Annotated in this window: 35 protein-coding genes and 1 pseudogene (1 of these 36 running past the window's edge); 25 read left to right on the forward strand and 11 right to left on the reverse strand. The window is 40.3% G+C overall.

The features are described 5' to 3' along the window. Positions 1-141 precede the first annotated feature (141 nt). Both vapB and ACTB0Y_RS01910 read left to right on the forward strand, forming a co-directional pair. Positions 142-318, forward strand: a complete 177-nt coding sequence (gene vapB, locus ACTB0Y_RS01905; RefSeq protein WP_463205133.1) for a type II toxin-antitoxin system VapB family antitoxin — start codon at positions 142-144, stop codon at positions 316-318. 193 nt (positions 319-511) lie between these two features. Then, a complete protein-coding gene (locus ACTB0Y_RS01910; protein ID WP_463205097.1) occupies positions 512-700 on the forward strand; it encodes a type II toxin-antitoxin system VapC family toxin in 189 nt (62 codons plus the stop codon). Between the two features lie 362 nt (positions 701-1,062). On the opposite strand, the gene ACTB0Y_RS01915 is transcribed toward ACTB0Y_RS01910, so the two are convergent. Further along, positions 1,063-1,860: a (Fe-S)-binding protein gene (locus tag ACTB0Y_RS01915; protein WP_463205098.1), complete on the reverse strand. Its 798-nt coding sequence runs from the start codon at positions 1,858-1,860 to the stop codon at positions 1,063-1,065. Positions 1,861-1,870: 10 nt separating this feature from the next. Continuing rightward, the gene (locus tag ACTB0Y_RS01920; RefSeq protein ID WP_463205099.1) at positions 1,871-3,181 is read right to left on the reverse strand and encodes a 4Fe-4S dicluster domain-containing protein; all 1,311 of its coding nucleotides are present in this window, start codon (positions 3,179-3,181) and stop codon (positions 1,871-1,873) included. Between the two features lie 344 nt (positions 3,182-3,525). On the opposite strand from ACTB0Y_RS01920, the gene ACTB0Y_RS01925 reads away from it, so the two are divergent. Together ACTB0Y_RS01925 and ACTB0Y_RS01930 are read left to right on the forward strand one after the other, a co-directional pair. Beyond that, the gene (locus ACTB0Y_RS01925; RefSeq protein ID WP_463205100.1) at positions 3,526-5,976 is read left to right on the forward strand and encodes a sodium-translocating pyrophosphatase; all 2,451 of its coding nucleotides are present in this window, start codon (positions 3,526-3,528) and stop codon (positions 5,974-5,976) included. A 120-nt stretch (positions 5,977-6,096) separates the two neighbouring features. Next, entirely contained in the window at positions 6,097-6,867 is a 771-nt protein-coding gene (locus ACTB0Y_RS01930) for a T9SS type A sorting domain-containing protein (protein ID WP_463205101.1), read from the forward strand. A 13-nt stretch (positions 6,868-6,880) separates the two neighbouring features. Here ACTB0Y_RS01930 and ACTB0Y_RS01935 read toward each other — a convergent pair whose 3' ends face one another. Next, the gene (locus tag ACTB0Y_RS01935) at positions 6,881-7,567 is read right to left on the reverse strand and encodes an RluA family pseudouridine synthase (RefSeq protein ID WP_463205102.1); all 687 of its coding nucleotides are present in this window, start codon (positions 7,565-7,567) and stop codon (positions 6,881-6,883) included. A gap of 657 nt (positions 7,568-8,224) precedes the next feature. Between ACTB0Y_RS01935 and ACTB0Y_RS01940 the strand changes: the two genes are divergently transcribed. The 8 genes from ACTB0Y_RS01940 to groL all read left to right on the forward strand — a co-directional run bounded on the left by ACTB0Y_RS01940 (position 8,225) and on the right by groL (position 22,497). Further along, positions 8,225-9,910 (forward strand): sensor histidine kinase, encoded by a 1,686-nt coding sequence (locus ACTB0Y_RS01940; RefSeq protein ID WP_463205103.1) that lies wholly within the window; start codon positions 8,225-8,227, stop codon positions 9,908-9,910. Positions 9,911-10,046: 136 nt separating this feature from the next. Further along, positions 10,047-11,888 carry a DNA topoisomerase IV subunit B gene (locus tag ACTB0Y_RS01945; RefSeq protein WP_463205104.1) on the forward strand — a complete coding sequence of 614 codons (1,842 nt, stop codon included), beginning with the start codon at positions 10,047-10,049 and terminating at the stop codon, positions 11,886-11,888. A 17-nt stretch (positions 11,889-11,905) separates the two neighbouring features. After that, the gene (locus ACTB0Y_RS01950) at positions 11,906-12,466 is read left to right on the forward strand and encodes a 3'-5' exonuclease (RefSeq protein WP_463205105.1); all 561 of its coding nucleotides are present in this window, start codon (positions 11,906-11,908) and stop codon (positions 12,464-12,466) included. Between the two features lie 15 nt (positions 12,467-12,481). Continuing rightward, positions 12,482-15,091, forward strand: coding sequence for a DNA gyrase/topoisomerase IV subunit A (locus ACTB0Y_RS01955; protein ID WP_463205106.1), 2,610 nt, complete (start codon positions 12,482-12,484; stop codon positions 15,089-15,091). Position 15,092: 1 nt separating this feature from the next. Then, positions 15,093-15,605: a shikimate kinase gene (locus tag ACTB0Y_RS01960; RefSeq protein ID WP_463205107.1), complete on the forward strand. Its 513-nt coding sequence runs from the start codon at positions 15,093-15,095 to the stop codon at positions 15,603-15,605. 263 nt (positions 15,606-15,868) lie between these two features. Then, positions 15,869-20,314: a S8 family serine peptidase gene (locus ACTB0Y_RS01965; protein WP_463205108.1), complete on the forward strand. Its 4,446-nt coding sequence runs from the start codon at positions 15,869-15,871 to the stop codon at positions 20,312-20,314. A gap of 212 nt (positions 20,315-20,526) precedes the next feature. Beyond that, positions 20,527-20,805, forward strand: a complete 279-nt coding sequence (locus ACTB0Y_RS01970) for a co-chaperone GroES (protein ID WP_463205109.1) — start codon at positions 20,527-20,529, stop codon at positions 20,803-20,805. A gap of 30 nt (positions 20,806-20,835) precedes the next feature. Next, on the forward strand, positions 20,836-22,497 hold the full coding sequence (groL, locus tag ACTB0Y_RS01975) for a chaperonin GroEL (protein WP_463205110.1): 1,662 nt from the start codon (positions 20,836-20,838) through the stop codon (positions 22,495-22,497). A gap of 254 nt (positions 22,498-22,751) precedes the next feature. Here groL and ACTB0Y_RS01980 read toward each other — a convergent pair whose 3' ends face one another. Together ACTB0Y_RS01980 and ACTB0Y_RS01985 are read right to left on the reverse strand one after the other, a co-directional pair. Next, positions 22,752-24,266 (reverse strand): glutamine synthetase family protein, encoded by a 1,515-nt coding sequence (locus ACTB0Y_RS01980; RefSeq protein ID WP_463205111.1) that lies wholly within the window; start codon positions 24,264-24,266, stop codon positions 22,752-22,754. Positions 24,267-24,448: 182 nt separating this feature from the next. Beyond that, on the reverse strand, positions 24,449-25,090 hold the full coding sequence (locus ACTB0Y_RS01985) for a protein-L-isoaspartate(D-aspartate) O-methyltransferase (protein ID WP_463205112.1): 642 nt from the start codon (positions 25,088-25,090) through the stop codon (positions 24,449-24,451). A gap of 266 nt (positions 25,091-25,356) precedes the next feature. Between ACTB0Y_RS01985 and ACTB0Y_RS01990 the strand changes: the two genes are divergently transcribed. Genes ACTB0Y_RS01990 through ACTB0Y_RS02025 form a run of 8 tightly spaced genes read left to right on the forward strand, consistent with a single transcriptional unit; the run spans position 25,357 to position 44,478 of the window. Then, a complete protein-coding gene (locus ACTB0Y_RS01990; protein ID WP_463205113.1) occupies positions 25,357-26,130 on the forward strand; it encodes a queuosine precursor transporter in 774 nt (257 codons plus the stop codon). Continuing rightward, positions 26,130-29,246: a HEAT repeat domain-containing protein gene (locus ACTB0Y_RS01995; RefSeq protein ID WP_463205114.1), complete on the forward strand. Its 3,117-nt coding sequence runs from the start codon at positions 26,130-26,132 to the stop codon at positions 29,244-29,246. Before ACTB0Y_RS01990 ends, ACTB0Y_RS01995 begins: the two co-directional genes overlap by 1 nt. 5 nt (positions 29,247-29,251) lie before the next feature. Further along, positions 29,252-31,291 (forward strand): SpoIIE family protein phosphatase, encoded by a 2,040-nt coding sequence (locus tag ACTB0Y_RS02000; protein WP_463205115.1) that lies wholly within the window; start codon positions 29,252-29,254, stop codon positions 31,289-31,291. Between the two features lie 10 nt (positions 31,292-31,301). Continuing rightward, positions 31,302-32,657 carry a hypothetical protein gene (locus ACTB0Y_RS02005; protein WP_463205116.1) on the forward strand — a complete coding sequence of 452 codons (1,356 nt, stop codon included), beginning with the start codon at positions 31,302-31,304 and terminating at the stop codon, positions 32,655-32,657. Positions 32,658-32,660: 3 nt separating this feature from the next. After that, positions 32,661-35,747, forward strand: a complete 3,087-nt coding sequence (locus ACTB0Y_RS02010; RefSeq protein ID WP_463205117.1) for an nSTAND1 domain-containing NTPase — start codon at positions 32,661-32,663, stop codon at positions 35,745-35,747. A gap of 6 nt (positions 35,748-35,753) precedes the next feature. After that, the gene (locus ACTB0Y_RS02015; RefSeq protein WP_463205118.1) at positions 35,754-36,818 is read left to right on the forward strand and encodes a porin family protein; all 1,065 of its coding nucleotides are present in this window, start codon (positions 35,754-35,756) and stop codon (positions 36,816-36,818) included. An 8-nt stretch (positions 36,819-36,826) separates the two neighbouring features. Beyond that, positions 36,827-38,005 (forward strand): hypothetical protein, encoded by a 1,179-nt coding sequence (locus tag ACTB0Y_RS02020; RefSeq protein ID WP_463205119.1) that lies wholly within the window; start codon positions 36,827-36,829, stop codon positions 38,003-38,005. A 53-nt stretch (positions 38,006-38,058) separates the two neighbouring features. After that, complete coding sequence (locus tag ACTB0Y_RS02025) at positions 38,059-44,478, forward strand: PKD domain-containing protein (protein ID WP_463205120.1); 6,420 nt, start codon at positions 38,059-38,061, stop codon at positions 44,476-44,478. Positions 44,479-44,694: 216 nt separating this feature from the next. Here ACTB0Y_RS02025 and ACTB0Y_RS02030 read toward each other — a convergent pair whose 3' ends face one another. The 5 genes from ACTB0Y_RS02030 to ACTB0Y_RS02050 form a co-directional block, all read right to left on the reverse strand. Beyond that, on the reverse strand, positions 44,695-46,419 hold the full coding sequence (locus ACTB0Y_RS02030; protein WP_463205121.1) for an acyl-CoA dehydrogenase family protein: 1,725 nt from the start codon (positions 46,417-46,419) through the stop codon (positions 44,695-44,697). Positions 46,420-46,433: 14 nt separating this feature from the next. After that, positions 46,434-47,453: an electron transfer flavoprotein subunit alpha/FixB family protein gene (locus ACTB0Y_RS02035; protein ID WP_463205122.1), complete on the reverse strand. Its 1,020-nt coding sequence runs from the start codon at positions 47,451-47,453 to the stop codon at positions 46,434-46,436. A gap of 33 nt (positions 47,454-47,486) precedes the next feature. Beyond that, positions 47,487-48,362 carry an electron transfer flavoprotein subunit beta/FixA family protein gene (locus ACTB0Y_RS02040; protein ID WP_463205123.1) on the reverse strand — a complete coding sequence of 292 codons (876 nt, stop codon included), beginning with the start codon at positions 48,360-48,362 and terminating at the stop codon, positions 47,487-47,489. 114 nt (positions 48,363-48,476) lie between these two features. After that, positions 48,477-49,652 carry a DUF4831 family protein gene (locus ACTB0Y_RS02045; protein ID WP_463205124.1) on the reverse strand — a complete coding sequence of 392 codons (1,176 nt, stop codon included), beginning with the start codon at positions 49,650-49,652 and terminating at the stop codon, positions 48,477-48,479. A gap of 102 nt (positions 49,653-49,754) precedes the next feature. Next, positions 49,755-51,266, reverse strand: a complete 1,512-nt coding sequence (locus ACTB0Y_RS02050; RefSeq protein ID WP_463205125.1) for an NAD(P)H-hydrate dehydratase — start codon at positions 51,264-51,266, stop codon at positions 49,755-49,757. Positions 51,267-51,478: 212 nt separating this feature from the next. Between ACTB0Y_RS02050 and ACTB0Y_RS02055 the strand changes: the two genes are divergently transcribed. Together ACTB0Y_RS02055 and ACTB0Y_RS02060 are read left to right on the forward strand one after the other, a co-directional pair. After that, positions 51,479-53,038, forward strand: a complete 1,560-nt coding sequence (locus ACTB0Y_RS02055) for a peptide MFS transporter (protein ID WP_463205126.1) — start codon at positions 51,479-51,481, stop codon at positions 53,036-53,038. A gap of 139 nt (positions 53,039-53,177) precedes the next feature. Next, positions 53,178-53,903 (forward strand): hypothetical protein, encoded by a 726-nt coding sequence (locus ACTB0Y_RS02060; protein WP_463205127.1) that lies wholly within the window; start codon positions 53,178-53,180, stop codon positions 53,901-53,903. 469 nt (positions 53,904-54,372) lie between these two features. Here ACTB0Y_RS02060 and ACTB0Y_RS02065 read toward each other — a convergent pair whose 3' ends face one another. Further along, positions 54,373-54,912, reverse strand: a complete 540-nt coding sequence (locus ACTB0Y_RS02065; RefSeq protein ID WP_463205128.1) for an RNA methyltransferase — start codon at positions 54,910-54,912, stop codon at positions 54,373-54,375. A 174-nt stretch (positions 54,913-55,086) separates the two neighbouring features. On the opposite strand from ACTB0Y_RS02065, the gene sucC reads away from it, so the two are divergent. From sucC to lipA, 3 genes and pseudogenes are all read left to right on the forward strand, one after another. Beyond that, positions 55,087-56,274: an ADP-forming succinate--CoA ligase subunit beta gene (sucC, locus tag ACTB0Y_RS02070; protein ID WP_463205129.1), complete on the forward strand. Its 1,188-nt coding sequence runs from the start codon at positions 55,087-55,089 to the stop codon at positions 56,272-56,274. Positions 56,275-56,414: 140 nt separating this feature from the next. After that, positions 56,415-56,651: a hypothetical protein gene (locus tag ACTB0Y_RS02075; RefSeq protein WP_463205130.1), complete on the forward strand. Its 237-nt coding sequence runs from the start codon at positions 56,415-56,417 to the stop codon at positions 56,649-56,651. A gap of 748 nt (positions 56,652-57,399) precedes the next feature. After that, positions 57,400-57,671: pseudogene (gene lipA, locus ACTB0Y_RS02080) on the forward strand (lipoyl synthase); its annotated part runs 598 nt beyond the window's last position; the annotation flags it as partial.

Below are 57,671 nucleotides of genomic sequence, written 5' to 3' on the forward strand. Positions count from 1 at the left end.
CAATGATACCAAGTAATCAATACAGGCTTGCTCCGATTTAAACATTTCTTCAAATTCCATTTGATCTGCCGGATATTTCATTTCGTAAAGATAAAACTTTACGGGAGATGATCAGATACCCCATTTAGTTTAATATCGAAAATATCAATGCTTCCTCAGCAAATGAAAAGCGAAGTGAATGATTTCGTTGACTTTTTAATGAGAAAAAAACAGGAGCAGTCCAAACAAAAAAAACCAAAGTTTGGATGTGCCAAGGGTCAAATACACATGTCACAGGATTTTGATGAACCGCTTGAAGACTTTAAAGAATATATGTAATGGATTTATTGCTCGATACGCATGCTTTAATTTGGTTCTTAAACGGCGATACCAAAATATCGCCCCGGGTCAGAAGCCTTATTGAGAGCGAGAATAATATAAAACTTATAAGCAATGCAACGATTTGGGAAGTTGCTATTAAAAATAGTTTGCAAAAATTAAGTTTTTCCCAAGATTAAGACATTTTTACAATATGGTTGATGATAACGGGTTCGAGATTTTGCCGTTATCAATTGAACATGCCTTAGTACTATCTAGTTTGGAATTTATCCATCGTGATCCTTTTGACCGTATGATTGTTGCCCAGGCAACCGTTGAAAATCTTACTGTTGTAACTAAAGATGAGCAAATTCAAAAATATGCAGTTAAAACGGTTTGGTAGAATACGTAACTTAGTTAATTCCGTAACGCTCCCCGCATAGCGTCTGCATGGCGCCTAGCGGATAAAAAACGCACGAACAGGTAATATCGGCCAGACGGCAAAAAAGCCGCTACGCCCGGCGTACATTACAAACATTCCCGGTTACGAGCTACTGGGAGACCGACCTGGAGTTGGCCTCCCATTACTTTTGTACAGCAACCTAAACCCTGGGTTTCGCTCAGAGCGAAGTCCTCGGTTGCCATGTTGTGTTTTAACCGGATATAACAGATAGCAAGGAAATTAACCTGGCACCTAACAAAATTGTATTCTACAACACAAACCTATAGTTCTTGCGCTGACATTGCTATTTCAGTATAGATTATCTACAATCCCAGGGCCATGGCAACCAATTCGGCAATATCGTAGTTCTTCACATCGTTTTCCCGGTTGTGCGCTTTAAGGCCATCGGTAATCATGGTCATGCAGAACGGGCACGCAGTGGCCACCACATCGGCGTCGGTAGCCAGCGCTTGTTCTGTGCGCAAATCGTACACTTCGCGGTCGCCTTTCTCTGCTTCTTTGAACATTTGAGCACCACCGGCTCCGCAACAAAGGGCTTTGCTTTTATGTGGATCAATCTCCAAAGCACCGGCAGCAATCTGCCCAATAATTTCACGCGGCGCCTCGTATTCGCCATTGGCACGACCAAGGTAACAAGGGTCGTGATAGGTTATTTTATGTTTTTTCAAAATCTCAGGATCTACTTTTCCCGGATGCTCCTCCAATATATTTTTGATAAATTGCGTATGGTGCACTACCTCGTAATGCCCGCCAAAATCGGGGTATTCATTTTTGAACGTATTGTAACAATGAGGGCAAATCGTGATGATTTTTTTCACCTCGTACTGTTTGAAGGTTTCAATTACCTGCATGGCCTGCATCTGAAAAAGCATTTCGTTGCCAGCCCGGCGGGCAGGATCACCGGTACATGTTTCTTCAGTACCTAAAACGGCATAATCCACTTCAAAATAGGTTAATATTTTTGCAAATGCACGCGTTACCTTCTTATAACGATCGTCATAAGCACCGGCACAACCCACCCAAAACAAATATTCTGGCTTTTTACCTTTACTATGCAGGTCGGCCATTACAGGTATATCGATTTTTTTCTGTTCAGTCATAATATTGATCTTAAGCGTTCATGTAAAGTTCTTCGCTCCACTTCATGCGGTCTTCCGGCGAGTATTGCCATGGGGCACCATTATTTTCAATATTGGTAAGCATTGTGGAAAGCTCACCTGGCGCCTTTGCTTGTTCCAATACCAGATAGCGCCGCATTTCCAAAATAAGCTCCGGTTGATTAATATTGATGGGGCATTCTATTACACAAGCATTGCAGGTGGTACATGCCCAAAGTTCCTCCTCCGTAACAAAACTATTGATAAGCATTTTACCATCGTTGGCTTCTTTTCCTTCTTTAAGTAATTGTGGCCCTCGTTCTTTCATACGTGCCCGTGTATCGACCATAATTTTGCGGGGAGAAAGTTTTTTTCCGGTTTGGTTGGCCGGACAAACAGAAGTGCAGCGCCCACATTGAGTGCATGAGAGGGAATCAAGGTAATTTTTCCAGGTAATATGTTCAGCATCATGAATACCAAAACCTGGGAGTTCTTCAGTAGGTGGCTCTTGTGCAGATTCCGGATTCATCATCATTTCTACTTCTGTCTTTACATCTTCCATGGTATTCATTTTACCAACTGGTGTCAGTCTGCTCAGATATACATTGGGAAGTGAGGTAAACACGTGAAAGTGCTTTGAGTAAGGTAATACATTAGCGAAAATGAAAATCAACAGAATGTGTGCCCACCAACTCACCTCATGCAATAAGTGCAATTGGTTGCCCGATAAGTTGCATAGAAACAAGCCATTTAGCCAATTACTCACCGGGTAAACGCCCTCAAACCATGCTTTATTTTCGTACAGTCCTACATAGGCCATATTCATTCCTAAAAGCGAAACCATTAACAAAAAAATCAGGGTTAATGCCAAAATCGCATCGAGTTTCGACTGCTTCTTAAGCTCAACACCTTTAAAGCGGCGAATATTCATTACGAGCCGCCTGGCCAGAAAAATAAGGATGGCAATCAAAACAATGGCTGCAAAAACATCTCCAGACCCAATAATCACATTATAAACAGGCCCCAAAAGCCCCAACGCACGATGAGTGCCAGCCAAACCATCAATCACCATCTCAAGACTCCCAATGGTAATAACCAAAAAGCCCCAAAACACCAATGCATGCATAAGTCCGGTAAAAGGCCATCTGAAAATTTTACTTTGACCAAATGCCACAGTCATCAATTGATTAAATCGCTGTCCATGGTTTTTAATATTAAAGGCCGGTCGTGTAAGTTTAAAAAAACGATAAATCCGATAAAAGCTATAACCTAATATCAGTAAGGTAAGAAGCAGTATTGCGGCAAAAACTAATTGTTTAATCATAACTATAATGATATGCAGATTTGTACGAATTTATATATTTTAATTGAAAGTACTTTGCCAGAAACACATTAATATCTTAAGAAGCTATCTATTTCATAATTAGTCTGAATTATAATAAGAAAAATTACAACTCATTTGCTTCAACTTCTTTGATAGATTATACCAGATTTGATCATTTTTCACATATCATGCGTTTTTTACCCCGATAATTTTTTCCTTTCAAGCTTTTCCAGCTATTTTTGTTTGTTTTAAAACATAAATTGAAAATCATCTTAAAATTTGAAACGAATGCATTAAACGATTTCAATCGCAAATCGGCAATGGATTAAACTAAAATTAAAAGTATGAAAAAGAAACTATTATCCTTACTGGTAATGCTTACGGGCATACCACTCGCTACCATGGCCAGTGAAGCAGATCTTGTGGTTCCTGACCTTTCGATGTTTAAGGCATTAGGCACAAATGGCTGGAATCTATTGGCCTGGGGACTAATTATAATTATTTTGGGGATGTTCTTTGGGTTGTACCAATTTAACCGAATAAAAAAATATCCCGCACACAAATCCATGCTGAATGTTGCCAACACGATTTACGAGACGTGTAAAACCTATCTATTACAGCAAGGACGCTTTTTAATTATACTATTCCTGATTATAGGAGCGGCTATTGTATACTATTTTGGTTTTCTCGCGCGACCTGCAGCTGCTGCAGAGGGAGGAATATCTGTGTTTGGATTTGTCGCTGTAATCTTGCTATGGACAGTTTTAGGAATTTTGGGTAGTTATGGTGTTGCATGGTTTGGAATTCGCATCAACACTTTAGCAAACTCCCGTACTTCCTTTGCATCCTTGCAGAAAAAGTCTTTTCATGTAATGAGCATACCTTTACAAGCTGGCATCAGCGTGGGAATGCTTCTGATCACCGTTGAGCTCATTATGATGATCATTATATTGCTTTTTGTCCCGGGTGAAATAGCAGGAGCCAGTTTTGTAGGTTTTGCCATTGGAGAGTCGCTGGGAGCTTCGGCACTGCGTATAGCCGGTGGTATTTTTACCAAAATTGCCGATATCGGTGCCGATTTGATGAAAATTGTATTCAAAATTGGCGAAGACGACCCGCGCAACCCCGGTGTAATTGCCGACTGTACCGGAGATAACGCAGGAGACAGCGTAGGGCCCACCGCTGATGGTTTTGAAACCTACGGTGTAACGGGCGTGGCGCTCATTACTTTCATTATTTTGATGTTTGGACAAACCGGTATTTTACCGGACCCAATGATGGCCTCTACACTCATCGTTTGGATTTTTGCCATGCGCGTAATGATGATTGTAACTTCAGCTGTAGCTTATTGGATCAACAATGCCATAGCCAAAGCACGATTTGGAGACAAAGAAAAATTTAACTTTGAACAACCTTTAACCAGCCTGGTTTGGATTACATCAATTATATCTATTATAATAACTTTTATAGTAAGCTACCTGCTTATTGGAAACCTCGAAGGTGATCTATGGTGGAAACTCTCATTCATTATTTCGCTTGGAACCATTGCCGCCGCCATTATTCCTGAACTCACAAAAGCATTTACCAGTTCTAAGTCTCGCCATGTAAAAGAAATTGTGAATGCTTCACGCGAAGGTGGTGCATCGCTCACCATTTTGAGCGGAATGGTAGCCGGTAACTTTTCAGCATTCTGGAAGGGTCTTGTAATGATGGGACTCATGGCCGCAGGCTTTTTTATTGTACAAGATATGACCCTGTTTGGCGCCTATCCGGCCATTTTCGCTTTCGGGCTGATAGCCTTTGGCTTCCTCGGCATGGGACCTGTTACCATAGCTGTTGATAGTTATGGGCCGGTAACAGATAATGCCCAATCCGTTTTTGAGCTGTCTCAAATCGAAAAAATTGAAAATATTGATACTGAAATTGAAAAAGACTTTGGTTTCAAACCCGATTTTAAGAGAGGCAAGCACCGCCTTGAAGACAATGACTCCGCTGGTAATACGTTCAAAGCAACTGCCAAACCCGTACTAATTGGTACGGCCGTTATTGGAGCTACTACCATGATTTTTGCCATTATTCTACTGCTCTCAAAAACCATGATTGGTGGAGAACCTATGCTGGATATCGCCCTCACATCTGCTCCTGTACTACTTGGGCTGATAACCGGAGGAGCCGTTATTTACTGGTTCTCAGGCGCATCAATGCAAGCCGTAACTACAGGTGCTTATCGTGCTGTTGAATTTATAAAGAAACATATTAACCTTGATAAAAAAGAGGCCGATATAAACGACTCCAAAAGTGTTGTAAAAATATGTACCCAATATGCCCAAAATGGTATGTGGAATATTTTTGCCGTAATCTTTAGTCTTACCCTGGCATTCGCCTTCTTCGACCCAAACTTTTTTGTGGCGTACCTAATATCAATTGCCGTTTTCGGTTTGTTCCAGGCTATGTACATGGCCAACGCAGGTGGTGCATGGGACAATGCCAAAAAAGTTGTTGAAGTAGATCTGAATGAGAAAAACACACCGCTTCACGATGCTACTGTGGTGGGCGACACCGTTGGTGATCCATATAAAGATACCACATCCGTAGCGCTAAACCCAATTATTAAATTCTCTACGCTGTTTGGTTTGCTGGCAGCAGAAATTTCTATTGAAATGATGGTACATGCCGACAAAACTGACAGTTTTAATTACGCGCCTGTAATTGGTGCTGTTTTATTTGTCGTTGGGCTCGTATTCGCTTACCGCTCATTTTATAGTATGCGCATACCTAAAAAAGCAACGGAGTAATCTGAATATAAACACACAAAAGCGACCCCAGCCGGGTCGCTTTTTTTGCACACTTTCAAAGATTAACTTGTGTCATGTTGCAATAATTTGTACATTGGGTAAATCCCAAATCAAGACACTATGAAAAAAATAGCTTTTCTACATCTTTTACTGCTCGCATGCTTTTTCTCAGCACTTAGTGCCCACACTGTAACTTTTGAGGTAAGCTCTTATGGGTCTCCGGTTGTCGGTGCCCAAATAACCGTTGATTCCACAGAATTGACTACCGATAGCGATGGTCTGGCCTCGATTGACTTGCCTGATGGCAACTATGATTATATTGTGCAGATAGAAGGTTTCACACCTCATGAAAGTACCTTTACCGTGGCAGGTGAAGATATCACTGAATACATATCTGCTCCTTCCTTTAATGTAGCTTTTCAGGTTTCACATGATGGCCAACCCGTCGATAGTGCCACCATTTATTTTGATGAAATTTACCTGGCCCTGACCACTGACAGTACCGGGATGGCTCTTTCAGGAGGCTTTTTTCCGGGAGAATACCACTTTCATGTAGTCAAAGACCCTTATCTCACTTACGATGGTAGCTTTACACTGGATAGCATTACTATGGTGCAGCATGATACAACCTTTTATATAAGCATGATGGGTATTGAGAACCATGGAAAAGGTTTTTCCCGAATCTACCCCAATCCGGCTGTTAACTCTGTTACCGTAGAAGCCAGTGGTATTTTTGAGCTGATTATGTTCAATAGTATAGGCCAAAAGTTGCTCAATATTAAAGCAAATTCTCTAACCACTATTCCTGTTAAGCAATTCGACCAGGGTATATACTTTTTACAATTAAAAAACAAAGGAGAAACGTTTACACAAAAACTGATTATTGAATAGCACTGTCGAAAACTCAAACTTTACAGACAGAAATTGCTTGTGTAAATTCTGCAGGCAGTTCCGAATCAAAACTGAGGGCTACGCCGGTTACAGGATGAACAATTTCAAGCGATACAGCATGCAGATATAATCTTTTGCGGCCGGTTCGCTCTTCAATAATATGATTCAACGTACGATCGCCATGCTGATTATCGCCAATAATATCGTTCCGCTCCAGTGCCAGGTGTTGCCTCAATTGATGCCAGCGGCCTGTTTCTAATGCTAACTCTAACAAACTGATGCGTATATTGGTAAATTCTTTATAGCTGATATCAGTATCGAAAGTTTCCAATGTGCGATAAGACGTTTTGGCCGCAACCAATTTACCTTTTTTCTTATTCATAACCGGCTTTTCAAATAAGCCAGATTCTCCCAGCACCTCCCTGACTAATGCAGTATATAATTTTTTTACTTGTCTCCTTTCAAATTGCTGAGTAAGCTTACCCGCTATTTCAGGTGTAAAGGCCAAAACCACAATTCCGGAAGTTTTGGCATCGAGCCGATGCACATTGTAAACTGAGCAATTAAAATACTCCCCTACCCATTTGGTTAAATAGGGAGCATCGTGCGGCATATGGCTATTGCGATGAACGGGCAAATCGACAGGTTTATCAATGGCAACAAGAAATTCGTCACGATAAATTATATGTGGTTTATCCATTATGTTTTCTGACGAAGGTAGGTAAAAATATATGAACTGGCATGTACAATATAGAGCATGAAATGTGATAGCTCTTCTACTTCAAACATTAAAGCAAAAGAAAAAAAGAAGGGAGCCATTAATCTACCCGTTAGATAATGTTGAAAGCAACTATAAACCGAGCCATGATGCGCCGGTTTGTGGAACACACTGCGCCTTCGCGAAGCTTTCGATTCCCTTAGGTCGCCATAGGCTTGCCGCAAGTGAAACGCTATAGCTTTAGCGAACGCGGACGGCGGAGCGAGGCACCCGCATGATTATAAGCCAAATGGATGCTCCATTCGAAATACATTCCAAAACAAAACTTAAGCTCCAATACTTCCTTAACAAGGTTATGAAAAAGTCCGGGTTGCTGCCATCCAAATAGATAAAGACTGTCGTTCGCTATTTTATACACCTCATCCCGGATCTGCCTATTGGCTTCAAAAACCCTGTAATTTTCGTTGCCAATAGGGACAAATTTCAATTGTAAAACTACGTCACAAATATTGTCCTACAATGACCATTAACACTTATGAGGGAAAACCCTCAGCTGAGAATCTTAAATTTCATGAAAATTTGTATAAAAATGGGATTACTAAAAAATTTAACTTACATTTAAATTTCATCCCTGGTTACATGAAACATGTCTTACACATAGAATATAAAACAGCGTTACTATACCTCATTTTAGGTGCTTTATGGATTCTGCTCTCAGACAGAGCACTATTACTTATCACAGACGACCCCCAGCTTATTAACGAGCTACAAACAGTTAAAGGATGGCTATTCGTATTTATAACAGCATCAATATTGTTTTTTTACATCAGGAAATATGGTAAAAAAATCAGGTCAATAAACAATGAGCTTATCTCGAGCCAGAAAAAATACAAAGCACTATATTCCAACGCTCCTCTATCTTACCAATCGCTCAACAAAGAAGGCAAAGTTGTTGATGTGAACCCAACCTGGTGCAAAACTCTCGGTTATAAAAAAGAAGAAATAATTGGCACCCATTTCAAGGACCTGCTTCATAATGACTTTAAACAACATTTTGATAAAAGCTTCGAAAATTTTATAAAAACAGGCTCATTATCAGATGTGCGGTTCAGAATACAGAAAAAGAACGGAAGATATATTCTTATAACTTTCGAAGGATATATCGGACATTATGATGATACTTCGGATATCAGAACCTATTGTACGTTTAAAGATATTACTGAAGAAAACGAAATAAAACAACAACTTATTGAACGTGAAAGTAGGTACAGAGCCATGTTCCGCGATAACATTTCGGTAATGCTTATTGTTGATATGAAAGGCAATATACTAGAAGCAAACAAATCTGCTCAAAACTTTTATGGGTACGCGTTAGATGAATTTTTAAAACTCCACTTCGATGAAATAACTACTGAGAAATGGCGCTTCGATTATTTAGTGAAAAATATTTTGAAAGACAAACAGTCAAGCTTTGAACATACACACATATTAAAAAACGGCGCATTTCGTAATACATTGGTTTATTCCAGTCAGATCAATTATAAAAAGCAAAAGACGTATTACTTAATTATTCATGATATCACACCACGCAAACAAGCAGAATCGCAACTGGTTCTGGCTAAAGAAAAAGCCGAAGAAAGTTCAAAATTAATCAGAGCCTTTCTTAATAATGTTTCCCATGAAATAAGAACACCCATGAACTCCATACTCGGATTTTCGCAAATGCTTATCAGACCAGGCAAAGACGATAAAAAAAGAGTCCAATACGTGAAACATATAAAAGAAGGATGCAATATATTGACTGAAAAAATTACAGATACGATCGACATATCGAGGATACAAACAAGTAATCTAAAACCATTTTGCGACAGCTTTAACATCCAGGATTTTTGCGAAAAGATAGTTGAAGAATACCGCAACAAAGATGAGGTCAAAAACAGAATTAATACAAACTACAATCTTGAACATAATAACCTAATACACACAGACAGATACAAACTAGAACGCATAATCAAGCACCTCATTGACAATGCTCTAAAATACGCTCCAAATTCCAGTACTAATATCAAAATTGATTATAAAAACCATCAATTCGAAATACAAATAAGCGACAATGGTCCGGGAATTGATTATAATATGCAGGAAAAAATATTTGAGCCATTTGTAAAAGAATTTACCGATAACACAAAATTACAAGGAGGTACGGGAATAGGTTTAAGTATAGTAAGGGCGTTTACAGAAATAATTAAAGGCAAATTGTTGCTTCAATCTTCCCCGGGTACAGGTACAAGTTTCATATTACTCCTTCCTGAACGGGTTGATTAAAAATGATAATAAATTTTATCAACCTTTTGAGAACTTTTAAAAAACAGGCTTTTAGCCCATATTCCGGTCCCGATGTTAATAACTTGCTATATCAGGGCACCTCAAAATATATATATTTGCGCAAATTACATAGCTCATGGTTGCGAATTATTCGGAAGAACATATTAAAACCCTCGACTGGAAAGACCATATACGTACCCGTCCGGGAATGTATATTGGTAAGCTCGGTGATGGTACTACTGCAGATGATGGAATTTACATCCTGATTAAGGAAGTTATTGATAACTCCATTGATGAATACATGATGGGGTTTGGAAAAACCATTGTAATAGACATTGACGAAAGAAAAGTCAGAATACGGGACTATGGCAGGGGCATACCACTTGGTAAAGTATTAGACGTTTCTTCTAAAATGAATACCGGCGCCAAGTACGACGACCAGGCCTTTAAAAAAGCCGTAGGACTGAATGGCGTTGGTATTAAAGCGGTAAACGCCTTGTCAGCACAATTTATCATTACATCATTCCGCGAAGGGCAAAAGAAAACCGTTGAATACGCCAGAGGAAAAGTTGTTCAGGAAAAAGAGATTGAACCCACGGACCAGGAGAATGGTGTAGAAATAATATTCTACGCCGATGAAGAGTTATTTGGTGAATACAAATTCAACGAAGATTTCATAGAGAAGCTACTTAAAAACTATATTTATCTCAACGCCGGGCTGGTCATCAATTATAATGGTGAAAAAATGGTCTCCAAAAATGGATTGGTAGACCTGCTCGAAGACAATTTGAATTCACAGGGCCAATACCCCATAATACATTTTAAAGAAGAGGATGTTGAGCTGGCCATGACCCACGGAAGACAATATGGAGAAGAATATCACAGTTACGTGAACGGCCAGCACACCACAATGGGCGGTACACACCTTACAGCATTCAAGGAAGCCCTGGTAAAAACAATCAGGGACTTTTACGGAAAAGACTTTGAGCCCCATGATATTCGAGCATCCATTATTGCAGCATTTAGCGTCAAGGTGCAAGATCCTGTTTTTGAATCGCAGACAAAAACCAAGCTTGGCTCTAAAGATATGGAGCCTAACGGTAGAACAATTCGCCAGGCCGTGCTGGATTTCATAAAAACAAATCTCGACAACTACTTACATAAGAACCCTGAAACAGCTGAGTTGCTACTCAAAAGAATAGTAGAGTCGGAGAAAGAACGCAAAGCCATGTCAGGAATTAAAAAGCTGGCACGTGAGCGCTCGAAAAAAGCCAGCTTGCATAACCGTAAATTGCGCGACTGCAGGGCACATTACAATTCTAATAATGAAAAAAAACTCGAAACATCCATTTTTATTACCGAGGGAGATTCGGCAAGCGGTTCCATCACAAAGTCAAGGAATGTAAATACACAGGCAGTATTCAGCCTAAAAGGTAAACCCAAAAATACCTTTGGTCTGACAAAAAAGGTGGTATATGAAAACGAGGAATTTAACCTTTTACAAGCTGCATTAAATATTGAAGAAGGAATAGAAAACCTTCGATACAATAAAGTAATTATTGCAACAGACGCTGATGTAGATGGTATGCACATCAGGTTGTTGCTTATCACTTTTTTCCTGCAATTTTTTCCGGATTTAATCAAAAATGGCCATCTATTTTTGCTCCAGACTCCACTTTTCAGGGTGAGAAATAAGAAAGAGACCATTTACTGTTATTCAGACGAGGAAAAAGAGACAGCCATAGAAAAGCTAAGAGGAAAACCAGAAATCACTCGTTTTAAAGGTTTGGGTGAAATTTCACCAGATGAGTTTAAAGAATTTATAGGGAAAAAAATTCGACTGGAACCGGTCACATTGAAAAAAGGTGACCAAATCAATAAATTACTGGAATTCTATATGGGCAAAAACACACCGGAACGACAGGATTTTATTATCAATAACCTTAAAATTGAGGAAGTACTGGAGGAATCCATTTAGATTAGAAAATATAAAGCATGAACACCATAGGAATCGTAGATATTGAAACAACCGGATTTTTAAACCAGGGCGGGAAAATTGTAGAGGTAGGCATTGTCGAACTCGATATCAGCACTGGAAACAAAAAAGTTTTGTTCGACAGTGTAGTTAGAGAAAATGGCTTTAATAAAATGCATTCCCGCTACCCGATGGGCTGGATATTTCAAAACAGCAACCTCACCGTTGAACAAGTTCTTGAAGCCCCGGCCTTTGATGATATAAAATCCGAAATACAAGACATTTTCGATTCCTTTTTTACAGGTATTACAGCCTTTAACAAGGCATTTGATTTTGGATTTCTCAAATCAAGAGGATTACGCATAGCTGAACTTCCATGCATTATGGAAACTGCTACGCCAGTGCTCAATTTACCACCAAAAGGTAAAAGAAAGGGACCAAAATTTCCAAATGTAGAGGAAGCATACCATTTTTTGACCGGGAATAGAGGATTTATTGAAAGTCACAGAGCAGCCGATGACGCGCTGCATGAAGCAGATATAGCCTTTGAATTGTATAAAAAAGGGGTATTCCAATTTTAAAAGAGCCAGAGCATTATGGATGAACATATTCCATCAAACGGAGAAGGAGAAAACAAAGATTTACCAATAGAGGGCATGGTGTCGACCAAGCTTACAGGCATGTACGAGAACTGGTTTCTCGACTATGCATCGTATGTGATACTCGAACGTGCAGTACCTCATTTACACGATGGACTAAAGCCGGTTCAGCGACGCATATTACACAGCATGCGACGCATGGAAGATGGGCGCTACAATAAAGTGGCCAACATTATTGGAAACACCATGCAATTTCACCCACACGGTGACGCTTCTATTGGTGATGCATTAGTTGGTTTGGGACAAAAAGATTTACTCATTGATACTCAGGGTAACTGGGGAAATCAACTCACTGGTGATAGTGCAGCTGCTCCCCGTTACATAGAAGCCCGATTGAGCAAATTTGCTTTAGACGTAGTTTTTAACCCCAAAATTACCGAATGGAAATCTTCTTACGACGGAAGAAATGAAGAACCCATTACCCTACCCGTAAAATTCCCATTGCTTCTTGCCCAGGGTGTAGAAGGTATTGCAGTGGGCCTTGCAGCCAAAATTCTACCACACAATTTTAATGAACTCATCGATGCATCCATTGATTACCTGCGAGGAAAAAGCTTCACGCTTTACCCCGACTTCCCTACGGGTGGCCTCCTCGATGTATCACGCTACAACAAAGGATTAAGAGGTGGTGCTGTTCGCATTCGGTCCAAAATAACCAAAGAAGAAGATAACCGGACACTGCGAATTACCGATATCCCATATGGCCGAACAACAGAATCCGTTATTGAAAGCATCTTACGTGCCAACGAAAAGGGTAAAATCAAAATCAAAAAAATTGATGACAATACGGCCGAACATGTTGAAATTCTAGTGCATCTAGCTGCTAACACTTCGCCCGACAAAACCATTGACGCCCTTTATGCTTTTACTGATTGCGAAATATCCATTTCTCCCAACTGTACGGTAATTGACAAAGACAGACCCAAGTTTCTGGGCGTTGAAGAATTGCTCAAAACCTCGGCTGACCACAGCGTAGACCTGTTAAAAAAGGAACTCGAAATTAAGCTCAGTGAGCTAAACGAGGCATGGCACATGTCCTCACTCGAAAAAATATTCATCGAAAACAGAATTTACCTGCACATTGAGGAGTGCGAAACCTGGGAAGCCATAATCGAAACCATCGACAAAGGCCTGGAACCATTTAAAAAACTGCTCAGACGTAAAGTCACGAAAGAAGACATCACCAAGCTGACAGAAATCAAAATTAAACGTATATCAAAATACGATAGCAATAAAGCCGAAGAACACATCAAAGGGCTGGAAGAAGATATAGAGAAAACACAGAAAAACCTGGATCAAATAGTCGACTATACCATTGATTTTTATAAAAACATAAAGAAAAAATATGGTAAAGGCCGGGAACGAAAATCAGAAATACGGGGTTTCGAAAATATCGATGTTGCCAAAGTAGTGGTAGCCAACGAAAAACTCTATGTTAACCGTAGCGAAGGCTTTGTGGGTACAGCTTTGAAAAAAGAGGAATACGTGTGCGATTGTTCCGATATCGATGATATCATAGTTTTCCTGCGCGATGGCCGGTATATCGTAACCAAGGTAGCCAACAAGGCTTTCATAGGTAAAGATATCATTCACGTAGCAGTTTGGAAAAAAAACGATTCCAGAACCATTTACAATACCGTGTACCGCGATGGTAAAAGTGGCCGGGCCATGATTAAACGTTTTGCTGTAAAAAGCGTTACACGCGATCGTGAATACAACCTTACCAAAGGTACACCTTATTCAAGGGTGCTCTATTTCACAGAGAACCCCAATGGTGAGGCAGAAGTTATCAAGGTATATCTGAAACCAAAACCCCGGATTAAGAAACTGATTTTTGAAACAGATTTCAGCGAGATTGCCATCAAAGGCAGGCAAAGCCAGGGTAATATACTTACCCGCCACGATGTGCACAAAATTGTAATGAAGGAAAAAGGTACCTCAACCCTGGGTGGCCGAAAAGTATGGTTCGATAAAAGTATTCTGCGTTTAAATACTGAAGAAAACGGAGACTACCTTGGCGAATTTAAGGGCGATGATAAAATTGTTGTTTTTTACAAAAGCGGTTTGTATGCTACTACAAATTATGACCTTACAAACCATTATGAAGAAGATATTCTGCGTATTGAAAAAATGGAGGCCGACAGAATATATACTTGCGTACATTACGACGGCGAGCAAAAATATTACTACATCAAACGATTTACGCCCGAAGACACCGCAGGTAGATTATTATCGATTATTGGCGAACACAAAAATTCAAAACTTATTACCATTAGCTCATGGCAATATCCACAATTTGAAATTAAATTTGGTGGAAAACATGCCAAACGTGATAATGAGCTCATCGACGCAGAAGAATTTATTGCTGTGAAGGGCATAAAAGCACGGGGCAAAAGACTTACGAGCTTAGAGGTTAAAAAAGTTACTGAAACAGAACCCGTAAAACCCGATAACCCAAAGCAAGAGGCGCCGGATGAAATAAACCACAACAATTCTGATGATGATGAGGATGAAGGCATACAACAAATGTCTATAAATATAGAATAATATGCGCGTATACCTGGTCGGATTTATGAGTGCAGGCAAAACCACGCTGGGCTTCCAGTTGGCCCGGCAGCTCAAAATGCGCTTCCTCGACCTGGACCAGTACATTACAAAAACCGAAGGAGAACCGGTACAAAAAATATTCAATAAATACGGAGAAAAATTTTTCAGGGAAAAAGAGCAGGAAGCACTTCACACTACTTTTAAACTGCCCCAAACAGTTATTGCTACAGGCGGAGGTACGCCTGTACATTTCGACAATATGGACCAAATGCTTAAGCACGGACTTACATTTTACCTCAAGCTTCCAAAAGAAATAATCATCAAAAGACTCGTAAAATCTGCCAAAGAAAGGCCCCTTATCACTAACAAGAGTCCGGAAACCCTTGATCAATTTATAGAAGATCTATTCGAACAAAGAAAAAAATTCTACGAAAAAGCGCATTTCGAGGTCGATGCATCAAATAAAAATGCACTGCACTACATCACACGCATACTTTCCGGGTATATGTATTAAGCCGAACTTTTTATCAGGCACTACGTAATTACTAAGAAAAATAAAGGTTGATCAGTCCAATCCCAGCAGTCAGCACTTTCTTTTTTATCATTTTAAATAAACGTTTTTTAATACAAAGTGTTAGTAAAAAAGAATTCCGGATATAGTATTAAAAATTTAAAAATTACTTTCTTTAGGAATTAAACCACTGAGAACAAACCGGAAAAACCAGAAAATACACAAAATCCTGGTACAGCTTCAAATGAAAACTTAAATCTAATTTTATGAAAAAAATCCTTACGTTTTTACTCACCGGACTGATTATGGTATCTTTCACATCCCATGCTCAGACTCAACAAGAAAAAGAACAAATATTAAAGGCCACCAAGGTCAACAAGCTACTGCAAATCAGTAAGCGATTAGAAGCTGAAAATACAGCCAACAGAGAAAAAGCCATTGAAATGGCTAAAGAAAAAGGCTGGATTATAAAAAAAGAAACCGGTAAAGGCCTGATGGAACTACAAGGCATTTCAGAAAATGGAAAGCCCATGTATTATATTACCACCAACGCAGATGCAGCAGAGAGTGTTTCTACAGATGAAGTTTGGGCTGGAGGAAGTGCCGGGCTCAATTTAGATGGCACAGGAATGCTCGCCGGCGAATGGGATGGCGGTGACGTACTTACCACACACCAGGAATTCAATAATACCGGTTCTTCAAGGGTTACGGATAAAGACGGTGTATCATCGACACACTATCATGCAACGCACGTGGCAGGGACCATAATTGCCGGAGGTGTTCAAGCTGCCGCAATAGGTATGGCCTACAATGCCGCACTTGATGCCTACGACTGGACCAACGATGAGAGTGAAATGGCAACAGCTGCTGCAAATGGGCTGCTTATCTCGAACCACTCATATGGCTTTTCTGCCGGTTGGACCTGGGATGGCTCTTCATGGGTATGGTATGGAGACGAATCTATCAGTTCAGAGGAAGACTACCAATTTGGCTTTTATAGTTCGTACGCAGCCGATATAGACAACATTGCTTTAAATGCCCCTTACTATTTAATTTGTAAAGCAGCCGGAAACGACAGAGGTGATGGAAGCACTGCAACAGGCCATCCACAAGATGGTGGTGCTGATGGGTATGACTGTATTGGGTATAAAGGAAATGCCAAAAACATTTTAACCGTTGGTGCTGCCAGAGATGTAACCGGTGGGTACAGCGGAAACCCGGCCGATGTAGAAATGACAAGTTTCTCAAGCTGGGGACCCACAGATGATGGCCGTATAAAACCCGATATTACAGGTAATGGCTATAATCTTTACTCATCATACGATGGACATAATTCAGATTATGACGCAATCAGTGGCACATCAATGGCCACACCAAATGTAACAGGTTCATTATTGCTTTTACAGGAACACTATAACGAAAACTATGGCAGTTTTATGCAAGCCGCCACACTAAAAGCACTGGCCATTCACACAGCAGACGAAACCGGACCCAACGATGGACCGGATTATATGTTTGGCTGGGGCTTGCTCAACACTGAGTCAGCAGCAAAGGTCATTACCGATAAAGATGTTTACTCATTCATTAAGGAAGAATCACTCACTGATGGAGCAACCTATAGCCTTGAAGTTACTGCTACGGGAACAGAACCTTTAGTTGCAACCATTGTTTGGGCCGACACGGCCGGGACTCCAGTACCAGCGCAACTTGACCCCACAGATATTATGTTGGTAAACGACCTGGATATGACCATCGACGATGGAACTTCAACATATTATCCATGGAAACTTGATGGTCAAAACCCGGCAAACGCAGCCACAACAGGTGACAATAACGTTGACAATGTGGAAAAAGTCTATATTGCCAGCCCAACTGCCGGAACTTATACAATAACCATAAACCATGATGGAACCATAACAGACGGTCCTCAAAACTTTTCATTAATTGTTTCGGGTATTTCTAATGGATATGCAACTGTTAACACAGGAGCTGTAAGTAATATCACAAAAACCTCAGCAAATATTACAGGTGAAGTGCTCAATGACAATGGCAATGCTGTAACAGAGAGAGGATTCGTATACAATACAACCGGTTCGCCAACAACCGCAGATACTAAAATTCAGGTAGGAAGTGGTACCGGATCCTTCAATACAACGATCTCGGGATTAACACAGGGTACAACTTACTATGTAAACACATATGCCATCAATGCAGAAGGAACAGCCTATGGATCAGCCAAATCGTTCACTACGCTGAAAGATAATATTTTCTACGATGGTTTCGAAACCGACAAAGGTTGGACATTTAACGATGAATGGGAAAGAGCAGCACCGCAATCCGAAGGAGGCGTAAATTATGGCAATCCTGATCCCGCCACTGCTTTCAATGGATCGAATGTTTTGGGACTGGACCTTTCAGGATCAGGAGCTAACCCCGGCGATTACGAACCCGACTTGCAGGACAGAGAAGCATATGCATACACCCCGGTTATCAATTGTAGCAACTACACCAACGTTGGTCTGGAATTTCAACGCTGGCTTAATATTGAATCACCAACATACGATCATGCTTATATAGATATCTCTACAGATGGTGGAAGCACATGGACAGAACTTTGGACCAACAGCAACGGCATCGAAGATAACAGCTGGAATGAAATCACATTAGATATCTCTGCCTATGCTGATAACGAAACCAGTGTTCAAATACGCTTTTCGATAGGTGCAACCGATGGCGGATGGCAATACAGCGGCTGGAATATTGATGAATTTTACATTACAGGTGTCCCAACAAACACCTACACCGCTACTTTCACAGTTACAGATGACAGCGATGGGCACCCCATTACAGGCGCCAACATCAACATCAATAGTAGCCTTTTAACCACCAACACCAGCGGTGAGGCCACCATTGATCTGCCTGATGGAACTTATAGTTACAGCATAACCAAAAATGGTTATCACGATACCGCAAGTTCCATTACCATAAGCGGAGCTGCTGTAAACGAAAATGTCGCCTTAACTCCCTACCCACCATTTAGTTTCAATTACAGTACAACAAATGTTACCTGTAATGGTGGTACCGATGGTGAAATTACCATCTCCAATGTAAGCGGAGGCTCTGGTAGCGGATACCAATACTCCAGCGATGGAGGTTCGTCGTGGCAAACCGAAACCACATTTACTGATTTGTCAGCAGGCGATTACGCATTACAGATAAAAGACGATGCCAACAATTATAGTAGCATTACAACCGTAAACCTAACCGAACCAGAAATCATCACCTTCGATGTTGTTCTTACCGATGTATCGGTTTATGGCGGATCCGATGGTGCCATTGATATTAATAACGCAGCCGGAGGAAGTGGATCTTATGAGTATACCATTGATAACGGTGTCACATGGAATGCATCAGCATCGTTTACCGGCCTTACTGCAGGCGATTATACTATCATTGTTCGTGACCTGAACGGCTGCGAAAGCACTCCTGTAACAGCCACAATAAATCAACCGCCACCACCAGCCTATACAGTAACCTTTACCGTTACTGATGCCGATGACAATCATGCCATTGATGGAGCAACAATCGAAATCAACAGCACAACAATTACAACAGATACCAATGGAGAGGCAACCATTAGTCTTCCCGATGGAGATTATCCCTACACTGCCGATAGTGATGGTTATGAAACACTAAACGGAAACGTTGCGGTAAGCGGATCAGACATTGGAGAACCCGTGCAGTTGACACCTTATAGCGTATTAACCTTTGATATCAACTCAACTAATGTTACCTGCTATGGAGGAACCGATGGAATAATTTCTATTGACCTTGCACAAGGAGGTTCAGGAAGTGGGTATACATATACCATTGATGGTACCAACTGGCAAGCCGATAGTGTTTTCGAAAACCTGGCTTCAGGAACTTATGACGTGCAGATACAGGATGGTGAAGGCAACCTGAGTGTAGTTGTTCCCCGGTCAATTACGGAACCAGCCGAAATCACCTTTGACACAAACACCACCAATGTAAGCTCCAATGGTGGCACAGATGGCTCAATAGAATTTATCAATGTAACTGGAGGATATGCTCCGTACGAATATAGCATTGATGGAGGAACAACCTGGCAAACCTCAACAGAGTTTACAGGGCTATCAGCAGGCACATACGATCTGGTTGCACAAGATGGTAATGCATGTTTGTCTCCATTACAAACAGTCACCGTTACTGAACCTCCAGTAGAAATGTATACGGTAACATTTGTCGTAATGGCTGACAATCACCCCACTGATGCTGCAAGCATAGGTATTAATGACACAACATTAAATACCGACACCAACGGTGAAGCCACCATAGATTTACCGGACGGAAGTTATCCCTACACTGTAACACTTGCCGGCTATGACGATATTACAGGCACTGTTACGGTAACCGGAGATGCCTTGACAGAAAACATCACCTTTGTGGGTATTGATGACATTTTTGCCCGGGGCGGTGCCTTTTACCCCAACCCGACCACAGGCATAGTTCAGATTGAATGGCCCGGCCAGTGTCAGGTAACCGTTTTAAATGCTTTAGGTAAAATCATAACCACTAAACAAGTGAACCAGAAAGCATCACTGAATCTCAGCTCAGCTGCTGAAGGCATTTACCTGGTACGCATACAGGAAGATGATAAAATTTATACGAAGAGGTTAATTATAAATCGATAATACAATCTTTGTTTCTAAAAAGAGGCTATCCCAACCGGGTAGCCTCTTTTATTTTGCGCATTTGCTGTCAGTTTTAACGCTTAAACCTGATGTTTAGATGAAAAAATGACAGGTCATGTGTCAAAACTGTCACAAATTTCATTTGGCACAAATTGTGGGATTGTGTATCTGGAAATATATATGTTTGTTTAACTTAAAATACAATCACTAAAATGGCTGAATTAAACGGAAAAGTTCTTCCAGGCAAGATATTGGTAAAGCCTCAGGAAGCAGAAGAAAAAACTGCCAGCGGTATTATAATCCCGGACAGTGCCAAAGAGAAACCACAGCAAGGCAATGTAATCCTTGTAGGTGAAGCGAAAAAAGACGAACCAATGGTGGTAAAAGAAGGAGATGTTGTGCTGTACGGCAAATATTCCGGTACAGAACTCAGCATCGAGGATGAAGATTACCTGCTCATGTCGCAGCAGGATGTGCTTTACATTCTATAATAAATTTTAAAACAGAAAAAATACAATACAATGGCAAAAGAAATCAAATTCAATGTAGATGCGCGTAATCGCATCAAAGAAGGCGTTGATAAACTGGCCGATACGGTAAAAGTTACCTTAGGACCAAGAGGACGTAACGTAGTTATTGAGAAAAAATTTGGTGCTCCCCAGGTTACCAAAGACGGAGTAACTGTAGCTAAAGAAATAGAGTTGTCAGATGCATACCATAATGTGGGTGCACAAATGGTAAAAGAAGTTGCTTCCAAAACCAACGATGATGCTGGTGACGGTACCACAACTGCTACAGTGCTGGCGCAATCGATGGTTACCGTAGGACTGAAAAACGTAACTGCAGGTGCCAACCCAATGGACCTGAAACGTGGTATCGATAAAGCCACCCGTAAAGTGGTTGAACACATCCACTCATTATCAGAAGAAGTAGGTGACAGCAGTGAACGCATTGAGCAGGTTGCCCGCATTTCAGCCAATAACGACGCTGAAATAGGTAAACTGATTGCTAATGCTATGGACAAAGCTGGAAAAGATGGTGTTATTACTGTTGAAGAAGCCAAAGGAATTGAAACTGAGCTTCAAACTGTTGAAGGTATGCAGTTCGACCGTGGTTACATCTCACCTTACTTTGTAACCGATACTGAAAAAATGCAGGCAGAACTTGAGAATCCGTATATCCTGATTTACGATAAAAAGATCTCAACAATGAAGGATCTGATGCCTGTACTTGAACCTGCTGCACAATCAGGCAAACCCTTATTGATTATTGCAGAGGACGTTGACGGCGAAGCACTTGCTACGCTTGTTGTAAACCGCTTGCGTGGTTCATTGAAAGTAGCGGCTGTTAAAGCTCCTGGCTTCGGTGATCGCCGTAAGGAAATGTTAGAAGACATTGCCGTACTTACTGGTGGAACAGTTATTTCAGAAGAAAAAGGTATGAAACTCGAAGGTGCTACCCTCGAAGACCTTGGAACTGCTGAGAAAATCACCATAGACAAAGAAAATACTACTGTAGTAAACGGTAGCGGAGAAAAAGGACAAATCGAAGCACGCGTTAAGCAAATCAAACAACAAATCGAAAACTCAACTTCTGACTACGACAAAGAAAAGCTGCAAGAGCGTCTGGCTAAATTAGCTGGTGGTGTTGCTGTACTTTATGTTGGAGCTGCATCAGAAGTTGAAATGAAAGAGAAAAAAGACCGCGTCGACGATGCGCTTAGTGCAACACGCGCAGCCATAGAAGAAGGTATTGTTGCCGGTGGTGGTGTTGCTTATATCCGTGCAATTAAAGCACTGGAAGGCCTCACAGGCGATAACGAAGACGAAACCACAGGTATGGAAATCGTAAAACGTGCTATTGAAGAGCCATTGCGCCAGATTGTGCACAATTCTGGTAAAGAAGGCGCTGTTGTGGTTCAAAAAGTTAAAGAAGGCGAAGGCGACTTTGGTTACAATGCCCGTTTGGATGAGTACCAGAATTTACTCGAAAGCGGTGTAATTGACCCAACCAAAGTAACTCGTATCGCACTCGAAAATGCAGCTTCTATTGCCGGCATGTTCCTCACAACTGAAGCCGTAATGGTTGAAGAAAAAGACGATGAAGCTGACGCTGCTGCTGCAGCTGCTGCCGCAGGCGGTGGCATGGGCGGCATGGGCGGAGGCATGCCCGGAATGATGTAAATAAAACCATACAGATATCATTCATTATTAAAGCTGCTCTTTTCAGGGCAGCTTTTTTTATATCAAAAACATAAAGCTTCCTGTTTTGTACAAAACATTACCCATAATTAAAAAACTGATTATTCAAATGCACCCGGCAAACTGAATTATAGTTAAAAACAAATAAAGGCAATACCCATTATAAATAAAGCACCTCCGGGCAATTCCGAAAGTGCTTCATTGAAAGTATAACTTGATCGGTCTGTGTTGTTCGGTTACATATGATGAATAAATTCATCGACAAGTTTGGCAATTTCTTCTTCCTTACCGTAAAGGCGTTCGCTCAAATCTTTGTCTTCGTAAGCTTTCAAATGATCTACAAAACGGTCGATAACGCCGGGAGGGAAAACGCCATTGGCCTCAAATTGTGCTCTCGCGGCCTCAAGCTTATCAGCTGATTCGTAACATGACGTAGGCAAGCCTTTAAGTTTTTCAAGTTTGTCTTTATGTTCTTCGTCAAAGATATTCACATCCATATAGAGTTTCTCTGCCAGGTCAAGGCCGTTTTCCATTTCCAGACCATGCTGTGCAGCTACTATGATACCTGCTACAAAATGATACAGGTCGGCAGAACCATCACCAGACCGCAACTCTACGGTTTGTTTTACTTCATTGACAGCCTTCAGATTTTTATCCTGTGGGTTCTCCAACGCGGCCATTTTGTTGGCTTCTCCCAGCCAACCAAGTGGTACACGCACCAGCACAGAACGGTTACGGTCGCCCCAGCAAATGTTTGTGGGGGCCTCCTGATGAGGAACCAAACGCAGGTATGATGTAGGAATAGTGTTTCCAAAAGCAGTTAACGATTCAGACATATCAAGTATTCCCGCTATCATTTTACGTGCATCATCACTAAGTTTTCCATCTTCGATCATCATATTACGGCCGTCTTTTTCGAGCATCATGTGAATATGAAGCCCGCTACCGGCCTTACCTACTGTGATCTTAGGTGCAAAACTCAGCAGTAAACCATATTCATCGGCCAGCATGCGCAGTATCCATTTGGCAATTACCATTTGATCTACAGCATCCTCTGCCGGAACCGGCAAAAACTCAATTTCTTGTTGTTCATATATGTATTTATCGTCGGTAAAATTACCAACTTCTGAGTGAGCGTATTTTATTTTACCACCGGCCATGGCTATAAGCTCCATTGCATCATCTTTAAAATCCTGGAAATTGCTAAACGGACCTGATTCATGATACCCGGCCTGATCACGGGCCGGATAAAGGTTCCCCATTTCCCTGGGCATTATCAGATAATACTCAAGTTCGCCCATAGCGCGAAAGTTATAACCTGTTTTTTCTTTGAATGATTGTTGGGCCTTTTTGAGAATATACTCCGGAGCACTTTCAAGTGGTTTACCTTCATTGGTGTAAAAGGCACATAAAATATCAACGCTGGGGTGTTCACTAAATGGATTAACAAAAGTGGTTTTGTACCGTGGTACAACATATAAATCAGAAGAACCGGCTTCTACAGACGAAAATAAGGAACTACCATCAACCCGCTCCCCTGATGAGAGAATGGAATCTAAGTGTTCTTTTCCGGTTATGACAAAAGTTAATTTTTTCAACTTTCCATCTTCAGCAATATAACGGAAATTGATCATTTCAATTTCATTATCCTCCACAAACTGAATGATATCATTCTTAGTAAACTCGCAAGCGGGCTTTTTTAAGTATCGCACCAGCTTATTCGGATTCAGGGAAATTTCACAATCTCTCATGGGATATAGTTTTATATTATTGATCTAACATTTCAAACGTTTGCAATATACATGAAAAAATAAGGCCTCATCAGCCTGTTTTTTTCATTTTGTAACTCCAAAAATAGCAGACAGAAATGTAAATACCAATGAAAACTGATTAAATATAAACATTGCGTGCTTTTAAACAGTTTTCAAATTTTTCATTTACCCTTTACCATGGGCACAAAAGAAAAATTACCATAACTTGATTTGATAAATTCTCCATCTTCCTGCTTTTGCCACCTTTGCATTTCCTGTATGCTACGCTCCCCAATTGGAGCAACAATATAACCCCCGGGCTTCAATTGGTTCAGAAGTGTTTCCGGCATATAGGGTGCACCGCAGGTAATTATTATTTTATCGTACGGGCTATAGGCTTCTTTACCTTCATACCCATCGCCCAGAAAAAATTGAATTCGTTTATATCCCATTTTTTCCAGTATTTGCTGCGATTTTCTATACAAATCACGATGTCGTTCGATGGTATAAACCCGGGCACGCATTGCAGCTAAAATGGCAGCCTGGTAACCTGAGCCTGTACCTATTTCCAAAATTTTATCACCTGATTTCATCTCAAGTAATTGCGTCTGAAAGGCCACTGTAAAAGGCTGAGAAATTGTTTGCCCCGATCCAATGGGAAAAGGTTTATCATCATAAGCATGTTCTGTAAATGCCGAATCGAAGAAAAAATGGCGTGGCACATCACGCACAGCCTCTAAAACCTGCTGATCGGTAATTCCTTTGTGAGCAATTTCTTTAACAAGCTGATTACGCATGCCTTTATGTCTATAGGTATCTTGCATAGCCAATTTTTTGGGGAGCACGAATATACAAAAAAGGCAGGAACAGGAATAAATATCATCAAAAACTTCGTTCTACATTTTCCGGACAACATCAACTCATTAACAAAACTTTAACACACACAGTTAATAAAAAAATAAAAGCAAATAACTATATAATAACACATTAGGACCGTTAACAATGTATGTACACAAGCTCAATATAAACTAACAAATGTAAGATATAAGTAATTTAAATTTCATAAATTTGGTTATTACTGCAATAGCCTATGTTTGAGTCATACGAGTTAACGGACAAATTTTCCCGTCGCCGTGAAATTGTTTTTGTCATGCTGGCAGGTCTTTTCCTTGGGACACTTGCTATGTTAAATATTCTCGGCATTTCAAGACAACTGGATTTATCATTTACTTTTTTAGGGTTTAAACTTCCGGTATATCTTTTTGTAGGCGTGCTGCCATACCCGATAACGTTTTTGTGTACTGACTTTATCAGTGAGCTTTACGGTAAAGAGCGCGCCAGAGCCGTTGTACTTACAGGTTTACTGATTAACATCTGGGTGCTGTTTATCATGTGGATTGGTGGTGCATTGCCCATAGTTCCGGAAATGGAACCGGGAACAGTTGTCCCTTCCTTAGATGATCCGAGTTATGCTTTTTATGAAATCAGAAGATTAACTTTTGGGGCAACTCTGGCCTCGATGATTGCTTATTTAACAGCTCAATTTGTTGATGTTCATATATTTCATTTCTTGAAAAAATTAACCAAAGGCAAGCACCTGTGGTTAAGAAACAATGGATCAACACTTATAAGCCAGCTTGTTGACAGTATTTCTGTAACTCTGATAACATATTACTATGCAAAGGCCATTGAAATAAAAGAAGATAGTGTCTACCATACACTACTGGTGCTTATTGTCTCAGGGTATGTTTTCAAATTGTTATCGGCTTTACTTGATACTATCCCATTCTATATAGGTGTAAAATTTTTATCGAAGTATCTCGATATAGATCCAAATAAAAAATATCACCCGAAGGAAAAATAATGAAAACCATCAACTACATATCAAAAATACTGAACATTAGAGCAGAAGAAAGATCAGCTGTTTTTCTTCTACTTGGACAAACAGTATTTCTGGGTATTTTCCTGGCACTATTCGACATTTCCACCACCTCGCTTTTTATCAATACTTTTGGTGAGTCAATGATTTCTAAAGCTTTCCTGGTATCAGGTATTCTGGGCTTTGCATTATCTGCCATTTATTATCGCTTGCAATCTATGTGGAAATTCTCCAGGCTTATTATTATGAACCTGCTTACCATAGCGGTTATTACGTTTTTGCTTCGGAGCTCTTTCTATTTTAGTGATAGTGAAGCCCTTGTGTTTAGCGCTTTCATTTTAATGGGACCTTTAAACCTACTTGGTGTGATTGGTTTCTGGGGCATGGCTGGTCGGCTATTCACCTTAAGGCAGGGCAAAAGGCTTTTTGGATTGATTGACACTGGACAGATCTTCGGTATGATTATGATTAGTTTTTTGGTGCCCGTTTTATTGAATGTCCTTAATAGCAGTAAAGATCTGCTATTTATTAGTGCAATAAGTGTTTTTATAGCGTTTGTAATACAGATTGTAATAGTTAGAAAATTTAATCTCAACCAGATACGAGGCCAATCAGATAAGGATGAAGAAAAGCTTAAAGTTCAAGATATCTTTCGTAATCGCTATATCAGGTCAATGACTTTTTATGTGGTGTTTTCGGTACTGGCAGCGTTTTTCATGTTCTACATTTTTCTGCCTACAACCAAAATGCTATATCCGGGCGACAGGGAATACACTGTTTTTTTGGGAATGTTTACCGGTACCCTTATGATCTTTACCATTCTTATTAAAACAGTAGCATATGAAAAAATCACTAAAAATTACGGCCTTCGTGTTAACCTACTCCTCCCTCCCATACTTTTAGGACTTTTTGTGGTATTGAGTGTGGTGGCAGGCCAAATATTTGGCGTTTCTCCTGAGGCTACAAGTTTTGTATTGTTTTTCCTTTTTGTTGCATTGGGACGCCTGTTCTCGGTCTCTTTAAAAAATGCTATTGAAACACCTTCACAAAAAATTCTCTATCAATCGCTTGACAAATCAATCAGGTATAAAGTGCAAGTTGCCATCGATGGCATGGTAAATGAGAGCGCAGCGGTGATAGCCGGCCTGCTTCTGTTTGTAATGAGTTCTCTCGGGGTTTTCAATATTACACATTATGCATACTTGTTAATGGCCATTGTAGGCGCATGGGCTGTAATAGCTTACTTTGTTTACAAACAATACAGAGCCTCACTGGGAGCTACACTTGAAAGCGAAACCGAAAAAATTGTGGAGAAAAAAGCTGAAAAAATTAATGAAGAACTTTTAAAATACCAGAATAACTCAAGCTCCGGCAAAAGAAAAAGCCTTCAACTATTTAAAGAAACTTCTCCGGCTAAACTAAAAGATTTTTACAAAAACTGTTTATCATCAGATATTAGTGAAACGCACCAATCAATTTTGCTGGATATAGAGAAAAACACGGCTTTTGAACTCATCCCCGACTTAAAATCGTTTGCAAAAAAGACCGCAAATAAGGAGCTAAGGGAAAAAGCCCAAAAAATTGCCGATAATTTTGAAAATTTGCTTCAAGCACACCAGCAAGAGAAACAAATAAAAGCCTTAACCGATTCTGTCTATCGCGACGAAAGAATTCTGGCTGCTCGTCTTATCTCCCACCTGGCAGAACCCTCGCTTGCAAAGCATATCATTATTTTGCTTCGCGATTATGACCCAAAAGTAAGAATAGCTGCAATAGAGACTGCTGCAACACTTAAAGAGCCTAATAGCCGCGCTGTAATTATTGATTTATTGGCCACAGATCAATACAATTTATACTGTTTCGAAGCACTCAAAAAATATGGTGAAGATGCGCTCGACGAACTTGAACAATTCTTTTATAAATCAGGCCTTAACCAGTTCATACAAATACAAATTATTAAATTATTTGCATTCATTGGTAAAAAAGCCACCAATTACCTTGTAAATAAACTCGAACTTACGAATCAGCATATCATCGATGAAACATTGAAAGCATTAATTCACATTGATTTTAAACCAAGAAATGAAAGTGAAAAACAAAAACTTATCGACTTACTAAAAGAACAAATCAGGGTGATGGCCTGGAACATGAATATCAACATAAACCTCTCGGAAGAAAAACATGGCATTGCCATAATTAATGCATTTGAAGAAGAAAAGAACAGTACGCAATATAAAATTCACATCATCCTTGAATTATTATACAACAAACAATCATTAGGGCATGTAAAACACAACCTTGACCAGGCCACTTCAGAGAGCATTAGTTACGCCATAGAGCTGCTGGATTTGTTTGTTGATGAAGAAATTAAACCAGTTCTTTTCACACTTTTTGAAGACGTCTCAGAGGTAGAGAAAGTGCGGCGCTTACAAGATCACTTTCCACTCAATAAAATCACAGAAAATACATTGCTTTTCGATATTATAAATCGTGACATTAATTTCATATCAAGATATACCAAAGCTTGTGCATTAGCCAGCCTGCAAAAGTTGGAGTATGCAGCCAATGCTACTACAATAGCCCAGGTTTTCAATCCAGACACGTTATTGCGCCAATTAGCAGTAAAAAGCCTGGCAACTTCAGATAGTGAAAAATATCGTGAGGTGCTTCAAAGACTGGACCGACAACGCAGATTAGAATTGGAAAAAACAGCCATGAAAGAAGCAGACCAAACGATTTATGGGATAATCAATAAAGTAAGAAACTTTGAGGTTTTCAAAAACCTGAATAGCAACGAATTAAGTAGCGTGATTGAAGAATCGGCAATCTACACAGTAAGGCGTGGTGATAATTTACAAATTAAAAACTCAGGCCTCGATTTTCTTATCATGGTTGCCGGAACTGCAGAAATAAATCTTAACCAGGAAAAAAACCTGTTTGATCAAGGTGATGTAATTGCATCAAAATATTTTGATGAACAAAATGAGCTGATCATAGAGGCAAAAACAGCAGCAATTGTACTATATGTGCCCTTTATCATTGCACACAGATATATCACTAACCCGAAGACACAATCATCATTAATGACTAGAATTATTTAACAGCTATGAATACAAAAACCAACAAAAAAAGGAGACGCTACACAACAATTTTTAAACAACTGATTTTAAATGTTATATTTCCAGTTGTTGTTGCACTTGTGGTACTTGCAAGTTTGAATTACTATCAAACTCAAAAAATTCTGCGTGAGGCAAATCAAACCAAAAACTACATCATATCCAATGAAATAAAACACATCATGGAACTTCAGGATGTAGGACTAGAGGCAATTGAAGAGCAAAAGAACAAAGTACTTAAAGCGTTTAGTTACAAGTTAGTGGAAAAGTATTTTGCCAACACAAAAAACCTAGAGCAAGCCAATTTAAAATCTATCAGAAAAGAGCTTGGCATGGACTCCGACTATTATGACATCTATGTCATAAACAGGCAGGGTGAAGTGGTTAATACAACTTTTGACAAAGACCTTAACCTCAACTTCTTCGACTTTGGCGAAGATCACAAACAATACCTTTTAAATATTTTTGACAAAGGCCAGTTCGTAAGTGAGCGATTTGCCATTGAAGCCTCAACCAAAAGGCTTAAAAAATTTACTTATCATCCCACGCTCGACAACCAATATATTATAGAGCTAGGTGCCTATTCTCCCAGAGCTGATGAGCTTATAGCCAGAATTCAAAATATTTTGAGAACCATTGCCGAGAAGGAAGCCAATATTATTTCCGTAGATTTATTTATAAGCGAGGAAAAACCCTTTTCGCTTACAAACAACACCATAAGCTCACAAGATTCGATAATGCTTCGGAAAACCTTTGCAAGTAAAGATACCAATACCATAAAAGTACAAACCGACACATCGGCCCTTTACTATGAATACATCTATATGGAAAGGGAAAACACAGACCTGTATAAAAAATCAGTCATCAAAATAGTGTCAGACCGAAGCAGAGATAAGCAAATTCTCTTTAATGAACTCGTCAAATCAATCAGCATTTCTTTAGTAACCATATTGCTGGTAATCATCATCATTTATTACAAAACAAAAGTAATTACAACTCCCATCAAACGACTTGTTGAAAACGTAAATCGCATAGCAAAAGGAGACCTGAGCGACAGGGCACTTATAGAAGGCAGCAACGAAATTGCCACACTTTCAAAGCACTTTAATCAAATGATTGAACGTATTGAAGAGTACTATAATGTGCTGGAACAAAGAGTAGCAGACCGCACCAAAGAAATTGAGCAGCAAAAAGAAGAAATTACAGCCCAACGCGATGCACTTGCAGACAAAAACCAACGAATAGAGGTAGCATACAAAAAAATAGAGGAGCAAAACTTACATATAACCGACAGTATAAAATATGCTGAGCAAATACAAAAAGCACTTTTACCACCTGAAAAAGTTCTATTAGACAGCTTCCCTGATTCATTTGTACTTTTCAAACCCAAAGACATTGTAAGCGGAGACTTTTACTGGACACGCCGTATTGAAGATAGACGCATATTTGTGGCAGCCGACTGCACCGGACACGGTGTACCCGGAGCATTTATGAGCCTTTTGGGTATTTCTTCACTAAATGAAATTGTAACCCCTGACCGCTCTGATGATGCAGCTAAAATTCTCGATCGCTTAAGAAAATACATCAAAAAATCATTACGGCAAACCGGTAAAGAAAAAGAACAAAAAGATGGTATCGATCTGAGCCTGTGTATTTATGCCCCTGAAAAGAAAAAACTGGTTTGTGCAGGAGCAAATAATTCAATAGTGTTAATTAGAGATAATGAAATAGAGCTAATTAAAGCCGACCGGATGCCCATTGGAATTTATCGGAAAGAACATCCCTTTACCAACCACGAAATTGACGTCAAAGACGGGGATATAATATACATGTTTTCTGATGGATATCAGGATCAATTTGGTGGTCCGGAAGGTCGAAAATTCCTTGCTAAAAACTTCAGAAAGTTGTTGCTGAAAGTGCACGGGCTACCCCTGGAACAACAGCGTAAAGAGATAGATATCACAATCAAAAACTGGATGAAAGACGAAGAACAAGTAGATGACATACTGGTAGTTGGACTAAAACTATAAAAATTTGATTATGAATCCACAAAAAATATTTGTGAGTTGTGCCACCCAAAGTGAATTGGTATTTGAAAACTGGATTAGAAAATTCTCCAATACTATCAAACTGCTATTAGAAAACTATATGAATAGCAATATTGATATTGTAACAAGTTTCGATAAAAATAAAACTCAATTTATCGAACAGGCAGATACAATTTTAATGGTGGTGTCATCAGGCTATTATACCGATAAAAATGCCCGCAAAGAAATAGAACAAATTCAAAAGCTTGAAAAAAACACATCAAAAACCATTTACAAGCTAATTTTTACCGACAATACCGAAACAGCAGATAAAGATGAACTAAGTGCTATACCTTATAATTTTTATCTGGAAAACCCATTTGGCCAAATCGACCTTAGCAATCAGGATGATTATGTGTCGGAAAAATCGTTTTGGTTAAAGTTGGTAGATTTCTCTATGGCCGTTTGCCCTGAATGCAATTTAAATTTAAAAGATAGCAAGCACCGGGTTTTTATTGCCGAAACAGGCCCCGACATGCAAGATAAAAAAGACGCTTTAATTAGGGAACTACAACACAATGGTTATGGGGTTATTACCGTCGGCCAGGAAAAACTCACACCAGATGAAACAAAAAAACAAATTGAAAAGGCATGCGAAGAAGCTGATATAATTGTACACATAATAGGCGGTGTAAAAGCCAGAGACGCAGACGGAGAAGATATAATTACCTTACAAAACAACATAGCTGCCGGGCATTGTGAAAAAACCGGAAAAGAAAACCGCTTAATATGGATACCGGAAGACTTGCTTATAAAAGACGAGAACCAAAGATTATTGATAGAAAAACTTAAAAGAGACAATACTGCTTTGCCAGGGGCCGAAATTGTGCAAATCCCTACAGAAACGTTCAAAGACATTTTACTCCACAGATTAAAAGAAAAAGAAAACCCAATTAAACTCAATGGCACCAAGCAAAATATCGCATACCTAATCTATCATCCACACCAGAAAAATAAAATTAGGGAAATAAAAGCACAATTCGAATCTGAAAACATTAGAGTGATAGATACGCTGATTGCTGAAAACAAAAAAGAACTGCTTTTTCATCACTGGCAAAGCCTGATTATTTGCAATAGTGTAATATTACTCTATAACGAAAATTACCCGGAATGGCTCGAAAGTAAAAAGAAAGATATTATTAAAGCTACAGGACTGGGCCGTAAAGCCCCAATAATGCACAGAATATTACTATTAGAGCCGGGCACAAAACCTGATACAAAACTGAAAAAAGAATTCGAAATTGTGGAAAACAAAAAAGAAGCCCTTAACGGGTTAGCCAAAAATCTGATTAGCAAAACTGAATTATAGCATATGAGCCCACGTTCTAACAATAACAGCAAAATGTTCAATCCCTTTCCAGGATTAAGACCATTTTCTACGTCCGAAAGCCATCTCTTCTTTGGGCGCGAAGGTCAGAGCGAGGAAGTATTGAGCAATTTATCACAAAACAAATTTGTGGCAGTAGTTGGTTCCTCCGGAAGCGGGAAATCATCACTGATGTATTGTGGAGTTGTACCAATTCTTTATGGAGGCTTTATTACAGAAGCAGGTTCGAAGTGGAAAATAATCTTATCGCGGCCGGGTAACGATCCCATTGGAAATTTGGCTAAAGAAATAGCCCGGGTTAACAAAAACAGCGCACAAGACAATTCCGAAAACAATTATAACCCGAAGCTTATAAGGGCAATTCTGGAAAGCAGTTCAAAAGGTTTGGTAGAAGCCCTTAAACAAACAGGCAGTAAAAATGACCAAAATTATCTCATCTTAGCCGACCAATTTGAAGAGCTTTTCCGCTTCAGAAAAAAGTTTGGCAATGAAAATGCTGTAAACGAATCCTTTGCCTATGTCAGGTTAATCATCAACGCCATCAAACAATCAGATGTGCCCATATATGTGGTAATGACAATGCGCTCAGACTTTATTGGCGAATGCGCCCAATATCAAGAGCTAACCGACATGATTAACACCAGCCATTACCTAATTCCGCAAATGAACCGGGACAATTTCAGGTTAGCAATAAAAGGCCCGATAGCTGTTGGTGGTGGAAAAATATCAGAAAAACTGGTCAATGAACTCCTCAACGACCTTGGTGATAATCCCGACCAGCTACCGATTCTGCAACACGCTTTAATGCGCACCTGGGACTTCTCGATGAAACATTCGGGAGGGAAGGATGAACTGGATATAGTGCATTACGATTCCATTGGACGTATGGAGAAAGCACTCTCCAACCACGCCAATGAAGCTTTCAATGAACTATCGCCTCAAGAAAAAGAAATATGCGAAAACATGTTCAAAACCCTTACAGAAAGGGGAAACGACAACAGAGGCATCAGGCACCCGTCCAGCGTAGAAGAAATTGCCGCCATAACCAATGCTGACGAAGCTACAGTTATAGAAGTTATAGAACATTTCAGGGCACCCGGGCGGTCATTCCTGACATCTGCCGACAAGACGCTCAAATCGACATCAATCATAGACATATCGCATGAAAGCTTAATGCGTATTTGGGACAAGCTAAAAGTTTGGGTAGATGAAGAAGCAATGGCCATTCAAATGTACATGCGTCTTTCAGAAGCAGCCGCCATGTACCAGGAAGGCAAAATTGGATTATGGCGCCCGCCTGATTTGCAGCTGGCCCTTAATTGGCGTAAAGAAAAACAACCAACCCTAACATGGGCCAAACGCTTTTCTCCGGCATTCGAGCGGGCTATGGTTTACCTCGAAACCAGTGAAAAAGCGCACCTTGCCGAAGAAGAAAACAAAATCCGCCTGCAGAAGAAAGCCCTTAGACGATCACGCATATTCGCGATAGTGCTTGGTTCGGCGGCAATTATTTCACTGGGTTTTATGGTGTATGCCATAACCATGCAGGCTGAATCCAACAAGCAGCGCATTATTGCAGAACAACAAAAAGAAGAGGCAGAAATACAGCGTAAAGAAGCTGAAACACAAAAAGAACTTGCCCTTCAGAAAGAGCAAGAGGCGCAGGAACAACGCGAAATTGCTTTAAAAAATGAGAAAGAAGCACGCGAACAAACGAAAATTGCAGACATGCAACGAAAAATCGCGGTAGCTAACCTAAAAGAAGCAAATCGGCAAAAAGAAATTGCAACTCAGCAAACCCAGGAAGCTCAAAAACAAAAGCAAATTGCCGATAAAAAATCGCAGGAAGCCCTGTTTGAGAAAAACAAAGCCGAACAAGCACAAGAAAGAACCAAAGAGCTACGAATGCTCTCTATTGCTCGCTCCATGGCTGTTAAATCTGCACAAATGGAAGAGAAAAAGGACCTCAAGGCACTTTTGGCTTATCAGGCCTTTCAATTCAATAGGCAATATGGTGGAGATTTGTTTAATCCCGATATTTATGATGGCCTTTACTACGCTATAAAAGCAAAAAACAACCCTGATTTTAACACTTTTAAAGGTCATACAGATGCTGTAAGAGCATTAAAATTTAAGCCTTCAAACAACAATGAATTATATAGTGCAGGCAGCGACGGCGACATCATGCAATGGAACCTGCAAGACAACCTAAAAGGTAGAGATAAAATATATGCTAACGATGAGATAATCAGAGATGTTGCTTTTAGCCCCAACGGACAATTGATGGCCATTGCTGATGACCATTTTAATGTAAGTCTTGTTGATTTGAATAGTCAGAAAGATTCCGTTTTATACAGACACAAAAATATTATTACCTCGTTAATATTTGCCGACGACCAAACCATCATTTCATCGAGCACAGACAGTACAATTATCATAAATAATATTTTTTCGGGCGATCGAAAACAAATGGAAGAAAATGCCCAAATATGGGATATGGAACTGGCTCACCACATGAATAAATTGCTCTGTTTAACAAATCAGCCAGCTGCAATAATGTTAGATCTAACAAATTACAAAAAAAATACTTTCTATAATGGCCCAAAAACTTTTTATGCCGGCACCATAAGCAACAACGACAGCCTGCTCGCTTTAGGCGGAAAAAAAGGCTCAATTACAATTTTCACAATCAAAGATCTCATGCTTTCTAAAGAACTCAATGCACACAATGCAAGAATAAACGACATAGCCTTTAGTCACAACAATGAATATCTTGCTTCGGTAGCATTCGATGGTACAGCACGCATTTACCAGACACAGAATTTCGACAAAACACCCTTATTAATAAGAGACTACAGTTCGTGGGGTATGGCATTATTATTCAACAACGATGACAACGAATTATTTACCTCATATGTAGACTCCAACATCAAACGCTGGGATCTGGATTGCAACATCATGGCCAATAAGCTTTTACCTCACATTCAGCGCAGTATGACCCAAAAAGAATGGGAAACATATGTAGGAAAAGATATTCCGTATATCAATACTATTGAACACTATAAACAATAAGTCAACATGACTGCACAAATCAAAAATAAACACTTATTACACAGGCTATATTTGCCGCTTGCCTTGTTGATAATGAGTTTTACAGTGTTGCCATACAACGCTTCAGCGCAATACCAATGCACACAAACACTTAAAGCAGCAGAAAAAGCCTACGATGAAGGCCGAATAGAAGAAATACCGGAAATGCTGGCAAGCTGCATAGAAAGAGGATTTTCACGAGAAGAAAAAATCAGGGGTTATAAATTGGTAATTAATGCTCATTTGTTTAATCAGGACCTGAACCAGGCATCTCAAAAAATGCTGGAATTCCTTAGGTTTCATCCGGAATATGAACCTTCTGAAAACAATGAACCTGCCGAATTCTTAAGCCTCTACAATAAATTTGAAACCTTACCCTATTTGTCGATTGGTGGCTATGGAGGAATTAATTTTAGCAATATTACTGTAATAAAAAGCTATACCATAAGCAGCACAAGCGAAACCCATTATGAATATCAATCGCCCGGTTTCCAGTTTGGAATAAAATTCAGCAGACCCATCTATAAAAATATAGCTATTAGTGCTACACCGGGATTTGTGAGACATACTTTCCGGTATACAGAAAAGGCACTTGATTACAGCACACTCACCATTTCTGAAAACCAGGATTACATTGTGCTGCCTTTTTCAGGATCGTTTATTTATCCAATTAAAAAGTGGCATCCCTATATTAGCCTGGGGATCTCTACCGAAGTTCTTATGGGCGCTACAGGAACACCCGAAAGAACATATACAAACAATGCACAGCAACCCGTATCAGGCACCGACATTGATCTTACCGATATGAGACAAAAACTCAATATTTCTCTATTTGCAGAAATTGGTTTAAGGTATAAAATTCCACACGGATATTTCTTTGCTTCTGGCCGATACTACCATGGGTTGCTAAATCAGGTGAATGAAGATAAAAGATACAGCAACTCCGAACTCAATTATATCTACTATTATATTGATGACGACAGAAGACTGAACAACTATGCCATAAGCATAGGATATATGTACATGCTCTATAAACCCAACCGAAAAAAATAGCTTGACTCATGCAAAAAATATTTGTGATTTTACTCATTGCGCTTTTAACCATATCCTGTCAAACAGATGATTCAGGTGAAACTGCTAATAAAGAATCCTTCATGCGGCTTTACGGCGGTTCTTATAGCGATGAAGGTCATAAGGTTCTGCAAACCACAAATGGTGGTTACTTCTTAACCGGATCTGTAAGCGATGAGAATGAACTAACCGATATGTATGCACTTAAAATCAACAGCATGGGCGATGTAGTCTGGCAGGTTGTAATAGGCGACTCTTTAAACGACTACGGATCATCTTTTTGCATATCAGAAGATCAATCAATACTGTTTGCAGGCACTACCACAATGCTTAACACTAATAAAACCAATGCGCTGGCAGCTAAAATTTCTTTTGATGGAAATGTGCTATGGAAAAAAACCTATGGCAGTATAAATAATGAACAAATAAAAGATGTAATTGCAACCAGTGACGGTGGATATATGTTAACCGGTTTTATTAACACAGCAGGGCAACATGACATATTTTTGCTAAAAATTTCGGCCACCGGAGATAGCCTGTGGACAAAAACATATGGCGGGCCGGAATTGGATGAAGCCAACTCAATATGTAATAGCCACAATGGCGGGTATATTCTTTTTGGTACCAGTGAGAGCTTTGCTGAGCCAGGGCAGGCATCTGCCAATATGCTGGCCCTTGAGGTCAATGCCAATGGAGTGCCTATTGACCGCAGCACCTTTGGCGGAGAGCTGGATGATTTTGGACAGTCGGCCCAAATGACCAATGATGGTTACATATTTACAGGTACAACCAACAGCATGGGAGCCGGTGACTCTGACGTTTTTGTTGTTAAAACCGGAAGTAATATTCATGACATCGAATGGAGCAAAGCTTTCGGAGGAAGAGAAACAGAGACCGGGAATTGTATTGTACAACTAACAGATGGAAACTATACCGTTGCCGGGAGCACAGAAAGTTACGGAAATGGTAGTAATGATGCCTACCTGTTATTAATCAGTGATCAGGGAAACCTGATATTGGAAAAGACATACGGAAGTACAGCCTCTGAGTGGGCCAACTTTCTTACCCAAACCTCTGATGGAGGCTTCATCTTTACAGGAGCTTCAAACCATGCAGAAAACAGTATGATTACACTTATCAAGGTCAACAAAGACCTGGAGCAACATTAACTAAAAACCATGCATAATGTCGTTAAACATTATGATATAAAAAAACAGCTACTATGAAAACATTTCTACTCATAATCAGCGGGTTACTTGTTTGGAATACACTTTCTGCACAAACTATTACAGATGCAGCATATAATTCCAACACAGGAGCACTTACCATAAACGGGTCAAGTTTTAACAGCAGCGGAAACGAAAACGTATTCCCAACCAGAATAACCATCAAAGGTTACAATGCTACAACCTACACCCTAACCAATGCAACGCCGGTAGGTGATGCAGGACCAAATTCTGTAACCCTCAATATAGGAGGCATAGACAGAGCTTATATGAATGCTATACTTGATCAGGATGGCACTACCTCATCTTTTTCTGATGACTATGAACTCATAGTAGACACACTTTGGAATGAAGCCGGCTCTGACTACCAGGATGGTATAGCTATTACTGTTTCCAATTTTGCAGCCCCGCAAATTACAGCTGCTGAATATTACTACAATACGGGAAAGTTTGTATTTACATGTACCCATCTGGCCTCTGACCTAACTTCAAATAATGATATTAATGTAAGTCATTTTAGCATTAAAGGTTTTAACAATAACACCTACACGCTTGGCACATCAACATCTGATTTGGAAGTTACCAACTCTACAAGTTTCACTATATATTTAGAGGGCGATGATAAATCCGGCGTAGATGATCTGCTTGACCTCGAAGGCACTGCAGCCTCCGATGGCACAACATACAATATTAACGCAACAGAAAACTGGAATGCTGCATCTACCGCAACTGATTTAGACAATACAACACCCGTAACTGTCTACAATGTGCCGCTACTCTCAGATGCCACAGCATCAGACACCGATATTTGCCCGGGTGAAAACATTACCCTGAATGCTAATCCTTCAGGTGCCACCGGAACATATTCGTATGCCTGGTCATCTATTCCTTCAGGCACTTATACAAACACCGAGGACCTAAGCGTTTCGCCTACCGAAACCACAGCCTACTATGTTACAGTAACTGATGGTGCAAAAAGCCATTCTTCCAATGTTGTTATATCAGTGCGACCGCTACCTGAGCTCTCCAGCACCAAATTCCCGGATCCGATATGCTCCGGGACAGTATTTAGCTACACCCCGTCAAGTAGCCAAAATGTGACCTCTTTTGCCTGGCACCGGGAAGATATTGCCGGAATAAATGAAGCTGCTTCGAGCAATACAGGCACCATATCAGAAACACTGACCAATTCGACCAGCAGCCCCGTTACCGTAAAATATTATTATGAATTGACTTCCAATGCAGGTTGTGTAAATACCGATTCCATCAGCTTTGATGTAAATCCCAACGGGCAGGTCAATGATATTTTGGACCAAACCGTATGCAATGGCAACAATACAAGCACCATTAATTTCACAACCAATAACAGTGGAGGAACAACTACTTACGAATGGAACAACGATAACAATTCAATCGGTATTGCGTCGTCCGGCACAAACGATATTGAGTCCTTTACAGCTATAAACAATGGAACGGCTCCTACAACCGCTACAATTCAAGTTACGCCAACTTTTGAAAACGGTGGTATTAGTTGCGCCGCCACAACGCCTAAAAACTTCACCATAACAGTAAACCCATCGGCGCAGGTCGATGATATAACCGACAAAATAGCTTGCCATTCAGAAACAGTTCCCGAAATTGTATTTAGCACTTCAAACACCGGTGGAACAACCACCTACTCCTGGTCAAGCTCCACAGAAGCAGGTTTCGGAACAGGCGGTAATGGAAATATTGCAGAATTTACTGCCACCAATACAGGCACCACACCAAAAACAGCTACTGTAACGATCTATCCGGAATATACAAACAACGCTGTAACCTGCAACAGCACCACAAAAACCTTCGACATTACTGTTAATCCCAATGGTCAGGTCAATGCCTTAACCGACCAAACTTTATGCAATGGTGAAACAACAAACTACATTAATTTCAGCACAAACAATTCTGTTGGGACCACCACGTATGACTGGACCAACAGCATCCCGGCTATTGGCCTTACCTCCAGCGGAAATGATGATATTAATACTTTTACAGCGCAAAATACAGGCACAAGCCAAATTAATGCAAAAATAAAGGTAACTCCCAAATTTGTTTTTAGCAGCAAAGAATGTATCGGTGTCCCCGACTCACTCTACATCAATGTAAATCCTTCACCTGATGTTTCGTTCACAATGCCACAAACAACCTATAGTAATGATGCACCTGCTGATACCATCACCGGGGCTACGCCTTACGGCGGCATATTTTCAGGCCCCGGCATCATTGCCAGCGACAGCACATTTCACCCTTCAAGCGCGGGAGACGGAACACACACCATTAATTACACATATACAAATGCCAATAACTGTTCCGGCACAGCCACAAATACAGTGAATGTGGTACCCCCCGGAGGGTCAATTATAAGCCTTGAGCCATATTATTGCGATTATGCACAGCCAGATATAATTATTGGCCAACCAGAAGATGGAGGAACGGTCAATTGTATCGGATGTGGCTTTCAGGCAGAAAGCTGGCTTATACCCGTCGATGATACAACAGCCATTATCGATCCTGCTACTGCGCCCAAGGGAGACATAACCGTTATTTATACTTTTGAACAAGGCGGAACCCTTTTCGATGTAGTGAGAACAGCAAAAATTCACGAAATCAAAAACATCACAAGTTTTAGCGGACTCAAAGACAATTATTGCATCGACGGAGACACAACACAGCTTAATGGTTACCCTGATGGAGGAAGCTTTAATGGCAAAGGCATAACAAACGTAAGTATTTTTGATCCTGAAACAGCAGGCATAGGAAATGACACTGTTAAATACATCTACCAAATTGCATCAACGGTATGCAGTGATACCGCAATAAATATTGCCACCGTACACGATCTGCCAGCCCCAACATTTGCTGCAGAAGTCCAATATTGCGAAAACGGTAGTCCTGTGAGTTTAACTGGTGTTCCTTCAGGTGGTACTTTTAGCGGACCAAACCTCTCGGGAACAAATCCTGTTACATTCACACCCACCTCCTCTATCGCGGGAATAAACACCATAAGCTATACCGTCACTGACACAAACGGATGTACAAACACTTTTGATCATCAATTTGAGGTTACACAAGTAGCAAATGTTGGCATTGAATCCATAAATGCAAGCTATTGCATCAATGGTGATACCGTAGCATTAAGAGGAGAAGTAGCCGGAAGTTTTGTAGGAAGTGGAGACTTTTCAGGCGCTGGAATAACCGATAATACAGCAGATGACGGACTGGGGAATTTCATACCTTCAGACGCAGGTATAGGTGGGCCATACAACATCAATTTTACATACACGGATGCCAATAACTGCCTGGCTACCAGCACTGAGTCGGTTCTGGTAAGGGAACTGCCTACCGTTTCTATCAATAACCTGGAAAGCCTTTACTGCATTGGATCCCCGGACGAAATAATTACAGGTGTGCCGCAAAGCAGCAGTGGTACCTTTGCATATGTAGGAGATCCAAACGATCTGAATAACTATGGTGATGGAACGGCCAATTTCAGACCTGATCACATTAACGACACAGGATCCGTAAGCTATACCTACACTGACGATTATGGTTGCACAAACAGCTATAGCCAAAATGTTACTGTTGCTCCCCTCCCAAACGTGAATTTTGAATCCGATTCTGTGCTTTGCCCCAACGGCAGTCCAATCCAGATTATAGGGGAACCTACCGGAGGCGCATTTACAGGGCCCAATATTACAGGTACAGATACCGCCACATTTACGCCTTCTACCACTCTGATCGGGGACAATAACATAACCTATACCTATACAGATGGCAACGGTTGTACAAATACATTTACCAGAGTAATTCAAATTAATGCACTACCACTACTAAGTATTGAAACTATTGCATCAAGTTACTGTGTAAACAATGATTCAGTACTCCTCAGAGGAGAAGTAAACGGTTCTATCTCGGGTGATGGATATTTCTTTGGAAATGGAATATATGATCCCGACTCACTCGACGGACAGGCATACTTTTACCCGGATTCCGCAGGTATCGGAGGTCCGTATCAAATAACTTACACATATACCGATACCAACAACTGTGTTGCATACCTGGACCCACCTGCCAATGTACAGGTACGTTCTTTGCCCACGGTATCCATCAGTGGATTGAGCGATACATATTGCGAAGGAAGTGCAACCTCAACCATTACAGGTATTCCAAACGACAACCCGGGTGTTTTTGCATATTCAGGGCCGGCACTTAACCTTATAGACAACAGTGATGGGACAGCGGACCTTAGACCGGATTCAGCAACACTGGCCGGTATCGTTTCCTATTCATACACCGATAACTTTGGTTGTCAAAATACAGCCAATGAAACCATTAAAGTATCTGCTCTGCCGGTTGTAGGATTCACTACATCATCTTATTGTATAACCGACACCATATTCTTCTATGACACTACAATTTCAGAAGAAACAATTGCTTCCTGGTCCTGGAGCTTTGATGATATAGCTTCAGGAAATAATGCATCGACTTTACAAAACCCCAATCATTATTACGAATCTGGAGGCGATAAAGAAATAATACTTGAGGTTACCACAATAGATGGTTGCAATGCGGACCTGATAAAACCAATTGAATTAAATTCCGGACCAAGCATCAACTTCGCATGGGACAATGAATGTGCCGGAACCAGCTCAACACAATTTATTAACCTTTCTGATGATACAACACAGGTTTTATGGGAATTTGGCGACGGGTCCACCTCCACAGAAGTTAATCCAAATCATAATTTCAGCCAAATAAATACCTACGATGTCATACTGCACGTAAACAGCGCCTTTGGCTGTCAGGATTCCCTGATAAAAACACTCAACATAAGACCATACGTAAGAAACTATCCCTATTTGCAAGATTTTGAAACTGAGCAGGGCGGTTGGAATATTGATGTGAATATGCAAACAAGTAGCTGGGAATTTGGTACGCCTGAAGGCGTAATTATAAACTCGGCATATTCAGGTGTAAACAGCTGGTGTACAAACCTAAAAGGCAGCTACTATAATAATGAACTATCATCGATAACCAGTCCATGTTTTGACTTTAGCAGCATGAAAAAACCCATGATAAAGATGAATATATGGAGTGCAACACAGGAAAATATGGATGGTGCAGTACTGCAGGCTAAAATTGTCGATGAAACGGATTGGTTTAACATTGGCGGACTGAACGACGTGATAAACTGGTACAATGGAGTGGGGCTTCCAGGAAACCCGGGAGGAAACCTTAATGTGGGTAGCTACGGATGGACAGGCATTGATACAGGCTGGACAGAAGCGCGCCATAAACTCAATCAGCTGGCTGGCAAAACCAATGTTAGGTTCCGTGTATCTTTTGGTTCTGATAATAGCGGCAATACTGATGGCTTTGCATTCGACAATATCTGGCTTGGAGAACGCAGCCGTCAGGTAATAGTAGAATCTTTTACAAATGCCGCCTCCATGGGTAGTGCAAGTGTAAACCCAGACTTTAACACCTTAATGGCTGATAAATCGTCTGATGTTATAGATATTCAATACCACACAAGCTTTCCTGGTTTTGATGAACTAAATGACCAGAATCCCTCTGATCCGAGTGCCCGGACAACCTATTACGGCATTACTGACGTGCCATGGGCAGTAGTAAACGGAAACGTAATGCATACTTCAACAACACAAGTTATGAATAACGCACAAACACTGGACGAGCAAGCCCTGCTTGATCCTTTGTTCCGGATAGAACTGGAAACCATTAAAACCGACAATGAAATTGAGGTAAATGCTGAGATTAAAGCATTGCAGGGATTATCAAACCGTAACTTAACTGCACAGATATTGATTATTGAAAATGAGATTACCGAAATAACCGGAGAAAATGGTGAAACTGAGTTCCTGAGTGTATTAAGAAAAATGCTACCCAATGCCGGAGGAACCAACCTGCCAGAAAACTGGAATGCTGGCCAGAGTGAACAAATGAGTTTTTCGTGGCAATTTGAGCATGTGTACGATCCTGCTAAAATAAATGCGGTGGTATTTATACAAGATGAAACTTCTCAGCAAATATATCAGGCCGCTACAGATGATTCTACAGCCAACCAAAACGGCATTGGACACAATCTTATTGCCATAAATAAATCGGATGGTTTTATCATTTACCCCAATCCGGCGAGCGATGAAATGATTATACTCTTAAAAGATCAATTGCAATCAACCGGGCAAATCAATATTTACAACACTACAGGAAAATTAGTCGAGCAGAAAATGGTACCTCCCGGCATATACAAAGTTCCGATGAATATTTCTCATATAAAATCAGGTCTTTATATGGTGCAGATAAGAGAAAACCAAAAAATAATTGACACTCGCCGGTTTATTAAGGGATTGCAATGAAATAAGTAAGCCGTTTTAACGAAGTTATTTTGTTCTTTAGCAACTTGAAAATACTGCGAATAGCGGGCTATTTAATGAATTTTCAAGGGAGTTAAAGGGCAAAAGAACAAGTTTAAAACGTCAAGTTATTTCGGCACAATTCCTAAACTTGATTAATAGGCAAACAAAAAACGGACGATGATTTGCCGTCCGTTTTAACTTTATCTTGTTTTGAGATTAATCATTGTGAATTTTAAACATTCCCATTTCTTCGATCTCAAAGTTTTTGATATATGTAGCTCTTTGCGCATTTTCGGCATAGGCCAGTTTCAGGAATACTTTGGCGCTTTGGGCATAACTTTCATCGCGCATAGTATCAAGCAACAATAGCCATCCCATAATAATATTACCGGCCATTTCTACCATTCGACGTGCCTGTAAATTAATATAATCGTCATCCTCTGCCTGGTCATTTAATTCTTCTACTATGCTGACTACATTTTCATATTCAGCAGTCATTTCCATCAATTTGTGTTTCAGGTGCTCATATTCAGGCTTAATGGATTCATTTTCATACTCCCTGATTTGTTTCAGGAAAATCCCGGTTGTTACCCCACGAATGGCGGCTACAACCTGCAATTGCGATGTTCCTTCATAAATAGTTGTAATACGGGCATCACGGTAAATACGTTCAATTGGGTAGTCTTTCATAAACCCGGAACCACCGTGAATCTGAAGGCTGTCGTAAGCAATCTGATTACTGTATTCACTGGAAATCAGTTTAAGCAGCGGGGTATAAGCATCTGATAAACGGGTGTAATGCTTCATTTCCTGACGCTCCTCCTTCTCCAGTTTTCTCTCCTCAGAAAGGTGGGTGTAGGATTTATACACATCTACAAAACGTGTGGTTTCATAAAGCAATGCTCTAACAGCTTTAACGCGGGCATCCATGTTGGTTAACATTTCGTATACCGCAGGAAATTTGTCAATAGTTTTGCCAAACTGCGCGCGCTCAGCAGCATAATCTACCGCCTCGCGATAAGCAGCCTCAGCTATACCAACTGATTGTGCACCAACGCCAAGGCGCGCTCCGTTCATAAGCGACATCACGTATTTGATCAGTCCCATTTTGCGTGACCCAATTAATTGGGCCGGAGCATTATTAAATACGAGTTCGCAGGTTGGTGAACCTTTAATACCCAATTTATTTTCGATGCGGCGCACATTTACTGCCTGATCCTCTTTGTCGTAGAGAAAAAGCGACAAGCCACGTCCATCAACCGTGCCGGTTTCGGAGCGTGCAAGTACAAGCGAAACGTCGGCATCGCCGTTGGTGATAAAACGCTTCACGCCATTGAGGTACCACTGATCTTCTTGCTCGTTGTAAGTAGCTTTTAGCTGAACAGCCTGAAGATCTGACCCGGCATCGGGTTCAGTTAGGTCCATTGCAGCTGTAGCACCTTCATTAAATTTTGGCAGATACTTATCTTTTAAATCATCGGAGGCAAATTCATGAATGGTTTCGGCACAATCCTGCAATCCCCAGATGTTGGCAAAACCAGCATCGGCACGTGAAACCAATTCGGCGGCCATTACATAAGGAACCATAGAAAAGTTGAGTCCATTGTATTTACGTGGCAATGACATTCCGATGAGGCCTGCCTTGGTTAATGCTTCGTGGTTTTCGGCAGTACCACGGGCATACTCCACCCGGCCGTCAATTACTTTTGGGCCGTCCTGATCTACTGATTCAGCGTTGGGTGATATGGTGTTGGCGCAAATATCTCCAACAATCTCCAGCACTTTCTCATAGTTGTCGAGTGCATCTTCAAAGTCGGCAGGAGCATAATCAAATTTCTCATAATCAGCATAATTATGCTCTTTCAGGTCGACGATCTTTTTCATCAATGGATGCTCCAGATGAAATCTAAGATCTTTATTATCTGTATAGAAATTAGCCATTATTCTCAGGTTTTTTATTTCGTATTTTTCTTATATGCTTTAATCATGCGTGGAATAATTTCAGCCACATCCCCATTAATTACATAATCGGCAATTTGGTTGATGGGTGCAGTTTCATCTGTATTGATTGCAATAATCATGGATGAATTTTCCATTCCGGCGCGGTGCTGAATTTGTCCGCTTATACCACAGGCAATGTAAAGTTTTGGTCTTACCGTTACTCCGGTTTGTCCCACCTGACGCTCATGCCCGGCAAAACCTGCATCGACTGCGGCACGAGATGCTGCCACTTCTCCTCCAAGCACTTCAGCCAAATCATACAGCAAATTAAAGTTTTCGGGTGATCCCATTCCGTAACCACCGGCAATAATTACCTGCGATCCGGTAAGATTCACCTTACGTTTTTCCATATGACGCTCCACGATGCTGATAACAAAATCCTCATCTTTCACTGATTTCGATACGTCAATATTTTTAACTTCCCCTTTGTACGCTGTCTCAACTATTTCTTTTTTCATTACACCCTCGCGAACAGTTGCCATTTGTGGGCGGTGCTCAGGGTTAATGATGGTAGCAATAATATTACCACCAAAAGCCGGACGAATTTGATACAAGAGCTGATCGTATGTTTTACCCGCTTTTTTATCTTCATGCGACCCAATTTCCAGGCTTGTGCAATCTGCTGTTAAACCCGACTTAAGTTTAGAAGACACGCGTGGCCCAAGGTCTCTGCCCTGTGAGGTTGCTCCCAGTAAGGCAATTTCAGGTTTTATTTCTTTGAACAGATCTGTAATTATTGCAGTATAAGGCAATGTGAGATAATGCTCCAGGCGCTTATCTTCTGCTTTGTACACTACATCTGTTCCATATGGAAATATCTGATTTTCTACATCTTTTAGGTCTTTTCCAATAACAACAGCTTCCAGTTTCGTTTTCAATTGATTGGCCAGCTGACGTCCTTTTGTAAGAAGTTCGAGGCTCACATCGGCCACTTTTCCTTCTTCCAGTTCACATATTACAAATACACTATTCACAATTATTGCGTTTTAATAGGTTCAACATTCAGATTAGCCAATCGTATGATTTTCGATCAACTCTTTAATCATTTCTTCAACGCCGGCATCGGTATTTTCAACCTTTCTGGATTCTTTGGCTTCAAGTATCACATTCTCGATGCCTTTTACTTTTGTTGGAGAACCACTCAAACCGAGTAACTCCACATCTGCACCTACATCTTTAACGCTTAGCTCCTCAATTTGCAAATATGGTTTATTCTCAAACAATGTAATATAATCCTCGTTTGCAGCCTGCAATTCAGTCACTGTTTTTGCATACTTAAACTTCATTGTTTGCTTTGCATGTCGTGGCCTGCATTCAGGAGCCGAGGCATTTACAGTAATAACACATGGCAGTGTACTGCTTACTTCCTCTACTCCACGTTCGAGTCTGCGACGAATTTTAATCTTCTTTTTAGATATTTCAAGTACCTCTTCTGTATAGGTAATCTGAGGTAAATTCAATTTTTCAGCTACCTGTGGTCCTACCTGTGCTGTGTCTCCATCAATAGCCTGGCGGCCAGCTACAATAATGTCATAGGGACCGGTTTTTTCAATTGCTTTAGAAATGGCATACGAAGTGGCCAGCGTATCGGAACCGGCAAATGCCCGATCTGTGAGCAAATAACCATTATCGGCTCCACGGTAGAGGCCTTCTCTTATTACTTCAGCCGCTCTTCCGGGGCCCATTGTGAGCACCGTTACAGTTGAGCCGGCTACACGATCTTTAATGCGCAAGGCTTGTTCCAAAGCATTCAAATCTTCCGGATTGAAGATGGCTGGTAAAGCTCCTCGGTTTACCGTACCATCAGCTTTCATCGCATCTTTCCCTACATTACGCGTGTCGGGAACCTGCTTGGCAAGTACAATAATTTTTAATCCACTCATGGCGAAATATTTCTGTTTGAATTTTTGACAAATATAATTAAATGATTGGTTTTAAACAGTTCCATCTTGAAAGGAATGCTCGCAAACGGCACTAAATACGGGTTTTGAAGCACATTATTTTTCCGAAATGTTCAACAACTGACCGGTTTTGATATCGAACACCACCTGGCGTGAGGTGTCGTACAATAAGTTTGAAGGTAAAAATGAATACTTTCCCCATTGGGCTACAGGAAAAAATCCATCGGCCAGTTTTTTGTCATTAATTTGCAACTCAGCACGGGCTCTTGCGCCAATCCTGTAAACTATACCTTTAGCCTGGAGTAGCTCAAGCCTTGCCTTATCTTGTTGTTCAGGAAGTATTTCAGGTGTCAGTCTTAAAAAAACAGGTGCCCCCAGTCCATATAGCTTATCATTCTCCATTCCCTCTGTTTTTTGAGTTATGCCGTTGGCCTCGGAAAAATAGAACAATACCTCTTTGGCGTCTTCCGCCATGCCTGGTTCTGGTTCATATACAAAATTATAAATCAAAGTATCGCGTTGTGTATGCCCCGTAAAAAGTTCAAGATAACTCTCTTCGAGTAAGTTAAGTTCTTCGGTCCGCCCTGTAACATCCTCAGGAATTTGATCTGTTTCCGAAATTCCGGCCAACAACAGAAACCGATTTTCTCGTAAAGTTGCGATAAACTTGGCAGCCGCCCAGGCCATTTCCTGAAAGGTCTTAACCTCAGTAACCTCTTTTTCTACCGGTACACGAACCAGGGCTGAGTCTATTTTTTTATACTCATAAGATACCTCTTCTGTGATATCCACTATGGGTTTTACAGAAAGATCTGTAAAAACAAACTTCGCTTCAGGTGGCAGATAATTTGTTAAATCTGGGTTTTGTATGTTTTGTACATCTTTAATATTCAACCCGGCAAGAATACCTGCTTCTGTCAGGTTAATATTAACTGGTTGTTTTGAATCTATATGTATGAAATATTGCTCTGCCGGATCAGGATAAGCGAGCAGTTTTATTTTAGCATCAGCAATCTTATAGTTAACATCGTCATATTTTACAATCTGCTCATCAATGCCCAGATATTCGCCTGCATAATCGGCATAAGGACCTTTGAATTGCTGTTCTCTTACGACCAACACTTTAATGTGAATAACATTTTTAGGCAAAAAATATGACATCTGTGCCTTATTGGCGGCGTTAAACTCTACATAAGGTTTGTGAACTTTTTCATTGGACTTACATCCGCCCAAAAAAAGTATGATTAAGGTATATAAAAACAATCTATGCATTGTGGTTGCTGGTTTGTTGTGAACTTTATGTCTGCTGGGCAGAGGTGCTTGTGTATTTTAACTCTGCTCTCGCTTATGCAAATATAAAGTACAAATCTTTACTTATTGCAATTCCCTGATACTTTTGTATGCCATTCCGAGATGATCTATAATGTCCGTTGCGATTAAACTTTCCTCTGACTGCTGCTGCAGGGCCAAATCTGCGGATTTACCGTGCACAAAAACGCCAAGCTTTGCGGCTTCAAATGGGTCATAACCCGAAGATAGCAGCCCTAAAACAATACCTGTAAGCACATCACCGCTACCTCCTTTGGCCATGGCCGGATTTCCTGTGCTATTAAAATGCACTTCACCGTTAGTGGTCACTACAGCGGTGTGAGCGCCCTTTAATACTATGTTGATGCTGTATTTTTTTGCCATTTCCCTGGCTGACTCAAGACGCTCAAAATGTGTTTTATGCGCATTAGATAACCTATCAAATTCTTTGGGATGAGGTGTAATAATAGTTCCTTCAGGAAGGTTTTCCAGCCACTCTTTATGAAGCGAAATGATATTTAAGGCATCGGCATCGAGCACCAACGGGTTCACAGAACTATCAATCAACATTTTTAAGCCATCCTGCATTGATTTTTTTTGCCCGATTCCCGGGCCTGCTCCGGCCACTGAGTATTTATTTAGCTCTTTTTTGCGACAGTACAATTGTTCGGTTTCATCAATAACAATCATGGCCTCAGGTATAGTTGCCTGCAAAATTTCATACGACGATTCAGGAATATGCACCGACAGTAAACCGGAACCACTACGAATACATGCACGGGCGGCTAAAACAGCTGCACCGGTTTTTCCATAACTGCCGGCAACCAATAAAGCATGACCAAAGTTGCCTTTATGAGCAAATCTTTTCCGCTGTTCTATCTTTGGCAGGTCTTCAGGTTGCGTATAATGATATGCGGTTGGAGTTTCATGAATAGCTTTGGGCAACAGGCCAATAGACTTTGCATGCCACTCCCCTACATATTTTTCATTTTCGGGCAATAGAAAAGCCAGTTTTGGGAACTCAAAACTGATGGTAAAGTCAGCTGCTATAATTGAGCCGGAATTTTGTCGATTATCCTCACTAAAAAGTCCTGAAGGTATATCGATACTCATCACGGGGTTGGGTAAATTATTAATAAAATCGATTACTTTGGCAGGCCAGCCTTCGGCAGGACGTGTTAGTCCACTGCCAAAAACACCTTCTACAACTAAATGGTTGGTGGGTATTGCCGGAAATTCATCCTGGTCTGAAAGCTCTAGCAAGCCTATATTTTGATAAGCCTTTAGCCTATCGATATTGGTTTGACAATCAGGCGAACGATTCTTTCCTATTTTCAATAGCCACAAAAAAACCGGATATCCATTATCGGCCAGTATCCTTGCCAGTGCAACGGCATCGCCACCATTGTTGCCGGGTCCGGCAAAAAGAGTAACTGGAATTTTAGCATCAAATTTTTCAGCTATAAATTCAAACAATTGGTTTGCAGCACGCTCCATAAGATTGATGGACAAAACAGGCTCTTGCTGAATGGTTGCCTTATCTATTTCACGTATTTGTTGACTATTGAAAATCTTCATAAATAATACCCTTAAACTTTAGTTAGCCAAAAATACCAAAAATAAACGGCATTGTCAATACGTTACCAGAAGGTGCAAGAGACTATAATACAACCTATTATATTTATTGAAAAAATGACTTAACGAATAGTTCACAAATATGGTGACGCTCAAAAAATTATTTTATATTTGTCAATTCATGCAAATGAATTACTAACCAAAGAAAAATAATTATGTTTAAAGGACACCCAAAAGGACTAATTGCAGCATCCCTGGCGAACATGGGGGAGCGGTTTGGCTTTTACACCATGATGGCTATTTTGGTGCTTTTCTTACAAGCAAAATTTGGATTGAGTGGTGGCGATGCCGGCCTCATTTATTCAGTATTTTATTTCTCAATCTACATTCTTGCTTTTGTGGGAGGTTTAATTGCAGACCGGATTCGAAACTACAAAGGCACAATCCTTACCGGTATTCTGGTCATGGGCTTAGGTTATGCAGTAGTAGCTCTGCCTACGCAAACCCCGGTACCCGATGAAATGCGGGCACTCTTACTATCCCTGACCATTTTCGGACTATTTATTATTGCGTTTGGTAACGGATTGTTTAAAGGAAACCTGCAAGCCCTGGTAGGCCAAATGTACGACAACGAAAAGTATGGCAGTAAACGGGACTCAGGATTCTCTTTGTTTTACATGTTTATTAATGTTGGGGCCATTTTTGCGCCATTTACAGCAATTGGAATCAGAAACTGGTGGCTGAACAATAACGGGTTCAATTACAATCCGGACCTACCTGCCATGTGTCACAAACATCTGGAAAGCGGTCTTTCTGAACAAGCACTGACCCGGTTTAATGAAATGCAGGCACAAGCGACAAATACCGCTGAATTGGCTGGTATGAATTTAGATGCATTCGCTTCAAAATACCTTGAGGTATTTTCTACCGGCTTCCACTATGCATTTGGAATTGCTGTAGGAGCAATGGTTATATCATTGCTCATTTATCTTGCCAATAAAAACAAATTCCCCAGTGTTCAGAAAAAATCAAAAGGTGACAAGAAAAAAGAAGCTGTTGGTTCAGAAATGAGTACCAAAGAGATCAAACAAAGACTTTATGCTCTTTTTGCTGTATTTGGCGTAGTTATCTTTTTCTGGTTCTCTTTCCACCAAAACGGGCTCACATTAACTATGTTTGCCAGGGATTTCACTGATTTGAGCGGAATTGCCATAAATCTTGGATTTGTGACCATTGAAGGGGCCGAAATTTTCCAGTCTATTAACCCAATCTTTATTGTACTCCTTACACCAATTATAGTTGGGTTCTTTGGCTGGTTGCGCTCCAGAGGAATGGAACCTTCAACACCCAAGAAAATTGCCATTGGTATGTTCATAGCCGGTATGGCTTATGTGGTAATGATTCTTGGTTCAATGGGCTTACCTGAGTTCTCATCAATTGATCCGCAACAAGACGGGATTCCCCTACAAACAGCACAACGCGTTACTCCGATGCTGTTGATCGGAACATACCTCATTCTAACAATTGCTGAGCTTTTCATCAGCCCGCTGGGAATTTCATTCGTATCCAAAGTGGCTCCACCGCAATATCAAGGAATTATGCAAGGGGGTTGGCTTGGTGCAACAGCACTAGGTAACCAGCTGCTTTTCATCGGAGCAATACTTTATGAAAGTGTACCATTGTGGATGACATGGAGTGTGTTTGTTATAGCATGTTTCATTTCTATGGGTACCATGATTTTCATGCTGAAATGGCTTGAAAGAGTTTCAAAATAATATATTTAAGATGTTTTCAAAAAGGTCGTTCCGGAAGGTTCGACCTTTTTTTATTAAAGTTTGTTAGATTGTCGTTTTTTTTTTCTTTGCCCTGTAATCATGATTACAAATTTATATTACTAATTAAAATTTTAAACAGATGAAAACTATTAAAATTGTTGGGCTATTCCTGGCCTTTCTTTTCACAGGTGCTTTAATTTATAAAGGCTGTGAAGAAATCGAAGTAAACAAAAGTTTGAATTCAGCTTTCGACATTACAACAATTACTGCTGAAGATGCTAAAGAAATCGGCAAGCTGCATAATAAGTTTATTGATAGAGCTTTTGATCATTACTTAGGCGACTCAAAATCAGATGGACAAATTGATAACCTTGATTTAATTGAATTAGTTGATGTTTTGAGTCAACAACCTGAAGCTGAGGGCTTATCTAATGAGTCTATTGGCCACATAAAAGAGTTTTTCTATGAATTTTCTACTGATGAAGATTCTGATGTGCCATACGGAGAACAATTCTTAAATTATGTAAAGGATAAAGTTGAAGAATCGTATGGGACTAGTTGTGAGGAGATTATAAATAACTCAAAACGAGCGAATTTTGATTCGAAACAATTCACTGCTTTACATAATATTGCAGTTAGTGCCCATAGTAGTTCGAAGGACTATTGGACAGCTTTTTATCCTGATAAAGCTCCTGGAACTGGGGTCATAGCCGGAGATACAGCTGGAATACTCTGGGGAGCGTCTTTTGGACCTATAGGATCAGCCTTAGCTGGGGGTATAGTCTCTATGGTACTTAATGAGAATGAATATGGTTGTGGTGGACCTGTTTTCGATGGAGTGATACACACACCGAAAGATTGTTAGAATAAAAACATGAAAGTTACCTAAGAAAAAAAATTATATCTTAGGTAACTTTATTTATCAATAATACAGAGCGTTATGATTAAAAGGATTATTACTGCCACATTAGCATACCTTAGCGTTTTTATCTTTATGAGTTTAACAACAGAACATAACTTCTTTAAAGACAATCTGCCTGAACTTTTTATTTCTTATTTTATATATATAGCAATATATATACTTATTGTGTATTTAGATAAGAAGATTAGGAAAAATGGATGATACAGTAAAGTAGTTTTGTTCAAATGTGAATGATACTTTTTCAGCAGAAGAACCGAGCCATTACCAAATTTTTGTCACACTGCGCCTTCGCCTAGCGAGGCACGCGTATGATTATTCGGAGGAATAAAAGTAAAAAGCTTAATGTCAGAAATAGGAGGTTCTATATGACCATTGAACCGAACGAAGTGAGCTCATGAACTTGCGAATAAAATTAATCTAAAACATTTCGAAACTGCTTAAAAACTTCCCAAATAACAATCCCTCCAGAAACAGAAACGTTGAGTGAATGTTTCGTTCCATATTGTGGAATTTCAATGACTATGTCGCACTGATATAGCACAGATTGCTGCACCCCTTTTACTTCATTGCCAAAAACCAGTGCGATAGGCTGATTGTTTTCGTTCTTGTAATCTTCAAGCATTACCGGATTATCAACCTGTTCAATGCCTGCCATAATAAAACGTTTTTGCTTCAAACTTTCCACAACATCCTGGGTGCTTTCATGGTAACTCCAGTCTACAGATTCGGTAGCGCCTAATGCCGTTTTGCGAATTTCGTTGCTGGGCGGCTGGGCAGTAATGCCACACAAGTATATGTGGGCAACCCTGAAAGCATCGGCCGTGCGGAAAAAGGAGCCCACGTTGTGGGCACTTCTGATGTTGTCCAGCACTAAAACTACCGGCAACTTCTCAGCCTGTTTAAAAGAATCAGTATCAAGACGCTCTATTTCAAATATTTTAAGTTTCCGCATGGTCAAATCGTTTCTGCAAAAATAGCACGGATCATCAAAATGTTTAAACTATTCTGTAGTTTTTATTGTTTGCCAAATGAGTTGATTAATTGGGATCCTTTATTCATATCTCATTTGTAAATATGAAAAAAAATAAATACGTTTACGCTATCAATCATTAAAATATCTACATCCATGAATATTCATGAATACCAGGCCAAAACAATCTTAAAATCATTTAATGTACCAATACCGGCAGGCATAGTAGCCGACACAGCCGAAAAAGCAGTGGAAGCCGCCCGTCAGGTTGCAGAACAAACTGGTTGTGACACCTGGGCTGTAAAGGCTCAGATACACGCCGGCGGACGAGGCAAAGGCGGCGGTGTAAAAATTGCAAAATCGCTGGACGATGTAAAAACCTACGCCAAAGATATTATTGGTATGCAGCTGGTTACACATCAAACCGGACCTGAAGGTAAAAAGGTGCACCGTGTACTAATTGAGCAGGGTATTTATTATCCGGGACCTTCGGAAATTGAAGAGTTTTACGTGAGTGTTTTACTCAACCGCGACACAGGGCGCAATATTGTGATGTACAGCACTGAAGGGGGCATGGACATCGAAACTGTAGCTGAAAAAACACCGGAACTCATTTTTAAAGAAGAGGTAGATCCTGCTACGGGATTAATGCCATTTCAGGCCCGGCGCATTGCTTTTAATCTGGGTTTAAGCGGCCAGGCTTTTAAATCTATGGTAAAATTTGCCATGGCCCTTTATAAAGCTTACGAGGGTAGCGATTCCTCGCTATTTGAGATCAACCCGGTAATGAAAACTTCTGACGATAAAGTTATGGCCGCCGATGCCAAAGTAAACCTCGACGACAATGCATTGTTCCGTCATCAGGACTACGCAGAAATGCGCGACCTTACAGAAGAAGATCCCGCTGAAGTGGAAGCCGGAAAACATGGACTCAACTTTGTAAAACTCGACGGAAATGTAGGCTGCATGGTAAATGGAGCAGGTTTGGCCATGGCTACCATGGATATTATCAAACTTAGTGGAGGCGACCCTGCCAACTTCCTCGATGTAGGGGGCACGGCTAATGCCAAAACCGTAGAAGCTGGCTTCCGCATCATCCTTAAAGATGAGAATGTGAAAGCCATCCTCATCAACATTTTTGGTGGTATTGTACGTTGCGACCGTGTAGCCCAGGGCGTGGTAGATGCTTACAAAAGCATAGGCGACATACAGGTACCGGTAATTGTAAGACTACAAGGAACCAATGCGCAGGAAGGAAAAGAATTAATCGACAATTCAGGGCTGAAAGTTTCCTCAGCCATCACGCTACAGGAAGCAGCCGATCAGGTAAAAACAAATATATAGTAAAAACTTCTCAACTAAAATCAGTGAGGGTTTCGCATTTTGCGAGGCCCTTACTTTTACAATCTTTTTTTCTTGACAAAAAAAGATACAAAAAAGTCAAGATCAAATTACGCTTCAACCCGCTCTGTTAAATCAATTAAATGACAAATAAAAGCTGGACGAGCCTCTTTTATGTCATTTATATTGATCCAACATTCACTCCAACGCTGGCCCGCCAATTTGATCAGGCCAACCCGCATTGGGCAGTTATTCTAAAACACCTGGTTACGTTTGTTTTTTTTGATCGACATAAGTATTTTAAGCGAGCACCTTCTATCATGCAGCAAATAGCCAAAGGCAAATTCAACTGTACTTGTAAGTTCAATACATCCATTTAAAATAAATTATGTTGGAATGAAACTGTTTGAGGATGATGCACAACGACATTGAAAAGAAATGATTATATCAACAGAATCATCGATTTTTTTCAATTTAAGCCGGTTATCGGCTTAAATTTTGCTTCGTTTTTGGTTCAACCGAATCACCGTTAGTTGATGAGCACATGACCAAAGCGAATAACCCAAAAATGAAGAGCCAAACCGGATTGAGGTAAGGTGTAATCAATGTTGAAATACTTCAATTATAGTATTTTTCACTCAATTTGACAATTGAATTATTCAACAGAATCAAATATGCCTTAAAAGTACATAGAGGCAACCAGCCTCCAAATATTTTTTAAAGCATTAATTTTCAGTGATAATATTTATTGATGCCAGTATGGGGTACAAAATTTGACAATGGAAAAGTAAGTCTACAACTTTATGCTGTGATCCGTAAAAGCATATTATCCCTGACTGTTTGTGGCTTCTCGAAACGAACGCAGCGAACATATCACGCTAAGGGCGCAACGGATTCTTACGTTGCCGGAGTTGTGTATTCGTAAGAGCGTTGAATATAAAATTTTCTGACCCGTTGATGGGTATAATTCCTATAGGCACTACTCCATGCGAATTTATATGAGATTACCGAATTTTCTACAACACCTTTTTCTGCTCCAAAAAGAAAAACGTCACAGTTTTTGTAATGTAATTTTGAAAAGCATATTGGTTCTCATTTTTATGCTTATTTTCGCATTCTCAAACGACTAAAAACAGCACCATGCAATACCAACGCAAACCAGACTGGCTTAAAATACAGCTGCCAAAAAGTGACAGTTACAAAAAAATAAACCAACTTCTCCAAGAGAATAATCTCCACACCATTTGCACAAGTGGTAAATGCCCGAATATGGGTGAATGCTGGAACAACGGTACTGCCACATTCATGATTCTGGGCGACACCTGCACCCGGGCATGCCGGTTTTGCAATGTGAATACCAGCAAAAACCCTGCTCCGCCAGACGAAAACGAACCAATTAA

Source organism: Salinivirga sp., from assembly GCF_055145285.1.

What these genes read in the sequence shown, in the direction of transcription:
- ACTB0Y_RS01910 (WP_463205097.1), top strand. Translation starts at nt 512, where the DNA reads ATGGTTGATGATAACGGGTTCGAGATTTTGCCGTTATCAATTGAACAT.
- ACTB0Y_RS01915 (WP_463205098.1), bottom strand. Translation starts at nt 1,860, where the DNA reads ATGACTGAACAGAAAAAAATCGATATACCTGTAATGGCCGACCTGCAT.
- ACTB0Y_RS01920 (WP_463205099.1), bottom strand. Translation starts at nt 3,181, where the DNA reads ATGATTAAACAATTAGTTTTTGCCGCAATACTGCTTCTTACCTTACTG.
- ACTB0Y_RS01925 (WP_463205100.1), top strand. Translation starts at nt 3,526, where the DNA reads ATGAAAAAGAAACTATTATCCTTACTGGTAATGCTTACGGGCATACCA.
- ACTB0Y_RS01930 (WP_463205101.1), top strand. Translation starts at nt 6,097, where the DNA reads ATGAAAAAAATAGCTTTTCTACATCTTTTACTGCTCGCATGCTTTTTC.
- ACTB0Y_RS01935 (WP_463205102.1), bottom strand. Translation starts at nt 7,567, where the DNA reads ATGGATAAACCACATATAATTTATCGTGACGAATTTCTTGTTGCCATT.
- ACTB0Y_RS01940 (WP_463205103.1), top strand. Translation starts at nt 8,225, where the DNA reads ATGAAACATGTCTTACACATAGAATATAAAACAGCGTTACTATACCTC.
- ACTB0Y_RS01945 (WP_463205104.1), top strand. Translation starts at nt 10,047, where the DNA reads ATGGTTGCGAATTATTCGGAAGAACATATTAAAACCCTCGACTGGAAA.
- ACTB0Y_RS01950 (WP_463205105.1), top strand. Translation starts at nt 11,906, where the DNA reads ATGAACACCATAGGAATCGTAGATATTGAAACAACCGGATTTTTAAAC.
- ACTB0Y_RS01955 (WP_463205106.1), top strand. Translation starts at nt 12,482, where the DNA reads ATGGATGAACATATTCCATCAAACGGAGAAGGAGAAAACAAAGATTTA.
- ACTB0Y_RS01960 (WP_463205107.1), top strand. Translation starts at nt 15,093, where the DNA reads ATGCGCGTATACCTGGTCGGATTTATGAGTGCAGGCAAAACCACGCTG.
- ACTB0Y_RS01965 (WP_463205108.1), top strand. Translation starts at nt 15,869, where the DNA reads ATGAAAAAAATCCTTACGTTTTTACTCACCGGACTGATTATGGTATCT.
- ACTB0Y_RS01970 (WP_463205109.1), top strand. Translation starts at nt 20,527, where the DNA reads ATGGCTGAATTAAACGGAAAAGTTCTTCCAGGCAAGATATTGGTAAAG.
- groL (WP_463205110.1), top strand. Translation starts at nt 20,836, where the DNA reads ATGGCAAAAGAAATCAAATTCAATGTAGATGCGCGTAATCGCATCAAA.
- ACTB0Y_RS01980 (WP_463205111.1), bottom strand. Translation starts at nt 24,266, where the DNA reads ATGAGAGATTGTGAAATTTCCCTGAATCCGAATAAGCTGGTGCGATAC.
- ACTB0Y_RS01985 (WP_463205112.1), bottom strand. Translation starts at nt 25,090, where the DNA reads ATGCAAGATACCTATAGACATAAAGGCATGCGTAATCAGCTTGTTAAA.
- ACTB0Y_RS01990 (WP_463205113.1), top strand. Translation starts at nt 25,357, where the DNA reads ATGTTTGAGTCATACGAGTTAACGGACAAATTTTCCCGTCGCCGTGAA.
- ACTB0Y_RS01995 (WP_463205114.1), top strand. Translation starts at nt 26,130, where the DNA reads ATGAAAACCATCAACTACATATCAAAAATACTGAACATTAGAGCAGAA.
- ACTB0Y_RS02000 (WP_463205115.1), top strand. Translation starts at nt 29,252, where the DNA reads ATGAATACAAAAACCAACAAAAAAAGGAGACGCTACACAACAATTTTT.
- ACTB0Y_RS02005 (WP_463205116.1), top strand. Translation starts at nt 31,302, where the DNA reads ATGAATCCACAAAAAATATTTGTGAGTTGTGCCACCCAAAGTGAATTG.
- ACTB0Y_RS02010 (WP_463205117.1), top strand. Translation starts at nt 32,661, where the DNA reads ATGAGCCCACGTTCTAACAATAACAGCAAAATGTTCAATCCCTTTCCA.
- ACTB0Y_RS02015 (WP_463205118.1), top strand. Translation starts at nt 35,754, where the DNA reads ATGACTGCACAAATCAAAAATAAACACTTATTACACAGGCTATATTTG.
- ACTB0Y_RS02020 (WP_463205119.1), top strand. Translation starts at nt 36,827, where the DNA reads ATGCAAAAAATATTTGTGATTTTACTCATTGCGCTTTTAACCATATCC.
- ACTB0Y_RS02025 (WP_463205120.1), top strand. Translation starts at nt 38,059, where the DNA reads ATGAAAACATTTCTACTCATAATCAGCGGGTTACTTGTTTGGAATACA.
- ACTB0Y_RS02030 (WP_463205121.1), bottom strand. Translation starts at nt 46,419, where the DNA reads ATGGCTAATTTCTATACAGATAATAAAGATCTTAGATTTCATCTGGAG.
- ACTB0Y_RS02040 (WP_463205123.1), bottom strand. Translation starts at nt 48,362, where the DNA reads ATGAGTGGATTAAAAATTATTGTACTTGCCAAGCAGGTTCCCGACACG.
- ACTB0Y_RS02045 (WP_463205124.1), bottom strand. Translation starts at nt 49,652, where the DNA reads ATGCATAGATTGTTTTTATATACCTTAATCATACTTTTTTTGGGCGGA.
- ACTB0Y_RS02050 (WP_463205125.1), bottom strand. Translation starts at nt 51,266, where the DNA reads ATGAAGATTTTCAATAGTCAACAAATACGTGAAATAGATAAGGCAACC.
- ACTB0Y_RS02055 (WP_463205126.1), top strand. Translation starts at nt 51,479, where the DNA reads ATGTTTAAAGGACACCCAAAAGGACTAATTGCAGCATCCCTGGCGAAC.
- ACTB0Y_RS02060 (WP_463205127.1), top strand. Translation starts at nt 53,178, where the DNA reads ATGAAAACTATTAAAATTGTTGGGCTATTCCTGGCCTTTCTTTTCACA.
- ACTB0Y_RS02065 (WP_463205128.1), bottom strand. Translation starts at nt 54,912, where the DNA reads ATGCGGAAACTTAAAATATTTGAAATAGAGCGTCTTGATACTGATTCT.
- sucC (WP_463205129.1), top strand. Translation starts at nt 55,087, where the DNA reads ATGAATATTCATGAATACCAGGCCAAAACAATCTTAAAATCATTTAAT.
- ACTB0Y_RS02075 (WP_463205130.1), top strand. Translation starts at nt 56,415, where the DNA reads ATGACAAATAAAAGCTGGACGAGCCTCTTTTATGTCATTTATATTGAT.